Below are 54,137 nucleotides of genomic sequence, written 5' to 3' on the forward strand. Positions count from 1 at the left end.
ACCGCGCACGTCCACGGTGATCTTCTTGGAGAGGTCGCCGTTGGCCACGGCAATCGTCACTTCGGCGATGTTCCGCACCTGGTTCGTCAGGTTGGACGCCATCGAGTTCACGTTGTCCGTGAGGTCCTTCCAGGTGCCGGCGACGCCCGGCACCACGGCCTGGCCACCGAGCTTGCCTTCGGTACCCACTTCCCGCGCCACGCGGGTCACTTCGGAAGCGAAGGCGGAGAGCTGGTCCACCATCGTGTTGATGGTTTCCTTCAGCTGGAGGATCTCGCCCTTCACGTCCACCGTGATCTTGCGGCCGAGGTCGCCCCGCGCGATGGCCGTCGCCACGTCCGCGATGTTCCGCACCTGGCCCGTGAGGTTGTTGGCCATGGAGTTCACGTTATCCGTGAGGTCCTTCCACGTGCCGGCCACGCCAGGCACCTGCGCCTGGCCACCGAGCTTGCCTTCCGTACCCACTTCGCGCGCCACGCGCGACACTTCGGCCGCGAACGCGTTCAGCTGGTCCACCATCGTGTTGATGGTTTCCTTCAGCTCCAGGATTTCGCCGCGGACGTCCACGGTGATCTTCTTGGAGAGGTCGCCGTTGGCCACGGCGATCGTCACTTCCGCGATGTTCCGCACCTGGTCCGTCAGGTTGGACGCCATCGAGTTCACGTTGTCCGTGAGGTCCTTCCAGGTGCCGGCCACGCCTTCCACGGCGGCCTGGCCACCGAGCTTGCCCTCGGTACCCACTTCCCGCGCCACCCGCGACACTTCGCCGGCGAAGGAGTTCAGCTGGTCCACCATCGTGTTGATGGTCTGCTTCAGCTGCAGGATCTCGCCGCGCACGTCCACGGTGATCTTCTTGGACAGGTCGCCGCGGGCGATGGCGGTGGCCACGTCCGCGATGTTGCGCACCTGCGCCGTGAGGTTGGACGCCATGAAGTTCACGGAGTCCGTCAGGTCCTTCCAGGTACCGGCCACGCCCGGCACCTGCGCCTGGCCGCCCAGCTTGCCTTCCGTACCGACTTCGCGCGCGACGCGCGTCACTTCCGAAGCGAAGCCGTTCAGCTGGTCCACCATCGTGTTGATGGTTTCCTTCAGCGCCAGGATCTCGCCCTTCACCTCCACGGTGATCTTCTTGGAGAGGTCGCCCCGCGCCACGGCCGTCGTCACTTCCGCGATGTTCCGCACCTGGCCGGTCAGGTTGTTGGCCATCGAGTTGACGTTGTCGGTCAGGTCCTTCCAGGTGCCGGCGACGCCGCGCACGATGGCCTGGCCGCCCAGCTTGCCTTCGGTGCCCACTTCGCGGGCCACCCGCGACACTTCGGAGGCAAAGCCATTGAGCTGGTCTACCATCGTGTTGAGGGTGTTCTTCAGCTCGAGGATCTCGCCCTTCACGTCCACCGTGATCTTCTTGGAGAGGTCGCCGTTGGCCACCGCCGTCGCCACGTCCGCGATGTTGCGGACCTGCGCGGTCAGGTTGTTGGCCATGGAGTTCACGTTGTCCGTGAGGTCCTTCCAGGTACCGGCCACGCCGGGCACCTGCGCCTGGCCCCCAAGCTTGCCTTCGGAGCCCACTTCGCGCGCCACCCGCGACACCTCGCCGGCGAAGCCGTTCAGCTGGTCCACCATCGTGTTGATGGTGTTCTTCAGTTCCAGGATTTCGCCGCGGACGTCCACCGTGATCTTCTTGGACAGGTCGCCGCGCGCCACGGCCGTCGTCACTTCCGCGATGTTCCGCACCTGGTTCGTCAGGTTGGAGGCCATCGAGTTGACGTTGTCGGTCAGGTCCTTCCACGTGCCGGCGACGCCCGGCACCTGCGCCTGGCCGCCCAGCTTGCCTTCCGTACCCACTTCGCGCGCCACGCGCGTCACTTCCGAAGCGAAGCCGTTCAGCTGGTCCACCATGGTGTTGATGGTGTTCTTCAGCTCCAGCACCTCGCCCTTCACGTCCACCGTGATCTTCTTGGAGAGGTCGCCGTTGGCCACGGCGGTCGTCACTTCGGCGATGTTCCGCACCTGGCCGGTGAGGTTGGACGCCATGAAGTTCACGTTGTCCGTGAGGTCCTTCCAGGTGCCCGCGACGCCCGGCACCTGCGCCTGGCCACCGAGCTTGCCTTCCGTGCCCACTTCGCGCGCCACGCGGGTCACTTCCGAAGCGAAGCCGTTCAGCTGGTCCACCATCGTGTTGATGGTTTCCTTGAGCGCCAGGATCTCGCCCTTCACCTCCACGGTGATCTTGCGCGAGAGGTCGCCCTTGGCGATGGCGGTCGCCACGCCGGCGATGTTCCGCACCTGGCCCGTGAGGTTGGACGCCATGGAGTTCACGGAGTCCGTCAGGTCCTTCCAGGTACCGGCGATGCCCGGCACCTGCGCCTGGCCACCGAGCTTGCCTTCGGTGCCCACTTCGCGCGCCACGCGCGTCACTTCCGAAGCGAAGCCGTTCAGCTGGTCCACCATCGTGTTGATGGTTTCCTTCAGCTCCAGGATCTCGCCCTTCACGTCCACCGTGATCTTGCGCGAGAGGTCGCCGCGCGCCACGGCCGTCGTCACCGTCGCGATGTTGCGCACCTGCGAGGTGAGGTTGTTGGCCATGGAGTTGACCGAGTCGGTCAGGTCCTTCCACGTGCCGGCCACGCCCGGCACCACGGCCTGGCCGCCGAGGCGGCCGTCGGTACCCACTTCACGCGCCACGCGCGTCACTTCCGACGCGAAGGAGCGCAGCTGGTCCACCATGGTGTTGGTGGCTTCCTTCAGCTGCAGGATCTCGCCGCGCACGTCCACGGTGATCTTCTTGGACAGGTCGCCGTTGGCCACGGCGATCGTCACTTCCGCGATGTTCCGCACCTGCGCCGTGAGGTTGCCGGCCATCTGGTTCACGGAGTCGGTCAGGTCCTTCCACACGCCCGACACGCCCTTCACCTTGGCCTGGCCGCCCAGCTTGCCTTCGGTACCCACTTCGCGCGCCACGCGCGTCACTTCCGAGGTGAAGACCGAGAGCTGCTCGATCATGGTGTTCACCAGCTTGGCGGAGCGCAGGAACTCGCCCTTCAGCGGCCGGCCGTCCACCTGCAGCTCCATCTGCTGCGCGAGGTCGCCCTTGGCGACCGCGCCGATGGTGCGCGCGATGTCGGTCGTGGGCCGCACGAGGTCGTCGACCAGCGTGTTCACCGAATCGACCTGCGCCGCCCAGGAGCCGATCGCGCCGGGCGCCGAGATGCGCTGCGTGAGGCGTCCTTCCTTGCCGACGGTGTTGGACAGGCGTGCCGCTTCGGTCGTGATGCGGTCGGCGTTGGAGATGCTCTGGTTGAACGCCTCGGCGATGCGGGCGTCGACCCCCGACCAGTCGTTCGGCAGCCGGGCGCTGAAGTCGCCCGATGCGAAGGCCATCAGCGCCGCCAGGACCTGGCGCGAGCGCGCTTCGGCCGCCTCGGCAGGCAGCGTCTGGATGGGCGGGATCTTGACCGTTCCGGCCTTGGCCGGCCTTCGCGCGGCGACCGCGGCCCCGTTCTTCGGGGACGGCGTGCGCGCGGCAGGTTTGCTGCCCTTTTTCTTCTGTCCGGCGGGCGTGACGACCTGGTCCATGGTGTCTCCGTTCTGGAGGAATGCACCCGCTGCGGGGCCTACGCCGAGCGCAGCGGTGATGTTGTTGCGAGGCTCAGCCTGAACGCCAAAGTTGTGCGACAGGCGGCCGCCAGTGTCGGGGGCTTCTTCCCATCGCGTCGTAGGACGGCACCGACACGCAATGACGGATGAGCACCACCGTCGCGCAGAACACAAAAAAAGCACGCGGCGCCGTGGGGCGCCGCGTGCGGGCGGATGGGCTGTGTTGCGAATCAGCGCCAGCGCGGGTCCGCCGCGGCCTCGCGCTGTCCGCAGGGCCGCGGCGGGAGAGGGTGTAGGAGCGCGGGCGTACGTCTTTCTTCGGACGCCCGCGCGGCCCGTCACTCCTCGATGCCTGGCGCGGGCGCGACCGCCAGCTGCGCGGCCTGCGGCTGCGTTGCCTCGCGATGGCCCAGGTACACCGAGCCGCTGTCCTCCCCGCCGAACGCGGACACGCTGTCGCGGCTGGAAAGGTAGTCGCGCGTGACCTCCTCGCGGCTTCGATCGCTGCGCATGTGCATCACGGGGTTGTATTCGTCGGCCCACGGATTCACGCCGGACCGGCGCGCCTCCTGCAGTTCGGACAGGACGTCGGCGCGGCTCTTCATGGAGGTGAAGGGGTCGGGCTGGTAAGTACCGTCTTCCGCGAACGCGGAAACCGCGGCGGCGGAGGCGATGACGAGGGCGAGAGCGGTCTTGCGGGCCATGATGTTTCCTCTGGTCAGGCGTAAGGGCCCGAAAGATAGGCGAGCCCCTGCGAGGAAAGATCGGCCGAATGGGGAGGGATCGCGCGCTGCTGCGAGCTTCGCGCCCTCATGCGATACGTGGCTTCGGTGGTGCCGGCGGCCCGCATCGCGGGCGCCAGCGAGAAGACGGCGCAGCGATCGGGACTGGACCTCGTCGTGTTCAGCGACGAGGCGTCCGCGATCGCCCGGCTTCTCTCCCAGGCCTTACTGGCAGCTGAAGTTCTCGGCCACCTCGAGGCTGCCGCTGCCCTTGTAGCGCGCGACCTTCGGCCAGGGGCACAGGGGCCGCGTGCGGTTCGGCGCCCAGCTCGACGGAACGTCCGCATTCGCGCCCGCCGCATTGCCCGCGCCGCGCGCGCCGGCCACGATGCCTTCCGGCGCGACCCCGGCTTCGACCCACAGCACCAGCGGCGTGAGCATGTCGAACTGGTCGGTGGCAGGGCCGCCGGAACAGTGGTTCATGCCCGGGACCGGGTAATAGCGCGCGAAGCTGCCACCGCCGTTGCCCGCCAGGCCCTTGTACCAGTTCTGGGTGTCGTCGCTGGAGAAGATCGGGTCGCTCGTCCCGTGGTACACGAGCATCTTGCCGCCGCGGCTGCGCAAGGTGCCGAGGTCACTCGCGTTGGGCGGCGTCATGAAGGACATGGCGCTCTCCGTGTAAGTGGCATTCGTGGCGTTGATCTTCGCGAGGATGGTGTCGATGTTGGCACTGGCGGCGAAGGCCGGACCGTTGAAGGTCGCGGGATTCTCCGGCGGCACCTCCCAGATGAAGGCGATCGCGCCCGAGTCGAGGATGGCTGGAACGGTGAACTTCCAGAACGACCAGCCATTGGTCCCGAAGCCCGAGTCGTACGGCCAGCTCGAATAGAAGCGCGTGCCGCTGCTGTTGGTCGCGCCGGCGAAGAGGTCCGCGATCTTGGTCTTCTGGTCGGCGGTCAGGCAACTGCCGTCGCGCGCGCCCGTGCACGTGGGCACGTCGCGCTGCAGGCTGAATGCGGCCTGGCACGCGGCCTGGTCCTGGACCAGGCCGTCGGCGGCGCCGTCGAGCGCGTCGCACTTGGCGAGGACCGCGTTCGACACCGTCGTGCGTTCCGCGGCCGTGAAGCCGGTCGATGCGTTGCCCGGCGTGCTCGCGAGCGAGAGGTAGGTCTGGTAGCCCTTGACGTTGGCCGTGGCGGCAAGCGGCAGGCGGAAGCCGGGGTCGCCGACCAGGAAGCCGTCGTACTGGTCCGCGTAGCGCGACGCGGCCACCATGGTGTGGCGTCCGCCGTTGGAGCAGCCGCCGATGTAGGAACGCTCGGGCCCCTTCTTGTACGCGGTCTGGATGGCCGCCTTCGCCATCGGCGTGAGCTTGCCGACCGCCTGGTAGCCGTAGTCGAGGCGGGCCTGCGGGTCGATGCCGAAATCCGCGCCGCCGCCGCTGTGGCCCGCGTCGGAGCTGATGACGGCGAAGCCTTTCTGCAGCGCGTTGGTGAGGGCACCGCCGCCGTTCACCGCGCCGGTGGCCGTGACCACGCTGCCATCCGTCCCGCCGTTCGCCTGGTAGAAGAAGCGGCCGTTCCAGTTCAGGGGCATGCGCATCTCGAAGCCGATCGCATAGCTCTTGCCGTCGACGGCGCTCGTGCGCGGGAACATCCGGCCGGTCACCTGGCAGTGGGCCGGCACGTCCGTGCCTGCCACCTTCAGCGTGCCGGCGGCGACCTCCTTCGCATCGGTGATCGTCGTGTTCGGGTACGAGATGGTCGTCTTGAGGTCCGCGCAGTTGCCGGACAGGGTGGCGCCCGTGACGGGCCGCAGGTCGGGCAGGAGGCTGCCGTCGCCGCCGCCGCCGCATGCGGTCAGCGCGGCGGCGGCCACCGCCGCCGTGACCAAGGGGTATCTGCTCATGGTGTCTCCGGATGTTGGACGGTGCGCCATCCAGCGGGCACACCTGACCATGAAGTTACTTAAGCATCCAGCGTCCGCCGATGCGGGCTTTCCCTAGAGAGCAGGGATGCAACTCATCCGGGAAGATGCCGGGCGTGAACCATTCCGGCCGCTTGGCACAATTTGGCGCATGACGCAGAAACGCAGCGCCCGCGCGGACCTCACGCCCGCCGGACGCATGGAGGAGGCCCGCCTGCAGAAGGTGCTGGGCTACCAGCTCGCGCAGGCGGCGCTGGTCACCGATGCCATCTTCTTCGAGCAGGTCGGCAAGCCCTTCAACCTGCGGCCGGTGGAATACACGGTGCTCACGCTGATCGCGGAGAACCCCGGCGGCTCGCTCGTGCGCCTCGCGCGCGCACTGTCCGTCACGCCGCCCAACATCACGACGATGGTGGACCGGCTGGAGGCCAAGGGGCTCATCGCCCGCCACGCCAGCGAACAGGACCGCCGCGCGCACGTGCTGCACGTGACGGCCAAGGGCGCGGAGCTGGTGCGCAAGGCCACGCAGCGCATCGTGGAGGCCGAAGGCGCCGCACTGCCGCTGACCGCGGGGGAGCAGGCGATCCTGGCCGAACTGCTGCACAAGGTGGCGCTCGCCCGCGGCAGGACGGGCTGAGCCGCGCCCTCCGCACGCCGCCGCGCGTGCGCGGCTATACTTTGCGCTCGCTCCGGGGTGCGAGCGGCATCGTGCCGCCTCGCTGAGATGGCATCCACCAAACCCGTGAACTTGAACCGGTTCGTACCGGCGTAAGGAGAGCCGCATGCAGTCCCTCCCCTCCCCCTTCCCTCCTTGCGAGGACCCGCCGCGATGAACATCGGGATCGCCGGCGCCGGCCTGCTCGGTCGCCTCCTCGCCTTCCAGCTCGCGCGCGCCGGGCACCGGGTGCACGCGTTCGACCCCGCCGCCCATGCCGAGGCGCGGGGCGCCGCCGGCTGGACGGCCGCGGGCATGCTGAGCCCCGTGGCGGAACTCGAGTGCGCGGACGAGAACGTGTTCGCGCTGGGGCTGCGAAGCATGGAGCTGTGGCCGGAGGTGCTGGCGCAGTTGGAAGTGCCGGTGGAGTGTTCGTTCGATGGGAGCTTGTTGCTGGCGCATCGGGGGGATGAGGGGGCGGCGCGAAGGGTGGTGGAGTTGCTGGAAGCCAAGATCGGTGAGGTTCACCTTCGTTCACCTGCCGCGGCTGCGCCGCGCCACCCTACACCGGTGGACAGAATCGAACTCAGGGAACTCGAGCCGGCGGTGAGCGGGCCCGCGCACGCGTGGCTGTTGCCCGGTGAAGGGCGCATCCACACCATGCAGGCCATGCAGGCGCTCGCGGCCAGTGCGCACGGCGTGCAGTGGCATTGGGGCACGACGGTGGAATCGGCGGACGCCGGGGTGCTGCGCGCCGGCGGGACGGAGCATCGCTTCGACTGGGTGTTCGACGTGCGCGGCACGGGCGCGCGGCCACAGCTGCCGGTGCGCGGCGTGCGCGGCGAGATCTTCTGGCTGCAGGCACCGGGCGTGACGCTGCGCCGGCCGCTGCGCCTGCTGCACCCGCGCTACCGCGTGTACCTCGTGCCGCGCGCGCCCGACCTCGTCGTGGTCGGCGCGAGCGAGATCGAGAGCGAGGACCGCTCGCCCGTCTCGCTGCGCAGCACGGTGGAACTGCTCGCGGCCGCGCACAGCGTGGTGCCCGAGCTCGCCGAAGCGCGCGTCGTGCACAGCGAGAGCAACCTGCGTCCCGCGCTGCCGGACAACCTGCCACGGCTGTCCACGCAGGACGGGCTGACGCGCATCAACGGCCTCTTCCGCCACGGCTGGCTCATCGCGCCGGCGCTCGTGGAACAGGCGCTGCAGGAGATGAGGACATGAGCTTCGAGATCACGGTCAACGGCGAGCCGCGCACCGTGGAGGACACCGCGACGCTGGCCGACCTGGTCAGCGCGCTCGGCCAGCCGCCGCAGGCGCTGGCCACCGCCGTCAACGGCGAGTTCGTGCCCCGCGGCGCGCGCGAAGGCGTGCAGCTGCGCGCGGGCGACGCCGTCTTCACGTTCCAGCCCATCACGGGAGGTTGAGCATGGGCCTTCGCATCGCCGACACCGAACTCACGAGCCGCTTCTTCCTCGGCACCGCCGGCTATCCCTCGCCGCAGGTGCTGCAGGAGGCGATCGCCGCTTCCGGCACGCAGGTCGTCACCGTGGGCCTGAAGCGGCAGCTCGCCGCGGGCGGCGCGCCGGGCGACTTCTACGGGATGATCCGCGCGAGCGGCGCCCGCCTGCTGCCCAACACCGCCGGCTGCCGCACCGCGCGCGAGGCGGTCACGCTGGCGCACATGGCGCGCGAACTGTTCGACACGCGCTGGCTGAAGCTGGAAGTCGTCGGCGACGACTACACGCTGCAACCCGATCCCTTCGAGCTGGTGGAAGCGGCGCGCACGCTGGTGCAGGACGGCTTCGAAGTCTTTCCCTACTGCACCGACGACCTGGTGACCTGCCAGCGCCTGCTGGACGCCGGCTGCCGCATCCTCATGCCCTGGGGCGCGCCGATCGGCTCCGGCCAGGGCCTGCTCAATCCGACGGCCCTGCGCACCTTGCGTGCGCGCCTGCCGGACGCCGTCCTCGTGGTCGACGCCGGCATCGGCTCGCCGCAGCACGCGGTGCACGCGATGGAGCTGGGCTTCGATGCGGTGCTCGTGAACTCCGCCGTCTCGCAGTCGCACGACCCCGTGAAGATGGCGCGCGCGTTCCGGCTGGCCGTGGAGTCCGGCCGGCTCGCGTACGAGGCAGGCATCATGGCGCGCCAGGACATGGCGGTGCCGAGCACGCCGGTCACGGGCCAGCCTTTCGTCCTCTGATCCCATGCGCATCGCCACCTTCAACGTCAACGGCGTGAAGGGGCGCCTGCCGCGCCTGCTGGAGTGGCTGGAAGAAACGCGGCCGGACGTCGTGTGCCTGCAGGAGATCAAGACCGGCGACCCGACCGCGCCCGCGAAGGCCCTGGAGGAGGCGGGCTACCGTGGCGTGTGGCATCCGCAGCGCGCGCACCACGGGGTGGCGGTGCTGTCGCGCGGGGAGATGCCGCGGGAAGTGGGACGCACGCTGCCGGGCGACCCCACGGACCTCGCTTCGCGCTGGCTGGAATGCGAAGTGGAAGGCCTGCGCGTCGTCTCCGTGTACCTGCCGAACGGCAACCCGGTGCCCAGCCCCAATTTCGACTACAAGCAGCGCTGGATGGAGCGCCTGCTCGCCCACGGCGAGTCCCTGCTCGCGTCGCGCCGGCCCGTGGTGCTCGCGGGCGACTTCAACGTGGTGCCGACCAACTTCGACATCTACAACGCCGGGAGCTGGCGCTTCGACGCCGTGCTGCAGCCCGAGACGCGAGAAAAGTGGGAGCGCTTCCTCGCGCAGGGCTGGGTGGATGCGACGCGGCACCTGCACCCGAAGGACCGCATCTACACCTTCTGGGTGAACGAGCCTGCCTTCCACCGCAATGCCGGCTTCCGCATGGACTTCCTGATGCTGAGCCCGGAGCTCGTGCCGCGGCTGCAGCGCACGGGCGTGGACGCGGAGCACCGCGGCCGCGAGAAACCGAGCGACCACGCCCCGGCGTGGATCGAGCTCACCCGCTGAGTCGCCGCGGCGGAAGCGCGCGCCCGCCGCCGTCCGACAGCGCGCGCCGTGCGGCTTTGGCTAGGATGGGCTGAACGCACAACAAGGAAACGGAGGACGGCATGGACGACGAGATCGCGGCTCTCCGGAAGGAAGTGGAGCACCTGATCGCGATGCACACGGCTTCCTACGTGACGCTCACCTCGCTGGTGGCGACACACCCGCATCCCGAGCATTTCCAGCTGCACCTCATCACGGCGCTGGAAGGCGTGCTCGGCTCCGAGCGGCTCGCGAAATGGACGGACGACCAGAAGCAGATCGTGCGGCGCGTGGTGGAGACCTTCCAGAACGTGAAGCCGGCGCCGATGATCGACCCGCTGAAGGCGGCGCTCGGCGACCGCGACCCGCGCGAGCAGGGGCGCTGAGCCTCAGCCCAGCACCTGCATCAGCCGGCGCAGCACCGCGAGCGGCATGCGGTACGGCGGGTACTTGGCGGCGAGGTCGAACCAGGTGCCGCGCCGCACGACCGACCGCATGTGGCTGAAGGTCTCGAAGCTGTGGCGGCCGTGGTAGCCGCCGAGCCCGCTGTCGCCCACGCCGCCGAACGGCAGCCGCGGGTTCAGCAGCTGGGCCACCGTGTCGTTGACGCACGCGCCGCCGGAGGGCAGCTCGCGCAGCACGCGGTCCTGCACCGCGCGCTCGCCCGCGAAGACGTACAGCGCGAGCGGGCGCTCCATCGCCTGCACGCGCGCGATCGCCGCATCCAGCGTCGCGAACTCCAGCACTGGCAGGATGGGGCCGAAGATCTCGTCCTGCATCACCGGGTCGGTCCATTCCACGCCGTCCAGCACCGTCGGCGCGATGTACCGCTCGGCGCGGTCGCTGTCGCCGCCGACGGCGGCACGGCCGCGGCCCAGCAGCGCGGCGAGGCGGTCGAAGTGGGCAGTGTTCACGATGCGGCCGAAGTCCGGGCTGCCGCGCGGGGCGTCGCCGTAGAAGGCGCGGACCGTGGCCGCGAGGCGCTCCACCAGTTGCGCGCGCACCGACGCGTGGACGAGGACGAAATCGGGCGCGACGCAGGTCTGGCCCGCGTTCATGAACTTGCCCCAGGCGATGCGGCGGGCGGCGACGTCGAGGTCGGCGCTCGCATCCACGATGCACGGGCTCTTGCCGCCCAGCTCCAGCGTGACCGGCGTCAGGAAGCGCGCGGCGGCCTGCATGACGATGCGTCCGACGCGGGCGCCGCCGGTGAAGAAGATGGAGTCGAAGCGCTGCGCGAGCAGTTCCTGCACGGCGTCGACGCCGCCCTGCACGACCGCCACGTGCCCGGGCGGGAACGCCGTGGCGACGACCCGCGCGAGGACCTCGGCCGTGCGCGGCGCCAGCTCCGACGGCTTGAGCACCGCGCAATTGCCGGCCGCGATGGCGCCCAGCAGCGGCACCAGCAGCAACTGCACCGGGTAGTTCCACGGGCCGACGATGAGCGTGCAGCCGTAGGGTTCGGGATGGATCCAGCTCGTCGCCGGGAAGAGCAGCGGCGGCGTGCGCTCCTTGCGCGGCCGCGCCCAGCGCGCGAGGTGGCGCAGGGCGAAATCGATCTCGCCCAGCACGAAGCCGACCTCGCTCGCGTACGCCTCGGCCGGCGGGCGGCCGAGGTCCGCTTGCAGCGCGGCGAGCACCTCCGCCTCCGCCCCGACCAGCGCCGCGCGCAGGCGCACGAGCGCGTCGCGGCGGAAGGCGACGGGACGGGTCGCGCCGCTGCGGAAGAAGGCACGTTGCGCCTGCAGCAGTTCGCTGCCGGAGGCGGGTGGGCAGCTGGTGCTGGCGTCCATGGCGGCTCCCGGGGATTCGGAGGGAGCTTGAGCCGAGGCGGTGCGCCCCGGGTTGATGCGCGTCAAGAGGCGCGTCCCCTCAGGGCAGGAACAACCCCTGCAAATCCGACAGGAAATCGAACCCCTTCTCGGTCGGCCGCACCCGCGCGAAATCGCGCGCGATCAGTCCCTTCGCCTCCGCCTCCCGCAAGCCCTTGTCGATCGCGCTCAGCGGCAGCCCCGTGCGGTCGACGAAATCCTGCAGCACGAAGCCGTCCTTGAGCCGCAACGCGTTCAGCATGAACTCGAACGGCAGGTCACCGCGCGCGACCTCTTCCTCCTGCGCGATGGCGTTGCCCGCCAGCGCGTTCTCCATGTAGAGCCGCGGATCGCGGTTGCGCACCTGGCGGACGACGCGGTGCGGGAAGCTGATCTTGCCGTGCGCGCCGGCGCCGATGCCGAGGTAGTCGCCGAACTGCCAGTAGTTCCAGTTGTGCCAGCAGCGGTGGCCCGGCTTCGCGTACGCGGAGACTTCGTAGCGCTCCAGGCCCGCCGCCACCGTCATCTCCGTGATGCGGTCCAGCATGGCGTACGCGGTGTCTTCCGGCGGCGTGACCGGCGGGAACTTGGCGAAGTACGTGTTCGGTTCGATCGTGAGGTGGTAGATCGACAGGTGCGGCGGCATCAGCGCCAGCGCCTGCGTCACGTCCTCCTCCAGCTGCGCGAGCGTCTGGCCCGGCAGCGCGTACATCAGGTCGAGGTTGAAGGTCTCGAAAGTGGCCGCGGCTTCCTCCAGCGCGGCGATCGCCTGCGAGCGATCGTGGACGCGGCCCAGCGCCTTCAGGTGCGCATCGTTGAAGCTCTGCACGCCCACCGACAGGCGCGTCACGCCCGCGGAGCGGAAGGCCTTGAAGCGGTCCTTCTCGAAGGTGCCGGGGTTCGCCTCCAGCGTGACCTCCGCATCGGCCACCAGCTTCACGCGCGCGCGGATGTCCGAGAGCATGCGGTCGATGCCCTGCGGCGAGAACAGGCTGGGCGTGCCGCCGCCGATGAAGATGCTGTGCACCTCGCGGCCCCAGACGAGGGGCAGCGCGGCTTCGAGATCTTCGCGCAATGCGTCGAGGTAGCGCTGTTCGGGCAGCTCCCCCGCCTTCATCTCGTGCGAGTTGAAGTCGCAGTACGGGCACTTGCGCAGGCACCAGGGCAGGTGCACGTAGAGCGACAGCGGCGGCAGCGCGGGGAGCTGCAGCGTGCCGGGGCGCATGTAGTGTTGGACGTCCATTGCGGTCTTGCTGGGGTTGCTTCGCAAACCCAGCCTACAGCCACCGTTGCCGAATGAGTTCGACCATCTGGCGTGCGGCCTGGCCGCGGTGGCTGTTGGCGTTCTTCACCTCGGGCGGGAGCTCGGCGAAGGTCTTGCCGAAGGACGGGATGAACATGACGGGGTCGAAGCCGAAGCCGTTGCTGCCCCGGCGCTCCTGCGTGATCTCGCCCGGTGCCCGGCCCACCGCGATCAGCGGCTCGGGATCCTGCGGCGTGCGGACCGCCACGAGCGTGCTCACCAGCGCCGCGCGGCGGTTCTCGACGTCGCGCATCTGCTCCAGCAGCGCGGTCACGTTGTTGTCGTCGCCCTTGGGGTAGCCGAACTGCGTCGCGTAGTAAGCGGTGTCGACGCCCGGCAGCCCGCCGAACGCGTCGACGCAGAGTCCCGCGTCGTCGGCGATCGCGGGCAAGCCCGTATGCTGCGCGGCGTTGCGCGCTTTCGCGAGCGCGTTCTCGACGAAGGTGCGGTGCGGCTCCTCGGCTTCGGGCACGCCCAGCTCGCCCTGGCGCACGAGCTCGATGCCGAGTGGCGCGAACATGGCCTGCAGCTCCGCGAGCTTGCCCTGGTTGTTCGAGGCGAGGACGATGCGCCGGATCACGCCGCGAGCGCCTTCTGCTGCAGGCCGACGAGTTCGGTGATGCCCTTCTCGGCCAGGCGCAGCAATTCGTCCATCTCGGCGCGCGTGAAGGCCACGCCTTCCGCCGTGCCCTGCACTTCCACGTAGTGGCCGGCGCCGGTCATCACGACGTTCATGTCGGTGTCGCAGGCGACGTCCTCGACGTATTCCAGGTCCAGCAGCGGCGTGCCTTCCACGATGCCCACGGAGATGGCGGCGACGGGCCCCAGCACGGGCGACGCGCCCAGCTTGCCGGAGGCCATCAGCTTGTTCACCGCATCCTGCGCGGCGACGAAGGCACCGGTGATGGCCGCCGTGCGCGTGCCGCCGTCGGCCTGCAGCACGTCGCAGTCCAGCGTGATGGTGCGCTCGCCCAGCTTCTTCAGGTCGAACACGGCGCGCAGGCTGCGGCCGATCAGGCGCTGGATCTCCTGCGTGCGGCCGCTCTGCTTGCCGCGCGCGGCTTCGCGGTCCCCGCGGGTGTGCGTCGCGCGGGGCAGCATGCCGTATTCCGCCGTCACCCAGCCCTCACCGCTGCCGCGCCTGTGCGGGGGCACCTTTTCCTCGACGGAAGCCGTGCAGAGCACCCGCGTGTTGCCGAACTCGATGAGCACCGAGCCCTCGGCATGGATCGTGAAGCCGCGGGTGATGCGAACGGGACGGAGCTGGTCGGGCGCGCGGCCGGCCGGGCGGATGAAGGACGTCATCGCGGAATGATAGGGAAAGACGAATAAACGCACGTCATTGCGGGCTTGACCCGCAATCCATGAGGCGTCCGATGGGGCCGCCCCATGGATCCCGGCGCAAGGCCGGGATGACGAGGCGGGGGCGGTTAAGGCCTAAGCCTTTTTCGCCGCCGAGCGCCGGATCGCCTCGTTGATCTCCGCGATCGAGCGCTCGATCGCCGCGTCGTCGAGGTCGTCCACCAGCGTGTCGAGCACGCCGGCCTGGATGGTCGAGGCGAACACGCCGTCGCTGATGCTGTCGGTGGAGATGCCGCGGGTGGACTCGAAGGTGTCCGGCGTTTCCCACTCCATCGCGATGACGGTCACGTTGTCCGAGGTGTCGCCGCCGTTGCGCAGCGCGCTCTCGACGAGGTCGGGCACGGCTTCCGACACCGGCTTGGTGGCCAGGTCGTGGACGATCGCGTCGTCCTCCAGGCTGCTCCACAGGCCGTCGGAGCACAGCAGGATCTTGTCGCCCTGCTGCAGCTGCACGGGGCCGGTGACGTCGAAGACCGGCTTGGTCGGGGAACCCAGGCAGGTGAACAGGATGTTGCGGTTGATCCGGTCCATGCGGATCACGCCGGCGTTCTGCTGTTCCAGGTACGAGTGGTCGCGGGTGCGCGTGAGCAGCTCGCCGCCGCGCACGACGTACAGCCGCGAATCGCCGCAGTGCACCCAGGTGGCGTGCTGGCCCTGCACGATGGCGGCCACCAGCGTGGTGCGCGGCGTGTCGAGCATGCCCTTCTCGCTGGCGTAGCGGATGATCTGGTGGTGCGCCGCCATGAGCGCGACCGAGAGGAACTCGGTGACGTCCTTGACGACGGGCCGCGCTTCCTTTTGGTACAGCGCCGAGATGGTCTGCAAGGCCAGCTGCGCCGCCACCTCGCCCTCGGGGTGCCCGCCCATGCCGTCGGCCAGCAGGAACAGGCCCGACTCGCGGGTGTAGCAATAGCCCATCCGGTCTTCGTTCTTCTCGCGGCCGCCCTTGCGGCTGATCTGGAAGACCGAGAATTTCATGTCGACCTCCGCCGAGCCGCCTCAAGGAGGTCGAAGCCCCCTCGGGGGGCAGCGTCGCGAATGCGGAAAGCGTGGGGGCTCATTTGAGCTTCGCCCCGATGCCGCTGCGGCGCATGGACTTCTTGGTGTCGCTCACCATGTTGTCGAACTGGAGCCGCATCTTTTCACCGACCGAGAGCTTCGTGTAGCGCCGCTCGCCTTCCCGGCTCAGCTCCTTCTGGAGCGCGAACACCGACTGGGGACGGGACAGCGGGTCGAGCGACATGCACCATTCGACCACCTCGATGAGGTTGTCGGAGTAGACGCCGCGCAGGCGGGACAGGGCGAGCGACAGGCGGTCCTTCTCCAGTCGCTGCGGCGCATCGTTCGGGGGGTAACCCTGCATGCAGGCGTAGATGCAGGCGCCGATCGCGTAGATGTCCGTCCAGGGGCCCATGGAGGAGTCCCGGCGGTACATCTCGGGGGCGGCGAAGCCCGGCGTGTACATGGGGCGGATGAAGTTGCCTTCCTTGGACAGCACTTCGCGCGCGGCGCCGAAATCGATCATCACGGCGCGGTTGTCGTCCGTGATGAAGATGTTGGCAGGCTTGATGTCCAGGTGCAACATCTTGTGCTGGTGCACGATGCGCAAGCCCCGCAGGATCTCGTCGAACAGCGACCGGATGGTCGATTCGCGGAACACCTTCTGCTTCTTCAGCTCGCGGGCGGTGATGATGAAGTCCTGCAGGGTCGCGCCCTCCAGGTAGTTCATCACCATGTAGACGGTCTCGTTCTCCCGGAAGAAGTTCAGCACGCTCACCACCGAGGAGTGGGAGATCTGCGCGAGCGAACGGCCTTCCTCGAAGAAGCTTTTCAGGCCCAGGCGGTAGAGGGAGAGCTTTTCCGGGGCGACCTGGGGCAGGAGCTCACCGGGCGGGCGGGTGGCCAGGGACGAAGGCAGGTATTCCTTGATGGCGACCTGCTGCCCTTCGTTGTCCACCGCGAGGTAGACGACGCCAAAGCCTCCCGCGGACAGCTTGCGGACCACACGGTAGCCACCGATCACGGTATCCGGCGGCAGAGGCGCCGGTTTCAGCTTTGACATAATTTGATGCTGGTGGGGCGCTACAGCCCTCCCCTGATCCCCGAAATCCCCGCAACGACTTCAAAGACTCCTCTTCATGGCAGTTTACAGCATGACCGGTTACGCCTCGGCGCAACACAGCCCCGGGACGTCACCGGCAAGCCACGATGGAGGCAAGACTGCAACAGGTGCGCGCCTGGGGCTGGAAATCCGCTCCGTCAACAGCCGCTTCCTGGACCTGTCCTTCCGCCTCGGGGAGGAGCTGCGCGCCCACGAACCCGCCTTGCGGGAGCTGATCGCGGGCCGCGTGAAGCGCGGGAAGGTGGAAGTGCGCGCCGGCGTCGAGGGCACGGGGGCGGAGATCGCCCGCGAACCCTCCATGGCCACCCTGCAGCGCCTCGCCGCGGTGCAGGACACGGTGAAGACCTGGATGCCCACGGCCGCCGACCTGTCGGTGGCCGAAGTCCTGCGCCTGGCCGCCTCCGAAGGCGACACCAGCATCGACTGGGGCGAGAGCCTGCAACAGATTGCGACAAATGCGCTCGAGGACCTGGTCGCGGCCCGCGAGCGCGAGGGCGCCCGCCTGGCGAAGATGCTGCTCGGGCACCTGCAGCAGCTGCGCGCCCTGGCCGAACAGGCCAGGCCCCTGGTGCCCCAGCTCGTGGAGCAGCAGCGCCAGAAGTTCCTGGAGCGCTGGAAGGAGGCCATGGCCCTGGGCGAAGGCTCCGCCACGCCCGAGGCGGCCCAGGACCGCGCCCTGACCGAGGCGACCGCCTTCGCGATCCGCATCGACGTCGCCGAGGAACTGACCCGCCTGGCCGCCCACCTCGACGAGATCGAGCGGCTGGTGAAGAAGGGCGGCGAGATCGGCAAGCGCCTGGACTTCCTGATCCAGGAGCTGCACCGCGAGGCCAACACGCTGGGCTCGAAGTCCGCCACCCTGGAGCTCACGAAGATCTCGGTCGACATGAAGGTGCTGATCGAGCAGATGCGGGAACAGGTCCAGAACATCGAATAGCGATCGTCGATAATCCGTCATGGACTACCCCGGCAACCTGTTCGTCGTCGCGGCTCCCTCCGGTGCCGGCAAGTCCAGCCTGGTGAAAGCCCTGCTGGAGCTCGATTCCCACGTCCAGCCCTCCGTCTCGCACACCACCCGCGCCCCGCGCGGGCAGGAAAAGCACGGGCGCGAGTACTTCTTCGTCCCCGAAGCGGAGTTCGACCAGATGGTGCTGGCCGACGCTTTCGTGGAATGGGCCCACGTCCACGGCAAGCGCTACGGCACCTCGAAGAAGGCCATCGAGGACCGCATCGCCCACGGGCACGACGTGATCCTGGAGATCGACTGGCAGGGGGCGCTGCAGATCAAGCGCATCTTCGCCAACGCGGTGCTGGTCTTCATCCTGCCCCCCAGCTGGGACGAACTGCGCTCGCGCCTGGAGCGCCGCGGCGAGGACGCGCCCGAGGTCATCGAAACCCGGCTGCGCAATGCGGCTGCCGAAATGGCGCAGTGCAAGGAATTCGATTTCGTTATAATCAACGAGTTATTTGAGCGCGCGCTTTTTGACCTCAAAGCGATCGTGCATGCCCAGCGCCTGAAGTACGTGTCCCAGAAGCGCCTTCGCGCCGAATGCTTCCAGGCCCTCGGGCTCTGAAACCCCACCCCGGAGAGAGATTCATGGCCCGTATCACCGTCGAAGACTGCCTCGAGAAGATCCCGAACCGCTTCCAGCTGGTGCTGGCCGCGACCTACCGCGCCCGCATGCTGAGCCAGGGCCATGCGCCCAAGATCGAGAGCAAGAACAAGCCGGGCGTGACCGCCCTGCGCGAGATCGCCGAAGGCAAGATCGGCCTGGAGATGCTCAAGAAGGTCCCGGGCTGAAGCTCGCCTCCCTCGCACGAAAGCCGCCCTCGGGCGGCTTTTTGCTTTGATGGCTACGCAGGGACTAGGGCTTAGGGATTAGGGGCTAGGGAAAACCGCCCCCATCTAACCCCTAGCCCCTAATCCCTAGCCCCTAGCCCCTATCATGTCCCCATGAGCGCGGTGCTTCCCACCACCTCGGGCAAACGGCCCAGCAGCCCGATCCTGCCCTCCCCTGCCGCCGCGAACGCCGCCGCGGCCAGCTTTGCCGCTCTCACGGCCCGCCTCGACTACCTGGACCCGGCCGAAGTGGACCTGGTCCGCAAGGCCTACCGCTTCGCCGACGAATCGCACCTGGGCCAGATGCGGGCGAGCGGCGAGCCCTACATCACCCACCCGATCGCCGTCGCCGCGCAATGCGCCGAGTGGAAGCTCGACGCGCAGGCGCTCATGGCGGCGCTGCTGCACGACGCGATCGAGGACTGCGGCGTCACCAAGCACCAGCTGATCGAGCGCTTCGGCGCCGCGGTGGCCGACCTCGTCGACGGCCTCACCAAGCTGGACAAGCTGCAGTTCAACACCCGCGAGGAGAACCAGGCCGAGAGCTTCCGCAAGATGCTGCTGGCCATGGCGCGCGACGTGCGCGTCATCCTCGTGAAGCTGGCCGACCGCACGCACAACATGCGCACGCTGGAAGACGTGCCGCGCGAGAAGTGGCACCGCATCGCCAGCGAGACGCTCGACATCTACGCGCCCATCGCGCACCGGCTCGGCCTGAACCAGACCTACCGCGAGCTGCAGGAGCTGTCGTTCAAGTACCTGCGGCCCTGGCGCTACGCGGTGCTGGCCAAGGCGGTGTCGCGCGCCCGCAGTCGCCGGCGCGACCTGATCCAGAAGGTGCACCGCGACATCGAGAACGCCTTCGACGCGGCGAACATGAAGGTGCGGATCTCCGGGCGCGAGAAGACGCTCTTCTCCATCTACAAGAAGATGGACGAGAAGCACCTGTCCTTCGCGCAGGTGACGGACATCTACGGCTTCCGCATCATCGTGCCGACGGTGACGGACTGCTATACGGCCATGGGCCTGCTGCACCAGCTGTACAAGCCGGTGCCCGGCAAGTTCAAGGACCACATCGCCATCCCCAAGATCAACGGCTACCAGTCGCTGCACACGACGCTGGTGGGCCCGTCCGGGGTGAACGTGGAGTTCCAGCTGCGCACCGAGGCCATGCACCTGGTGGCCGAGTCGGGCGTGGCAGCGCATTGGCTGTACAAGGCGAGCGTGCCGCAGGAAGAAGGCACCGAGCGCCTGGGCACCAAGTGGCTGCAGTCGCTGCTGGACATCCAGAACGAGACGCGCGACGCGGCGGAGTTCTGGGACCACGTGAAGATCGACCTCTTCCCGGACGCCGTCTACGTGTTCACGCCCAAGAGCCAGATCCTGGCGCTGCCGCGCGGCGCGACGGTGGTCGACTTCGCCTATGCCATCCACTCGGACGTGGGCGACCACACGGTGGCCGCGCGCATCAACGGCGCGCAGGTGCCGCTGCGCAGCGAGCTGAAGAACGGCGACGTGGTGGAAGTGGTGACGGCGCCCGTGTCCACGCCCAATCCCGCGTGGCTGGGCTTCGTGCGCACGGGCCGCGCGCGCTCCAAGATCCGCCACCACCTGAAGACGCTGGCGCAGGCCGAGTCGCAGCAGCTCGGCGAAAAGCTCCTCGCGCAGGCGCTGCGCGCCGAGGGCATGGAGAAGCTGCCGCCGGACGACGAGAAGTACCACGGGTTGTGGGAGAAGCTGCTGCGCTTCACCGGCAACCGCAGCCGCGCCGAGCTGCTGACGGACCTCGGCCTCGGCAAGCGCATCGCGGGCATCGTGGCCAAGCGCCTGATGACGCTGCTGTCCGAGATGGGGCAGAAGCCGGACGCGCTCCTGATCAGCCGCGAACGCTTCACGGCGCACGAGAACGTCTCGCAAGGCGGCCTCACGCTGGACGGCAGCGAGAACGCCTCGGTGCAGTTCGCGAGCTGCTGCCGGCCCGTGCCGGGCGATTCCATCCTGGGTTACCTCGGGCGCGGCGAAGGCCTGGTCGTTCACACCACCGACTGCACCGTCGCGAAGCGGCTGCAGCACAAGGACGCCGAGCGCTTCATCGGCGTGGAGTGGGCCGACGAGCCGCTGCGCTCCTTCGAGACGGGCGTGCTGGTCACGGTCGCCAACGGCAAGGGTGCCCTGGCCCGCGTGGCCGCCGCGCTGGCGAACGCCGAAGCGGACATCACGCACGTGGACATGGACGACGAGGCGAAGCAGGACGCGACGGACCTGCGCTTCGTGGTGTCGGTGCGGGACCGGACGCACCTGGAGTCGGTGCTGAGGAACTTGCGGCGGACGCCGAGCGTGATGAACGCGGTGAGGATCCGGCCGGGGTCTTGATTGCTGGGGTGCGCTTCGCGCAACCCAGCCTACGAAGACCGATGCCCCGGTAGGCTGGGTTGCGCGAAGCGCACCCCAGCAAACAGCCCTGGTCCCCCGCTAGTGCGCCGCCACCGGCGCCGGATACTCCACCTTCAGGATCTCCACCTCCTTCACCCCCGCCGGCGTTACCAGCTTCACCACGTCGCCTTCGCGCGCCTTCAGCAGCGCGCGAGCGATGGGCGAGATCCAGCTCACCTGGCCGTGCGCGCTGTCGGCCTCGTCGATGCCCATGATGGTGATGGTGCGCTCCACGCCCGTGTCTTCCTCCGCGTACGTCACCGTCGCCCCGAAGAACACCTGGTCGTGCCCGTGGTGCAGGGAAGGATCCGTGACCTCCGCGATCTCCAGGCGCTTGGTGAGGAAGCGGATGCGGCGGTCGATCTCGCGCAGGCGCTTCTTGCCATACAGGTAGTCGCCGTTCTCGGACCGGTCGCCGTTGCTCGCCGCCCAGTGCACCACTTCGACCACCTTGGGCCGCTCCTCGTCGATCAGGTGCAGCAGCTCGGACCGCAGGCGCGCGTAGCCCTGCGGAGTGATGTAGTTCTTGCCGCCCGCGGGCAGCGGCGGCAGTGCGCCGCCGTCCTCGTCGTCGTCGTTGTCGGTTTCGCGCGTGAACGCCTTGCTCATGCGGCCAAGCATAACGAGTGCGCGCGGCCAGCGACATCGCAGCCGTCCTACAGCGCGAAGGGCGGCCTTCCGTATGGCCGAGCCGCCTGGCGGCCGCACGATGCAGCGTCCGAGGAGCGACCGCATGACCCTGGAAAGCCGCCCGCCCGCCATCAACCCCACCGCCGAAGACGCGTACTGGCGCGACGCCTATCGCCGCGAGCCCTACTACCGCAGCGAGCTCACGTACGACGACTACGCGCCCGCCTACCGCGTCGGCTACACCGGTCCCGTGCGGCGCAGCGGCGAATTCGAGCAGCTCGAACCGCAGCTAAAGGACGACTTCGACCGCGTCCGCGGCAAGTCCCGATTGCGCTGGGAAGAGGCCCGGGAAGCCACCCGCGCCGCCTGGCGGCGGGCCACGCGCAACGAACACCCGCACTGAATCACAACTTTTCTGGTCGTTCTCCCCTGAATAAGGGGCTGCGGTCCGGCGGGCGCTGCCTAGAATGAGCCCACTCGGCTCTCGCCGCGTTCGCGCGCGGCCCGCTGCTCGTGGCCAATGCCTCTTTCGCCCGCAACCCGCCCGGTGGCGCCATGCCGTCGCCGACGCGCCCGCTCGTCGCCGTGCTGCCGTTCACGCCGCAAGGCGAAGGCGAGTCGCTGCGCCTCCTGTGCACCGAGCTCGCCGACCGCCTGCGCGACCGCCTCGCGCAGGACCCGGCGATGCAGGCCATCCTGATCAGCTCGGACTTCCTCGCCAAGGCACCGCCGCACGCGCTGGAACTGATCTGCCGCGAGCTGGGCGTCGGCCACCTGATCTCCGGCCGGTGCCATGCCACGGGCAAGGAGCCGTCGGTGTACGTGGAGCTCACCGACACGCGCGACTGGTGCATCCGCTGGGCCGAGTTCTACGGCGGCGGCGCGCGCGCCCTGCTCGCCGAAGACAGCCAGGCGATGGCGCAGCTCGTGCACGAACTGCGCAGCGAGCTGCTGGTGCACGCCGGCGCCCACGGCCGCTGGTAAACCCGTTCCGCCTTTTGGGGGATTTGCACCGACGGTGCCCTCCCTAGCATGGCCATGCCGGGAGGAGAACAACATGGCCAGCTACTTCGTCGCGACGCGCGCCGCCGGGGGCGCGCATGCGGTGCACGACCGCAGCCGCTGCCCGCCGGGAGCCTTCCCGCGGCAGGACGCCGAGTACCTCGGCGAGTTCCTCGATTCGGCGCAAGCCGTCGCCGTCGCCCGCCTCCGCTACGTGCACGTCGCCGCCTGCTCCTGCTGCCTGTGCGTCCGCGCGCCGGCCGTGCGGGCCGCGACGGTCACCGCCGGCTCGCTCCGCTCCTGACCGGCGCGCGTCCGCCCGCGGGCGTCAACGCCGTCCTACGTCAACAGTTCGAGCGCCGCGCCCATACTGGGCCGGCATGCAGCTCAACCCCGTCGATCTCCTGCTGGTCGCCATCGTGCTGGTCGGTGCGTGGGCCGGCTGGTCGCGCGGCTTCCTCTTCGCTGCGCTCGACCTCCTCACGCTGGCGGTGAGCCTCGCCGCGGCGTTCCTGGGGTGGCGCGAGATCGCGGACCTGGTGAACGGCGCGGCGCCCGCGCTCGGCGTGTGGATCGCGCCGCTGTCCTTCGTCGTCATCTTCCTCCTCGTGCACTTCCTCCTCGGCCTGGTGGTGCTGCGCCTGCTGCGGCGGCTGCCCGGCAAGGTGCACGGCCATGGCATGAACCGCGCGCTCGGCATCGTGCCGGGCGCCGCCAACGGGCTCGTGCACGCGGTGGTCGCGGCCGTGCTGCTGCTCACGCTGCCGCTCGGTGCGCGGGTGGGCACCTGGGCCCACGACAGCGCGCTCGCCACGCGCTTCTCCGCGCCGGCGGAATGGGTGGAGGCGCAGCTCGCGCAGATCTTCGATCCCGCCGTCGAGCGGACGCTGCGCGTGGTGACCGTCAAGCCGGAGTCGCGCGAAGGCGTCCCGCTCGCGTTCCACGTCGCCGAAGCGCCGCCGCGCCCCGATCTCGAGGCGCAGATGCTCGACCTCGTGAACGCCGAGCGGCGCTCGGCGGGACTGGAGGCGGTGAAGCCCGACCCCGTGCTCACGCAGGTCGCGCGCGCGCACAGCCAGGACATGTTCGCGCGCGGCTACTTCTCGCACTACACGCCCGAGGGGCGCGACCTCGAGGACCGCCTGCGCACGGCGCGCATCGGCTACCTCACGGCCGGCGAGAACCTCGCGCTCGCGCCCTCCCTCTACACCGCGCACACCGGGCTGATGCACTCGCCGGGCCACCGCGCGAACATCCTCCGCCCGCAGTTCGGGCGCCTGGGCATCGGCATCCTCGATGGCGGCATCCACGGCCTGATGGTCACGCAGGCGTTCCGCAACTGACATGAAGGACGTCGAGGCGTTGACTCCCACTCCTGCCGATCCGCGCGAGGCCGCGGAGGCGGCCGGGCTCGTGTACGTGAGCGACGAGGACCGCGGCATCCGGCGCGAGCGCCAGGGCGACAGCTTCGCGTACTACAAGCCCAACGGCGACAAGCTCACGGACGAGACCGCTCTGGAGCGCATCCGCAAGCTCGCGGTCCCGCCCGCGTACACCGACGTGTGGATCTGCCCGAAGGCCAACGGGCACCTGCAGGCCACGGGGCGGGATGCGCGGGGCCGCAAGCAGTACCGCTACCACCCCGACTTCCGGGCGGCGCGCGAGAGCACCAAGTACGAGCACATGCTGGCGTTCGCCAGGGCGCTGCCGGCGATCCGCGCGAAGCTCGCCGAGCACATGGCGCTGCGCGGCCTCTCGCGCGAGAAGGTGCTGGCCACGGTGGTGCACCTGCTGGAGACGACGCTGATCCGCGTCGGCAACGACGACTACGCCAGGGAGAACAAGAGCTACGGCCTCACCACCTTGCGCAACCCGCACGTGAAGGTGGACGGCTCGGAGCTGCGTTTCCAGTTCAAGGGCAAGAGCGGCAAGATGTGGCGGCTGCAGGTGAAGGACCGCCGCATCGCCAAGATCATCCGCGCCTGCCAGGACCTGCCGGGGCAGCGCCTGTTCCAGTACAAGGACGACGAGGGCGAAGTGCGCGAGGTGACTTCCGCGGACGTGAATGCGTACCTGAAGGAGATCACGGGCGCCGACGTCACGGCGAAGGACTTCCGCACCTGGGCGGGCACGGTGATGGCGGCACTGGCCTTGCGCGAGTTCGAGACCGCGGAGACCAAGGCGACGCAGAAGAAGAACCTGAAGGAGGCGATCGAGCGCGTGTCCTCGCGCCTGGGCAACACCCCGACCATCTGCCGCAAGTGCTACATCCACCCCGAGGTGCTCAACGCGTACGTCGAGGGCAGCCTTCGGCTGGAGGTGAAGGACGGGGTGGAAGAAGGCCTGCTGAAGCCCGAGGAAGCCGCGGTGCTGGCGATGCTGGAGACGCGGCTGAAGCGGACGCTGGAGGACTCGCTGAAGGACAGTCTGGCGGAGGTGAAGAAAAAGAAGCAGCGGGTTGCGCGGAGATAGCTGGGGTGCGCTGCGCGCAACCCAGCCTACGAGGCCGCGCACGAGGTAGCCCGACGAAAGCGGCGCACGCAGTGCAGGCTGTAGGCCGGGTTCGCCGCAGGCGACCCCAGCCAGCTCGATCACTTCGCGGACAACGCCTGTGACGACCACGACGGCGCAGCTGATGGAGTGCCTGCGGCAGGCTGCTGGCGAACGAGGTGCCGGCACTTCACCAGGATCCGCAGCACCTCGGCGACGCTCCAGGCCTGCGCGACGCAGCCGCGGGGCGTGAAGGGCGGCTCGGCGTCGAAGATTTCGCTGATCTGGCCGATGCCTGCTTCGCCCAGGTGGGCCGCGAAGCCCTCGATCAGCTGTTCGATGCCGCGGCCGTCGTCCGGATGCACCTTCAGCCAGGCATCGGCGAACGGGCCCGCGAGCCACCCCCACACCGTGCCCTGGTGATAGGCCGCATCGCGGGAGCGCAGGTCGCCGTCGTAATGCGATTTGTAGTCCGGATGGCCCGGCGCCAGGGAGCGCAGGCCCACGGGCGTGACCAGCAGGCGCTGCACGACGTCCAGCACCGTGCGCCACTTCTGCGGGTCCAGCACGGGGTGGGGCAGCGAGATCGCCAGCACCTGGTTGGGCCGGATCGCGGCGTCGTCGCCGCCGGATTCCGCGTCGACCACGTCGTAGAGGCAGTTCGCCTGCGCGTTCCAGAAGCGCTGGTTGAAGCTCTCGTACACGCGGTGCGCATGGCGCGCCATCTCGTGCGCGCGCTGCTCGTCGCCTTCTTCCCGCAGCCAGCGCTCCATGAGGCGCAGCGCGTTGTAGAACAGCGCGTTCAGCTCCACCGCCTTGCCGCGCCGCGGCGTGACGACCCAGCCTTCCACCTTCGCGTCCATCCACGTGAGCTGGTAGCCCTCGGCGCCCTGCTTCAGCAGGCCGTCGCGCGGGTCCACGCCGATGTTGAAGCGCGTGCCGCGCAGGTGGTGCGCGATGATGTCCAGGAACTTGGGGATCGCGTGGCGCAGCGTCAGGCGGTCGCCCGTGACCTGCACGTAGCGGTCCATCGCGTGGAAGAACCACAGGGTCGCGTCGGCGGTGTGGTACAGGCCTTCGTTCTGCCCCTCGGGGAACATGTTGGGGATGAGGCCGTCCTTCACGTAGTGCAGGAACGTGCGCAGGATGTAGCCCGCCTCCGAGTGCCGCCCCGTGCAGAGCGTCAGCCCTTCGAGGCTGATCATCGTGTCGCGGCCCCAGTCGGTGAACCAGTGGTAGCCCGCGATGACGGTGCGGGCCTGGTCGCCTTCGGCGAGCGCGCGCGCCGCATCGGCCTGCCGGCTGAAGGGCGCGATGATGAACTGGTCGGCCGCGAGCACCAGCTCGCCCGCGCGCCCGCTGCGCGCGGCCGGGTCGGCCTGCTCCAGCAGCTTCTCGCGGCGCGTGAATTCGGCCTGCAGCGCCTGCTGCGGCGTCATCGCATGCATGGTGTCCCAGCTCTCGGTGGACGCGACCAGCGTGCATTCCTCGCCCGGGCCCAGCATCGCGCGGAAGCGGCCGGGCGTCCACGTGCGGCCGCGCGAAGGATAGCCGCGGGACGCCTCGATGCGGTAGAAGAACTCCTCGAAGCTGCCGCCTTCCAGCACGAGGTCGGCGTCGTGGCCCTGCAGCGTCATGCGCAATGGCGGCAGCGCGCGGTTGGAGACCGACTGCACCTCGAGCCGGCGCTCCATCACCTGGATGCAGCAGTGCTCGTCGAGGCCCTGCTCCACCGGCATCTCGTGGCCGCGGAAATGCAGGCGCGGGCGCAGGATCAGGCGCACGCGGTCCTTGCCACGGACCATGCGGTAGTTCACGTGCACCGTGTTCTGCCCGTAGGGCAGCAGGATGCGCTTCTCGATGACCGTGTCGCCCACGTGGAAGGTCCACACCGGCAGGCCCATCTCGAGGCGGAACTCCGTCAGGAACTCGGGCATCTCGAATGGCGTGTCCGGCCGCTCCTCGCCCGCGAGCCGCACGAGGTTGCGGTCCGGCATGCGCAGCCATTCGCCGAGGTGGCTGAGCATCACCGTGCGGCCGATCGGCGTGGGCAGCGCCGCGATCAGCAGGCCGTGGTAGCGGCGGGTGGCCACGCCGGCCACCGAGCCCGAGGCGTAGCCGCCGAGGCCGTTGGTGACGAGCCATTCGCGGGTGAGCAGGTGCTCGGGGTGTTCCTGCGCGTCCTGCCACGGCACGCGGTTCAGGATGGCATCAGCCATCGTCGTCCTCCATGGTTCGCGGGGCGAGCACCGCCAGCGCGTGCGCAGGCAGGCGCCAGCTGTGCTCCCCGTCCGGTTCGATCATTCCATTGCCGCCGTAGCGCGGGTCCTCGCTGTTCCACAGGAGCTGCCAGCGGCAGCCCGCGGGCGGCGCGAGCAGCGGCTCCGGCATCGGGTAGAGCGGCAAGGTGGGCCCGAGGTTCACCACCAGCAGGCGGTCGTCGCCGGCCTCGTCGAGGAAGCGCAGCAGGAAGGCCTCGGGGCCCAGCACCGCACCATGCATGCGTTGCGCGTCGCAGCGCGAGAACACCGGGTCCTCGCGCCGCAGCCGCAGCAGGTCGCGATGCAGCGCGACGACGTGCGCGTTGCGCTCGCGTTCGCCGTGGTCCAGCTTGCAGCGGCGGAAGGTCTCTTCGTCGGCGGGCACGGCGAGCAGCTTGCCACCATCCTCGCTCGCGATGTTGGGGAACTGGGTGAGGAATTCGTGGCGCCCCTTGCGGATCAGCGTGTTCAGCTCGTCCTCGTGCCGCGCGAAGTACAGGAAGGGCGCGCTCGCGGCGAACTCCTGGCCCATGAACAGCAGCGGCGTGCAAGGCGTGAGCAGCATCAGCGCGGTGAGCGCGCGGAAGCGGCCCGGCGAGGTGAGCTGGTGCAGGCGCTGCCCGCGCGCGCTGTTGGCCACCTGGTCGTGGTTCTGCAGGAACTGGATGAAGGCGGTGGCCGGCAGGTCCAGCGAAGGATGGCCGCGGCGCTTCTTCTGCCACGCGTAGAACTGGCCCTGGTAGAGGAAGCCCCACTTCAGCGAGGAGATCAGCTCCTGCGGCGTGCCGCGCGTCTCCGAGAAATACGCCTCGCAGCCGCCGGTCGCGGCGACCGTGGCGCTGTGGTGGAAGTCGTCGTTCCAGAGCGCGTCGACGCCCATGCCGCCGCGCCCGGGCGGACGCGCCAGCTCCGCGTGCTGGGGTTCGTTCTCCGCCGAGATGTAGATGCTGCGACCCGGCGCCGCCGCGCGTGCACGCTCGACGATCTCGGCCACGATGTACTTCTCGCTCGCATCGAAGAGGCACTGCGTGGCGTCGAGCCGCAGCCCGTCGAAGTGGAACTCGTCGATCCAGTACGCCGCGTTGCAGGCGAAGAACTCGCGCACCGGAGCGCCGTTCTCGCCATCGAAGTTGATCGCGTCGCCCCACTCGTTGTCGTACTTGCTGCTGACGTAGTCGCGTGAAAAGCGGGTGACGTAGTTGCCGCTGGGACCGAAGTGGTTGTAGACCACGTCCAGGATCACGCCGAGGCCGAGCGCGTGCGCGCGGTCGATGAAGTGGCGCAGGTCGTCCGGCGTGCCGTAGAGGCGCGTGGGCGCGAACAGGTTGACGCCGTCGTAGCCCCAGCCGAAGGGGCCGTTGAATTCGTTCACCGGCATCAGCTCGATGACGGTGATGCCCACGTCCTTCAGGAACGGGAGGTGCTCCTCGGCGGCGCGGTACGTGCCTTCGGGCGTGAAGGTGCCGATGTGCATCTCGTAGAGCACCTGCCCCCGCGCGGTGACGCCGCGCCAGTCCGCGTCCGTCCAGCGGTAGGCATCCAGCGCGACCACCTCCGAAGGGCCATGCGGTCCTTCCGGCTGCCAGCGTGAGGCGGGGTCGGGGAAGGTGTCGCCGCCGTCGAGGCGGAAGCGGTAGCGCGCGCCGGGCTCGGCGTGGTCGGCGAAGCCGGAAAAGTAGCCGTCGCCCTCGTGCCGCAAGGGCACGGCCGCCGCAACGCCGTCGAACACGACGTCCACGCGCTTCGCCGCGGGCGCCCACACGCGGAAATGCGTTCCCTCCCGCGGGCGGTACTCGGCTCCGATCGGAAGGCGTCTTCTGCTGCTTGTTGTCATTTCGTCCTGCGAGGGGAGGCGCTTTCATTTTGCGATGCAGCAACGCGGCGGTGCGTGAGCAGCCGTGTCGGTCGCGTGCAGGACATGTCGGTCAGCGCCATGCGGTGCCCAGGGCTCGCACCCGGGCTGGGCATCCGATCAGGAGGGAAAGGCCGCGCGACTGCGCGGAGGCTCAGCGCGCGAGCGCCGCCGCGCCCTGGGATTGCCAGGCGCGGCGTTCGCGGCCGATGTCGCGCAGGGACGTGAAGAGGAAGGTGCCCTGGTGCAGGTCCACGCCCGCGTACCACTGGCAATAGGCCGTGTCGCCGCTCACGGCGCGGACCACCATCGGCGGGCCGCCTGCCTTGAGCCGGACCACGTCTCCTGCTTCGAATTGCTCGTTGCCGATCACGCGGCCATTCTCGCCGCGTCGGGTGGCTCGGCCGTGTGGGCGGGAGCCCCGGCCGGGGTAGGACTCGTACTACACAGGACGAGCGCCGTCTCCGCAAGCGGCCAAAGAGAAAGGGCTGCATCCGGATGGATGCAGCCCTTCGATTTGGCGCGGCTGGCAGGATTCGAACCCACGACCCCTTGGTTCGTAGCCAAGTACTCTATCCAACTGAGCTACAGCCGCGAAGCCATGAAGTATAGCAGGATCTTCGGAGCCCTTCCCGGCCGGGCCCGGGCGAGACTGTCAGATGGCTTGCACCGCCTGCAAGCGGGCGATCTCGGCGTCCCCGCGACCCAGCTCGCGCAGGATCGCTTCCGTGTGCTGGCCCACGGCCGGAATGGGGTCCATGCGGTAGTCGAAGCCGCTGTGCACCCCCGGCGGCAGCAAGGCCTGCAGCGCTCCCGCCGGTGACCCGACCGAAGCGAAGCGCCCGCGGGACTGCAGCTGCGGATGCTGCCAGACGTCCGCGATCGTGTTCACGTGGGCATTGGCGATCTGCGCTTCTTCCAGGCGGGCAATCACCTGCCTGGCGTCCATCTGCCCGAACACCTCCAGGATGATCGCGGCCAAGGCCTCCCGGTTCGCGTTGCGCCGGCTGTTGTTCTCGAAGCGCGGGTCCGTGGCCAGCCCCGGCTGCAGCAGCACCCTCTCGCAGAACAGCTTCCATTCGCGCTCGTTCTGCAACCCCAGCATCACGGTCTTGCCATCGCCGGTCGCGAACGGGCCGTAGGGATAGATCGTCGCGTGCGACGCCCCGCTGCGCGGCGGCGGCTCGGCGCCCTCGTAGGCGTAGTAGAGCGGGAAGCCCATCCACTCGCCCAGCGCTTCGAGCATGGAGACGTCCACGTGCGAGCCCTCGCCCGTCTTCTGCCGCTGCAGCAGCGCCGCGAGCACGCCCGTGTACGCGTACATGCCCGCCGCGATGTCCGCGATGGAGATGCCCGCCTTGGACGGCTGTTCCGGCGTGCCGGTGACCGACAGGAAGCCGGCTTCGCTCTGGATCAGGAGGTCGTAGGCCTTCTTGTCGCGGTACGGGCCATCGTTGCCGTAGCCGGAGATGTCGCAGACGACCAGGCGCGGGTGCCGCTCGCGCAGCTTCGCGTAGCTGAAGCCCATGCGGTCGGCCGCACCCGGAGCGAGGTTCTGCACCAGCACGTCGGCGCGGGCCAGCAGGTCGTCCAGGACCGCGAGCGCCTCCGGCTGCTTCAGGTCCAGGGTCAGGCTTTCCTTGGAGCGGTTCACCCACACGAAGTGCGAGGCCAGGCCCTGCGTGCGCGCGTCGTAGGCGCGGGCGAAGTCGCCGACGCCGGGCCGCTCCACCTTGATCACGCGAGCGCCGAGGTCGGCGAGCTGGCGCGTGCAGAAGGGAGCGGCGATCGCGTGCTCCAGGGAGACGACCGTGATGCCGTCCAGGGGCCTCGTCATCAAAAGCTCCGCGGCAGCCCGAGCAGGTGCTCGGCCACGTAGGAGTACACCAGGTTCGTCGAGATCGGCGCCACCTGGTACAGCCGCGTCTCGCGGAACTTGCGCTCCACGTCGTATTCGTGCGCGAAGCCGAAGCCGCCGTGCGTCTGCAGGCACATGTCCGCGGCCTGCCACGAGGCTTTCGCGGCCAGGTACTTCGCCATGTTCGCCTCGCCGCCGCAAGGCTTGTGCGCGTCGAACAGCTCGCAGGCCTTGAAGCGCATCAGGTTCGCGGCTTCCGTCTCGATGTAGGCATCCGCGATGGGGAACGCGACGCCCTGGTTCTGCCCGATCGGGCGGTTGAACACCACGCGCTCGCTGGCGTAGCGCCGCGCCTTCTCCACGAACCAGTAGGCATCGCCTATGCACTCGGCGGCGATCAGCGTGCGCTCCGCATTCAGCCCGTCCAGGATGTAGCGGAAGCCGAGGCCCTCGGTGCCGATCAGGTTCTCGGCCGGGATCTCCAGGTTGTCGAAGAACACCTCGTTGGTCTCGTGGTTCACCATGTTCGGGATCGGCCGCACCGTCATGCCCTTGCCGATGGCCTGGTGCAGGTCCACGAGGAAGATGCTCATGCCTTCGCTCTTCTTCTTCACCTCCGCCAGCGGCGTGGTGCGCGCCAGCAGGATCATCAGGTCCGAGTGCTGGATGCGCGAGATCCAGACTTTCTGGCCGTTGACGACATAGCGGTCGCCCTTCTTCACGGCCGTGGTCTTGAGCTGGGTGGTGTCGGTGCCCGTCGTCGGCTCCGTGACCGCCATGGACTGCAGCCGCAGCTTGCCGCTCGCGATGCCGGGCAGGTACTGCTGCTTCTGCGCGGGCGAGCCGTGGCGCAGCAGCGTGCCCATGTTGTACATCTGGCCATGGCAGGAGCCGGCGTTGCCGCCTGAGAGGTTGATCTCCTCCATGACGACCGACGCTTCCGCCAGCCCGAGGCCGGAGCCGCCGTACTCCTGCGGAATCATCGCCGCCAGCCAGCCCGCCTCGGTCAGCGCGTCGACGAAGGCTTCGGGGTAGCCGCGGTCGGTGTCGACCTTCTGCCAGTAGGCGGAATCGAAGCGGCCGCACAGGTCGCGCAGCGCCTCGCGCATGTCCTGGTACTGGTCGGGAGCGGGAATCGCGGTCTTCATGCGAACGTCGCCTCCGCCTGCATGGTGAGCCAGCCTTCGTGGTCCTGCGCCCAGAGCTGCGCGGCCTTGCCGTCCGCGGAGGGCTTGCCGCCGACGCGGAAGGGATGCAGGTCGAACGTGGGCCGCACGGCCTTGAAGCTGAAGCTGGCAAACCGAGCATCCGGCCGCTGGCGCCGCGCGAGGTCCACCAGCAACGTGGCGATCAGCGGCCCGTGCACGATGAGGCCCGGATAGCCTTCCACCTCCGTCACGTACTTGCGGTCGTAGTGGATGCGGTGGCCGTTGAAGGTGAGCGCGGAATAGCGGAACAGCAGCACGTCGTCCGGCACGATCTCGCGCGACCAGGGCGCGTCCGCGGGCGCGGCCTGCGGCGGAGGCACAGGGTCGCCGGGCTGCGGCGCCGCCCGATAGACGATGTCGTGCTCCTCGGTGAGCGCCACGCCTTGCGCGTTGCGCAGCTCGTGGCGCACCAGCACGAACAGCAGGTCGCCGCTGCGCCCCGCCTTGTGCGTGACCGAGACGATGCGCGACGTGCGCTCCACCGCCTCGCCGACGCGCAGCGGTGCAAGCCACTGCAGGCGGCCGCCCGCCCACATGCGGCGCGGCAGCGGCACGGGCGGCAGGAAGCCGCCGCGCTTCGCATGCCCGTCGGGCCCCAGCTCGCTCTGTCGCGCACTGGGCAGGAAGTAGAGCCAGTGCCAGAGCGGCGGCAGCTCGGTGCCGGCCGCCGGCGCCGGGTCGTCGCGGTCCAGCGTGGCCGAGAGGTTGCGCACCGGGGCTGCCGTGATGTCGTCGCGCAGCGTCTCGCTGCGTCCTTCCCAGCCACGCAGGTGCTGCAGCAGCTCGGGGGTGATGCGGGTGGTCTCCATCGCGCGATGGTATGCCCAAAGCCGTCCCCGCCACCCTGCGCGCGTACTACGCAGGTACGCAGGGGAAGCCCGCGCAGGGTCTTGCATATGATGGGTGCATGACGGCACGCTGGTATTTCGGCTGGAACATCGTCGCCGCGGCGGCAGTCCTCACCCTGCTCTCGACGGGCATGCGCCTGAGCTTCGGGCCGTTCTTCCTGCCCATGGCGCACGACCTGGGCTTCAGCCGCAGCCTGCTGGCCACCATCGTGGCGGTGGGCATGATCACCTACGGCCTCGCCATGCCGCTCGCCGGCGCCCTGATCGCCCGGCACGGCACGCGGCCCGTGCTGCTCGCCGGCACGGTGCTCGTGGTCGGGTCCGTGCTGTGGACCGTCGCCACCACGGACACCACGGCCTTCCTGCTCTCCTTCGGCGTGCTGCTCTCCGTGGGCCTCGCCTTCGTCAGCCCCGTGTCGCTCACGCCGGTGATCAGCCACTGGTTCACGCGCCAGCGCGGCATGGCCTTGTTCTTCCTGTCGACGGGGTCCATGGCCGGCATGGCGGTGATGACGCCGGTGCTCAGCTTCGCGATCCAGGCCTTCGGCTGGCGGCCCACGCTGGTGGGCTTCGCCGCGGCGTTCACCGTCTTCACGCTGCCCGCTGCGCTGTTCGTGATCCGCGATTCCGCGCCGGAGCACACCGACCTGGACCCCTCGGACTTCGCTGCCCAGCGAGCCCGCGCGGGCACGCTGCCGACCAGCCTCAAGCTGAGCGAGGCCATGCGCACCGCGCCGTTCTGGAAGATCTTCTTCGGCCTGTTCGCCTGCGGCTTCAGCATGAACCTGCTCGGCACCCACGGCATGCCGATGCTGATGGACCACGGCTTCGATGCGTTCACCAGCTCCATGGGCATCGGCGTGATCGGCTTCGTGGCCATCGGCGGCACGCTGCTGCTCGGGCGCTTCGCCGACCGCCTGCCGCGCCGCCACATCCTGGCGTCCATCTACTTCGTGCGCGGACTGGGCTTCTTCGCGCTGGTGCTGGTGGGCACGCACTGGGAACTCTACCTGGCCTCCGCCATCGGCGGCCTGGTATGGGCGGGCAGCATAGCGCTCTCGTCGGCGATCCTCGCGGACGTCTACGGCGTGCGCCTCGTCGGCGTGCTCTATGGCATGGCCTACCTCGGCCACCAGATCGGCGGGATGATCAGTTCCTGGCTGGGAGGCTGGGGCTACGAGCACTTCGGCACGCACTGGGTAGCGTTCGGTTCGGCCGGCGTGCTGCTGTTCGCCGCGGGCGTGGTCGCGCTGCAGTTGCCGCGCAAGGGCTTCACCCTCATGGCGCCGGCGATCGCATGAAGCGCGCGCTGCTCGCGCTCTGTTGCGCCCTCGCGTGCGGCGCCGCCTTCGCGCAAGGGGGTGAAGAGGTGCCCTTCATCACCTCGCCCGACAACGTCACGCAGGAAATGCTGCGCATCGCGAACGTCGGCGCCGGCGATCACGTCATCGACCTGGGCTCCGGCGACGGGCGCATCGTGATCGTCGCGGCGAAGCGCTTCGGCGCCACCGGCCTCGGCGTGGAGATCGACCCTGCCCTCGTGCGCCGCAGCCAGCAGAACGCGCGCGACGCCGGCGTGGCGCAGCAGGTCGAGTTCCGCGTGCAGGACCTGTTCGAGACGGACCTCTCCCGCGCCACGGTCGTCACGATGTACCTGCTGCCGGAATTCAACCTGCGGCTGCGCCCTTCGCTGCTGGCGCTGAAGCCCGGCACGCGCATCGTGTCGCACGACTGGGACATGGGCGACTGGAAGCCGGACGCGACCACCGTCGTCGACGTTCCCGAGAAGAAGGTCGGCCTCGACAAGTTCAGCCGCGTGCACCTGTGGGTGGTGCCCGCGAAAGTCGACGGACTCTGGTGCGGCGCGGACGGGCCGCTGGTCCTGCGGCAGGCCTACCAGGAACTCGCGGCGAGGCTCGGCGCGCGCGAAGTGAAGGGCCGCGTGGAAGGCGCCGACATCCTGCTGGAGGGTCGGCGCCTCACGCTCGCCGGCGACACGCTGCGCAGCCCGGCGGCCAGCTACGTCCGGGCGCGCTCAGGCGCCTGCTGAGGGCGCCTGCAGCGCGGCCATGGGCCGAAAGTCCCATTCGGCCGCCGGGGACCTGTCGCTAGAGTCCCGATCCACGCGCCCTGCCCAGGAGAACGCCGTGGACATCAACGCCGCCGAAACCTTCCTCCGCGTCACGGTCCTGCAGCTCGGGATCAAGATCCTCGCCGCGCTCGCCTTCTGGATCGTCGGGCGATGGATCATCGCGCGGGTGATCGGCCTGATGCGGTCGGCGATGGACCGCCACCGGCTGGACCCCACCCTCACCAAGTACCTCGGCTCGGTCATCAATATCGTGCTGACCATTGCGCTGGTGCTCGGCATCCTCGGCTACTTCGGCGTGCAGACCACGTCGTTCGCCGCGCTGCTCGCGGGTGCGGGCGTCGCCATCGGCGCGGCCTGGAGCGGCATGCTCGGCAACTTCGCGGCGGGCGCGTTCATGCTGGTGCTGCGGCCCTTCAAGGTGGGCGACTTCGTGAGCGTGGCGGGCGTGACCGGCACGGTGCAGGAGCTGGGCCTGTTCGGCACCACGCTCATCACGCCGGACAACGTGCTCACCCTCGTGGGCAACGGCAAGGTGTTCGGCGACACGATCCAGAACTTCTCCGCGCTGCCGGTGCGTCGCGTCGATCGCCTCGCGCAGCTCTCGGGCGCCGTCGACCCCGCCGAGGCGATCGGGCGCCTGCGCGACGCGGTGGCGCGCATCCCGAACGTGCAGGCGACGCCGGCGCCAGAGGTGAACCTGGTCGACCTGAACCTGCTCGGCCCTGTGATCTCCGTGCGTCCCTACTGCAGCAACACGCATTACTGGCAGGTGTACTTCGACACGAACGAGGCGATCGTGCGCACTTGCAGGGAGGCAGGGTGGCCGGCGCCCGTGCCGGTGAACGTCACGCGGGTGCAGCAGGTGGGCTAGAGGCGGTGCCTGCCTGCACACCTGTCGCCCGCGACGCCGGTGGGAAGAAGGATTGGTAGGCCGTGCTGGACTTGAACCAGCGACCAAGGGATTATGAGTCCCCTGCTCTGACCAACTGAGCTAACGGCCCGCCTGCAGCGATTGTAGGCGGGCCCTCTTGCGCGCTACTTCGCGCCGCTGAAGATCACGCTCTGCTTCGTGGGCGTGTTGCGCGCCACGGCGTAGAGGCGACCGTTGTCGGGCCGGATGTAAGCGATGCCGGTGAAAGCCAGGCCCGGCAAGGCGCACGGCGCGCCGCCGAAGGCGATGGCCAGGTCGTAGGCGTTCACGTCGGTCCGCGGCGTGGCGGTGCCGGTGATCGCGCAGCCGTTGATCGTGCTGCTGACCGCGCCCGTTTCCGTCACCGTGAAGACGGCCGGACGCACGCCCAGGGCGAAGCCGGCCGTGCCCGTGTAAGCGCCGGCCAGGCGCTGCAGCGTCGGCATCGGCGTCGCGCCCCATGCGGCCACGTAGGTCCGGGTCTGGAAAGTCACCGCCGCGCCGGACGCCGTGGTCGTGACGGTTCCATGGAAGCTGGATCCCGCCTGCAGCGTGGCCGCCAGCGTGGACGGCCGGATGCCGAGGCCCTCGGCGCTGAACTCCAGCGCGTCCTGGGAGGCGAACTGCTCGCCGGTGAGCGTCGCGGTACCCTGGATGGCGCCACCGACCGTGTTCGCGTCGGTCGTGGACGAATAGAGGAGGTAGTAGCTGCCGTCGGCGAGGGTCACGCCACCGACGTCGCGCCCCGTGCTGGTGGTCCCGTGCCAGACGGCGGAACTGCTTGCATTGCCGTCGTCGCCCCCGCCGCAGGCGGCCAGCAAGGCCGCGACGAGGAGGCCGCCTGCCGCGGCCCGGATGGTGCTCGATCGCATATTGTTTCTTGTTGTAAAAACGGCGCGAGTGTCATGGGACACAGCCCGGCCGTCAAGGGCGCCGGGGACAGGCGCGGCGCGGAGGAGACGCGGAAGGCGGAGGGTGCGGAGGAATACCGGCTATTTGTGGCTCAGCGCGTTGCTGACGAGCCGCGAGGTGATGTCCACGATCTGGATCATCCGGTCGTAAGCCATCCGCGTCGGGCCGATCACGCCCAGCGTGCCCACGACCTGCCCGTCCACCTCGTAAGGGGCGCTCACCACCGACAGCTCCTCGAACGGCACGATGTGGCTTTCGCCGCCGATGAAGATGCGCACGCCATCGGCCTGGCTGGACACGTCCAGCAGCCGCATCAGCTGGGTCTTCTGCTCGAAGAGTTCGAAGGCATGCCGCAGGTGCGTCATGTCGCTGGCGAAGTCGCTCACGGCGAGCAGGTTGCGCTCGCCGGAGATGACGACCTCGTCCTGGTCCTCCTTCAGCGCCTCGGAACTCGCATCCACCGCCGTCTGCATCAGCGTGACGATCTCGCTGCGCAGCTGCTCCACCTCGTTCTTCAGGCGCTCGCGCACTTCCTCGATCGTGAGGCCCGCGTAGTTGGCGTTGAGGTAGTTGGCCGCCTCGGCGAGCTGCGACTGGCTGTAGTCCGCCGCGGTGTGCACCACGCGGTTCTGCACGTCGCCGTCGGGCGAGACGATGATGATCAGGAAGCGGCGCTCGGCCAGCCGCAGGAATTCGATGTGGCGGAACACGGAGCTGCGCCGCGGCGCCACCACCACGCCGACGAACTGCGACAGGTTCGACAGCATCTGCGCCGCATGGGCGATCACCTTCTGCGGCTGGTCCGGCGGCAGCGAGGGCGCGGCGAAGTCTTCGCGGCGCGCGGTGAGCATCGTGTCCACGAACAGGCGGTAGCCGCGCGCCGTGGGAATGCGGCCTGCCGAGGTATGCGGGCTGGCCACCAGCCCCAGCTCCTCCAGGTCCGACATGACGTTGCGGATGGTGGCGGGCGACAGCTCCAGGCCGGAGGCGCGCGACAACGTGCGCGAGCCCACGGGCTGCCCCTCGGCGATGTAGCGCTCGATCAGGGCTTTGAGCAACACCTTGGCGCGGTCGTCGAGCTTCATGCGTAGTGCCGGGACTTCCCGGCGATTTTAATGATGTAATTTGCCGATGAAATCGATCTTCCGGCAGGTCGCCCTGATCGGCAAGTACCACACTGCCGTCGCACCGGCCCTGGCCGCGTCGACCCGCGCCGCGCTGGAAGACATCGCGAATTTTTTGGCATCGCAAGGCTGCGAGGTGCACGTCGAACGCGACACCGCGGCAGTCATCGGCCTCACCGGCTTCCCCACCGCGGACGCCGCCGCCCTCGGTACCCACTGCGACCTCGGGCTCGTCGTCGGCGGCGACGGAACGATGCTGGGCATCGGCCGCCAGCTCGCGCGCTTCGGCGTGCCCCTGATCGGCATCAACCAGGGGCGCCTCGGCTTCATCACGGACATCCCGCTGGACCAGTACCGCACCGTGCTGCCGCCCATGCTGGCCGGCGAGTACGAGGAGGACCACCGGTCACTGATGCACGCCCACGTGGTGCGCGACGGCCAGGTGGTGTTCGACGCGCTGGCGATGAACGACGTCGTCGTGAACCGCGGCGCCACCTCCGGCATGGTGGAACTGCGCGTGGAGGTCGACGGCCATTTCGTCGCCAACCAGCGCGCAGACGGTTTGATCGTGGCGACGCCCACCGGTTCCACGGCTTATGCGCTGTCCGCGGGCGGGCCGCTGCTGCATCCTTCCACCCCCGGCTGGGTGCTGGTGCCGATCGCGCCGCACACGCTGTCCAACCGGCCCATCGTGCTACCGGACGGGGTGGAGGTCGCCATCGAGCTGGTCGCCGGGCGGGACGCCAGCGCCAATTTCGACATGCAGTCGCTCGCGTCACTGCTGCACGGTGACCGCATCACCGTGCGGCGCTCGCAGCACAAGGTACGATTCCTGCACCCCAGGGGTTGGACCTATTTCGACACCCTGCGCAAGAAAATGCACTGGAACGAGGGGGCTGCCTAAGTGGGCCTGAAACGCATCGCGCTGCGCGACTTCGTCATCGTCCGCGAGCTGGAGCTCGATCTCGGCGAAGGCTTCTCCGTGCTCACGGGCGAGACGGGCGCCGGCAAGTCCATCCTCGTCGACGCCCTGCAGCTCGCACTGGGTTCGCGCGCGGAGGCGACCGTCGTGCGCGAAGGCGCCCAGCGCGCCGAGATCAGCGCGGAATTCGACCAGCCGGCGGCCCTCGCGCCCTGGCTGCAGGAGGCCGGCTTCGACGCCGGCGACACGCTCCTGCTGCGCCGCACCGTGGACTCGCAAGGCAAGAGCCGCGCATGGATCAACGGCAGCGCCGCCACCGCGGCGCAGTTGCGCGAAGCCGGCGAGATGCTGGTGGACATCCACGGCCAGCACGCGTGGCAGAGCCTCACGCGCCCCGCCTCCGTGCGCACCTTGCTCGATGGCTATGCGGGCATCGACACCGCGCGGCTGCAGCAGCTGTGGAACGCCTGGCGCGCCGCGCAGAAGACGCTGGCCGAAGCGCGCTCCGCGCAGGACTCGCTGCAGCGCGAGCGCGAACGCCTGGCCTGGCAGATCGGCGAGGTCGACAAGCTCGCTCCGCGCGACGACGAGTGGGAGCAGCTCAACGCCGACCACACGCGCCTGTCGCACGCGCAGGCCCTGATCGATGCGGCCCAAGGCACGCAGGAGCTGCTGGATGGCGACGAGGGCGGCGCGCGCCGCGGCCTCGCGCAGGCGCTCGACACCTTGCGCGGCCAGGAACACCTGGAGCCGCGCTTCCGCGAGATCGCGGAGGTGCTGGCGTCCAGCCTCGCGCAGGTGGAGGACGCCGCACATTCGCTGCAGGCGTGGCTGCGCAAGTCGGATCTCGACCCGGAGCGCCTCGCGGAACTCGACGAGCGCATGGGCAGCTGGATGTCGCTCGCGCGCCGCTACAAGCGCCAGCCGGCGGAACTGCCGGCGCTGCTTTCCGGGTGGAAGGACGAACTGGCCAGGCTCGATGCCGCTGCGGACCTCGCCGCGCTCGAAGCCGCGGAGAAGAAGGAATTCGACGCCTTCCAGAAGGAAGCGAAGAGCCTGTCCGCCGCGCGCGCCAAGGCAGCCCCGCAGCTCGCCAAGGCGGTCACGCAGGCGATGCAAGGGCTCGGCATGCTGGGCGGCCGCTTCGAGGTCGCGCTGGAGAAGCTCGAGACGCCTTCGGCCCACGGGCTGGAGGAAGTCGCCTTCCTCGTCGCGGGGCATGCCGGCAGCACGCCGCGCCCGGTGGGCAAGGTGGCGTCCGGCGGCGAGCTCTCGCGCATCGCCCTGGCCATCGCGGTGACCACCAGCCGCCTGGGCGAAGCCCAGACGCTGATCTTCGACGAGGTGGATTCGGGCGTGGGCGGCGCGGTGGCCGAGACGGTCGGCCGGCTCATGAAGCAGCTCGGGCGCGACCGCCAGGTGCTGGCCGTCACGCACCTGCCGCAGGTGGCGGCCTGCGCCGACCATCACCTGGTGGTGGCGAAGAAGTCCGAGAAGACGGGCGTCTCCAGCAGCGTCGCGCCGGTCGAAGGCGAGAAGCGCGTCGCCGAAGTCGCGCGCATGCTGGGTGGCGAACGCCTCTCGGGCACCACGCTCGCCCACGCGAAGGAAATGCTGGGAGACGCCGCCGCGGCGGGCAGCTGACATGTCGCTGGAACTCGTCCTCATCACCGGGATGTCCGGCTCGGGCAAGTCGGTGGCGCTGCGCGCGCTGGAGGATGCGGGTTACTTCTGCGTCGACAACCTGCCGCCGCAGCTGCTGCTGCAGTTCGTCGACCTGGAACAGCGCAACGCCCGGCGCCGGGTGGCCATCGCGATGGACGTGCGCAGCGCCGACGCGCTGCCGCAGGTGCCGGGGCACCTGGACGAACTGGTGCGCCGCGGCATCGCGGTGCGGCCCTTGTTCCTCGACGCGACCACCGACACGCTGGTGCGCCGCTTCTCCGAGACGCGCCGGCGGCACCCGCTGTCGCGCCCCGGCCAGGACGCCGATCCCGACCAGCAGCGCGCGGTGGTCGAGGCGATCGAGCTCGAGCGCGAGCTGCTCGCCGAGCTGCGCCAACGCGCCCACGTGATCGACACGAGCGTGCTCCGCGCTTCCCAGCTGCAGGACTACGTGAAGTCGCTGCTGTCCGCGCCGCTCACCTCGATGACGCTGGTGTTCCAGTCGTTCTCGTACAAGCGCGGCATCCCGGTCGACGCCGACTTCGTCTTCGACGTGCGCATGCTGCCCAACCCGCACTACGAGCCGGAGCTGCGCGACCTGACCGGCATGGACGAACCCGTGGTCGATTACCTGCGCAAGCACCAGGAAGTCGAGGACATGTACGCGGACATCTGCGCCTTCCTGGACCACTGGCTGGAGCCGCTGGCCCGCAACCACCGCAGCTACGTGACGGTGGCGATCGGCTGCACGGGCGGGCAGCATCGCTCGGTGTACCTGGTGGAACGGCTGGCGGAGGAGTTCGGGAAGGAGTGGACGGCGCTGAAGAGGCATCGGGAGATGGATGCGCGGTAGGCGCTTCGCGCTCGGTGGGGTTCGCTTCGCTCACCGTCTGCCGCTGGCGCGGCACCACCCTACAACCTTCTGCCGCTGTCGCGGCACCATCCGACAAAACGCGTCGCCGTGCCTGTAGGGTGGCGCGGCGAAGCCGCGGACGGTGAGCGAAGCGAACCCCACCGAGCGGCTCAGGATCGCTCGAGGAACTTCCTCACCGGCGACGGCAGCCCGACCTGCGGCCATTCCCCCGCCCCGAACCACTGCCCTTCCCGGCCCCGCCACCCCGCGGCCACCTCCACCTGCACCGGATGCAGATGCAGGTCCTTGTGCGTCAGCACGTGCACGAACGGCTCCACCTCGCGCACGTTCGCGCCACTGGGCAGCGCCGCATCCAGCGCATCGCGGCTCGCGAACACCGGCAGGCAGTAGAGCCCCGCCCACACCCCGGGCGTCGGCCGCTTCTGCAGCCACACCGATCCGTCGTCCGCGCGTGCGTGCAACAGCCACAGCGACTCGGCGCTGCGCTTCAGCTTCTTCGTCTTGACGGGGAAGCCTTCCGGCCGCCCCTGCTTCGTCGCGGCGCAATCCTCCTGCACGGGGCACAGCAGGCAGCTCGGGTTGCGCGGCAGGCAGATGGTGGCGCCCAGGTCCATGATGCCTTGTGTGTAGCGCGGCATGTTCTCCTGCAGCTCGCGCCTGGGCAGCAGCTCGCGCGCATGGTCCCACAGGCGGCGTTCGTTCGCGCCGAGCGCCAGGTCGTCGCCGTACGCGAGCACGCGCGTGAGCACGCGCTTGACGTTGCCGTCCAGGATGGCCGCGCGCTCGCCGAAGCAGAAGGACGAGATCGCCGCCGCGGTCGAAGGCCCGATGCCCGGCAAGGTGGCCAGCACTTCCGCCGTCCGCGGGAACGCGCCGCCGTGCTTCTCCACCACGTCCTGCGCGCAGCGGTGCAGGTTGCGCGCGCGGCTGTAGTAACCCAGCCCGCTCCAGAGCGCCAGCACGTCGTCGAGCGGCGCGGCGGCGAGCGCCTGCACGTCGGGGAAGCGCGCGAGGAAGCGTTCGTAGTAGCCGAGCACCGCAGCCACCTGCGTCTGCTGCAGCATGATCTCGGAGAGCCACACGCGGTAGGGATCGCGCGTGTTCTGCCAGGGAAGGGTGTTGCGGCCGTGGGTGCGCTGCCAGCGCACCACGCGGCCGGCGAAGCCGGCCGGCAGTGTCACGGGAGTAGCCTCCAGGCTGCGCCTTCCGGCCCGCGGCCTGGGGCGGCCCGGCGCCGCTCCATCGTCAAGCCGTCTTGAGCGCAGCCTGCTGCGCGGCGGGCCTTGCGGACCCCACCACCGGCGGGCTGGTGAGATGGCCCGTGAGCTCGGCGAGCTTCACGTCCAGCGTGTCCAGCGCCTTTTCCTGCGAGTCGATCTCGGCGATGCGATCGTCGAGGCCGCTGGCGGCCTGCTGGATGCGCTCGATCGCCTCGAGGCGGCGGCCGAAATTGCGGCGGCGCTCGCGCAGCTGCGCATCGAGCTGCGCGGCCGCGGACTTGTTCCACAGCTCCACTTCGCCCAGCGCCGATTCGTAGATCACGCGCAGGCGCGTCGCCAGCGCCCGCACCAGGCGGTCGGCGAACTCGGGCTGCGCCAGCTTGAGCGCGTTGCTCACGCCCAGGTACTGGTTGTGGCTGCGTTCGACGAGGTCCAGGTCGCGTTCGTAGCGGGCGAGGTCCGGCTCGCGCGGCGCCTGCAGCGAGAAGCCGTATTCAGCATTGAGCTGCCGGAAGGTGCCGGTCAGCATCGTCTGGATCTCGCCGCTGATCTTCTCGGCCTGGCGCAGGCCCTCGCGCAGGCGGTCGAAGGTCTGCGAGTAAGCCTTGCGCACGCCCAGCTTCAGGCCCGGGGTGCGCAGCGCCTTCGTCAGTTCCGACATCTCCTGCTTCAGCGTGGAGGTGCCGAGCAGGTTGAACACGTCGCGCAGCAGCTTGAGGTGCACCGAGCGCACGGCGTGGATCTTCGCGCCGCTCGCGTCGAAGTCCGCCTGCTCCTGCTCGATGCGGGCGCGCATGTGCTTGATCACCGAGGTGTTCTTGCCGCGCAGGCCCTTGAGTTCCACCATCTGCTCGGCGAGGTCGCGCCGGCGCACGGACAGCACCCGGTTCACCTCGGTGCGCAGTTCGCTGATGTTGGTGCTGACGGAGGCGCGCAGGATGGTCTGGCGCTGGTCGAGGACGCCGTGGGCCAGCGCCTGCTCCAGCGCGGGCAGGTTCGAGGCCTTGAGCAGGTCGACGTTGCTGTTGACCTTGGCGACCAGGCCCTTCTGGCCGGAGACCGGGATCACCTGCTGCTCCTGCAGCCCGAGGATCTCCGCGGTGGTCTTGCGCTGGCGGTCGATCTGCGCCTGCACCTGCGACGCGGTGGACAGCGCGTCCCACATCGTGTCGATCTTGTTCAGGACCACGAGGCGGGAGTCGGCATCCTGGTCTTCGGCGATCAGGTGCTCGCGCCAGATCGCGAGATCCGACTTGGTGACGCCCGTGTCGGCGGCCAGGATGAACACCACGGCATGCGCCTGCGGGATCAGGTTGACCGTCAGTTCGGGCTCGGCGCCGATGGCGTTGAGGCCCGGGGTGTCCAGGATCACGAGGCCCTGCTTCAGCAGCGGGTGCGCGATGTTGATCAGGGCGTGGCGCCACTTCGGCACCTCGACGAGGCCGTCGGCACCCGTCATCGGGTTGTCCTCGGGCGAATCCTCGTGCCAGAAGCCGAGCGCCTTCGCCTGGTCCACCGTCACGCGGCGGACCTCGGAGACTTTCTCGAAGGCCTGCGCGAGCTGCGCGGGGTCGTTGACGTCCAGGTCCACGCGGTGCCACTTCTCGGGCACCATGCGCCATTCCATCAGCGGCTGCGTCTGCAGGCGCGTCTCGATCGGCAGCAGCCGCAGGCAGGGCGGCACCTCCGCGTCGTACCCGAGCTCGGTGGGGCACATCGTGGTGCGCCCGGCGCTCGCCGGCATGATGCGGCGCTTGTAGCCGGCGAAGAAGATCGCGTTGATCAGTTCCGACTTGCCGCGCGAGAACTCGGCGACGAAGGCGACCATCACCTTGTCGGAGCGCATCTGGCTTTCGAGGCGGCGCACCCGCTCTTCGACCGCGGAGTCGATGAGGTCGTGGTCCTTCAGCCATTCGGCCAGAAGCTTCAGGCGCAGTGCGAACTCACGCCGCCATGCGCCATGCTGGTCGAACTGCTCGTTGAAGGAAGTAACCACTCAGTCCCCGGAACTCTCTCCGTTTGACTATAGCAGCGAACCCTTTTTGTCCTCAGGACTTCTGGCACGCCGGGCAGAAGTATGTTGCGCGCGCGCCCTGCCGGATCATCCGGATGGGGGTGCCGCACACGCGGCAAGGCTGTCCTTCCCGGTCGTACACCATCGCTTCCAGCTGGAAGTAGCCCGACTCGCCCCAGGCGTTCGAAAAATCCCGCAGCGTGCTGCCGCCTTTGGCAACAGCCCTGGCAAGTACTTCACGGATCGCGGCCTGCAGGCGCGCCGCGCGCGGCTTGCTGACGCGCCGTGCCGCCAGCGTCGGACGGATGCCGGCGAGGAACAGGGCCTCGGACGCATAGATGTTGCCGACGCCCACCACGAGATCACCCGAAAGCAGTACCTGCTTGATCGGCGCGCTGCGCTTCTTCAGCCCCGCGTGGAAGGCATCGAGGTCGAAGTGCTCGGTGAGCGGCTCCACGCCCAGGCCTCCGAGCAGCTTCACGGCTTCCGGCGCGTCCTCGCCCTCGGCGTACACCACCGCACCGAAGCGGCGCGGGTCGTTCAGGCGCAGCACGCCCCGGTCGGTGGCGAGGTCGAAGTGGTCGTGCAGTTCCGCGGCCGGCATCGCGCGGTCGAAGCGCAGGCTGCCGGACATGCCCAGGTGGAGTAGCAGGAGCCCGCGATCGAGGTCCACGAGCAGGTACTTGCCGCGGCGCCGCACCGAGCGCACTGTCCGCCCGACGAGCGTGGCGGGATCGACGCCGAGCGGCCACCGCAAGGGCTTGCCCAGGCGCACGGCCTCGATGCGCGCGCCCGCGATGCGCTCGGCGAAACTGAGGCGGGTGACCTCGACTTCCGGAAGTTCAGGCATGCGTGAAGAAACCCGGTCTCCGGGCAGCAGGGATTATCATCATTCGATGATGCGTTTCCGCCTGGCGGCACTCGCCGCCGCCCTCGCCGCGGTGTTCGCGGCCGCGCCGCCTGCCCTGGCGCAGTCGCCTTCGTCCACCACGGTCGCTGCCGCCCCCGACAACAGCGGCCTCGACGCCGAACTCTTCTACCAGCTGCTGCTCGGCGAACTCAACGTCCGCGGCAACGAGCCCACCGCCGGTTTCGCGCTCATCCTCGACGCGGCGCGCAAGACCAACGACGCGTCGCTGTACCAGCGCGCGGTCGAACTCGCCTTCGAGGCCCGCAGCGGCGATGCCGCCCTGCAGGCCGCCCGCGCGTGGAAGCAGGCCTTCCCGCAATCGCGCGAAGCGAACCGCTACGTGCTGCAGATCCTGGTGGCGCTGAATCGCCTGCCGGAAAGCCTCGAGCCGCTGAAGACCGAGATCGCGCTGTCCGACGCCAAGGACCGCCCCGCGGTGATCGCCGCGGTGGCGCGGGCGTATTCCCGCGCCACGGACAAGAAGCAGGCGGCCGCCATCCTGGAACAAGGCCTGGCCGATTACCTGAACAAGCCGGACACGGGCGCGTCCGCGTGGAGCGCCGTGGGGCGGCTGCGGCTCGCCGCCGGCGACACCAACGGCGCGCTCGATGCCGCCAGGCGTGGACAGGCCGCCGGCCCCAATGCCGAAGGCCCCGTGCTGCTGGCGCTCGAACTGATGGACCCGAAGCTGCCGCAGGCCGAGGCCATCGTGCGCACCTACATGCAGGGGCAGCCGCTGCCGGAGCTGCGCCTGTCGTACGCGCGCGCCCTGCTGGACGCGCAGCGCCAGCGCGAAGCCTTGCAGCAGCTGCAACAGGTGACGCGCGAGCGCCCCGACTTCCCCGAAGCGTGGCTGGCGCAAGGCACGCTGCTCGCGCAGGACAACCAGCTGCCCGAGGCGGAGGCCGCCCTGAAGCGCTACCTGGAACTCGCGCAGGCGCAGCCTCCGTCCGAGGACCGCGGCCGCGGCACCGCGCAGGCTTACCTGTCGCTCGCGCAGATCGCCGAGAAGCGCAAGGACTTCGCGCAGGCCAACGCCTGGCTCGACCGCATCGAGAACTCGCAGGACCTGATCCAGGCGCAGAACCGCCGCGCGTCCATCCTCGCGCGCCAGGGCAAGATGGCCGAGGCGCGCAAGCTGATCCAGGCGCTGCCGGAGCGCAACCCCGCCGACGCGCGCATGAAGGCCATGGCCGAAGTGCAGCTGCTGCGGGACAACAAGGACTACAAGGGCGCCTACGACCTGCTGGCGCAGACCATCGCCAAGGACCCGGGCGATCCCGACCTGCTCTACGACCAGGCCATGGTCGCCGAGAAGATGGGCCGCTTCGACGACATGGAGCGGCTGCTGCGCCAGCTGATGGAGAAGAAGCCGGACTACCACCACGCGTACAACGCGCTGGGCTACTCGCTCGCCGAGCGTGGCGTGCGCCTGCCCGAGGCGAAGCAGCTGGTGCAGAAGGCGCTGGAGTTCGCGCCGGGCGATCCCTTCATCAGCGACAGCCTGGCCTGGGTGGAGTTCCGCATGGGCAACAAGGCCGAAGCCCTGCGCATCCTGCAGGACGCCTACAAGGAGCGGCCGGATCCCGAGATCGCCGCGCACCTCGGCGAGGTGCTGTGGAGCCTCGGCCAGCGCGACCAGGCCCAGAGCATCTGGCGCGAAGGCCTGCTGCTCAATGCCGAGAACGAGACGCTGCAGGAGACGCTCAAGCGCCTGAAGGTGAAGCCGTGATCCGCCGCAGCGCGGTGCGCTGGGCCACGGCGGCGATGGCCGCCGCGCTGCTGTCCGCCTGCGCGGTTCCGCCGCGCGCGCCCGCGGCGCCGGGCGTTCAGGCCTGGAGCGGGCGCATGGCGCTCACGGTGGAAGGGCAGGCGAGCCAGTCCTTCTCCGCCGGTTTCGAGCTCAAGGGCGCGCCGGAGCAAGGCGAACTGAGCCTCTTCAACCCGCTGGGGGGCATCGTGGCCGTGCTGGCGTGGGCGCCCGGCTCCGCCACCCTGCGTTCCAACGGCAACACGCGCCAGTTCCCCTCGCTGGAAGCCCTGGCCCAGGAAGCCACGGGCGCGCCGTTGCCGGTCGCTTCCCTGTTCGACTGGCTGGGCGGCAAGCCGACGCCGGTGCCCGGCTGGGAGCCGGACGTGAGCCAGGTCGCCGAAGGCCGGCTGCGCGCCCGCCGCACCGACCCGCCGCCGCCCGCCGACCTGCGGCTCGTCTTCGAACGCTGAGGCATGCGCGCCCTGCACGACGTCGCCGCGCCGGCGAAGCTCAACCTGTTCCTGCACGTCACGGGGCGGCGGGCCGACGGCTATCACCTGTTGCAGTCCGCCTTCGTCCTGCTGGACTGGCACGACACGCTGCACTTCGAGCGCAGGGCCGGCGGGAAGCTGTCGCGCGAGGACCTCGGCGCCCCGCTTCCTGAAGAAGACCTGACGCTGCGAGCGGCCCGCGCGCTGCAGCAAGCCACCGGAAGTCCCGAAGGCGCGCACATCCGCATCGCAAAACGCCTGCCCGCCGAAGCCGGCCTGGGCGGCGGCTCCTCGGACGCGGCGAGCTGCCTGCTGGCGCTCAACCGCCTCTGGAAGCTGCGCCTTCCGCTGCCCTCCCTCGAGAAGATCGGCCTCTCCCTGGGCGCGGACGTGCCTTTCTTCCTGCGCGGCCGCAGTGCCTGGGTGGAAGGCGTGGGCGAGCGGATCACGCCCGTGGACCTGCCGCCGGCGCGTTTCGCGGTGGTGAAACCGCCCCGCGGACTGGCCACGAAAGACATCTTCGTGCACCCGGCGCTGAAGCGCGACTCGGATGCTGCTACAATCGCAGGCTTTGCTGCAGATCCCTGGGGTTTTGGTCACAACGACCTGGAACCCGTGGCCCGGCAGCTTTGCCCCGAAGTGGGCGAGGCGTGTCGATGGCTGGGTTCGCAGGGCTTGCAGGCCCGGATGACGGGCTCGGGCAGCGCGGTTTTCGCGCTGCTGCCGCCGGGGAAGGCCCTCGGGCAGGCCCCGGCGCACTGGCCCCGGGCGGGCTGGTTGGTCCGGGAATGCGGCAAGATGGAGGTCCATCCCCTGGTGGGTTGGGCATCCAGCGACGATTCGGTTTGAGGCTGGTAGCAGCGTCAGACCTGTGTAGGGGAGTCGCCAAGTTGGTTAAGGCACCGGATTTTGATTCCGGCATGCGAGGGTTCGAGTCCTTCCTCCCCTGCCAAACCGTTTAACTGGGTCTGAACAGGCCAGGTCCTTTCTCATGCAGCAAGCTGCCCCCGCCCCCGATTTCATGGTGTTCACCGGCAATGCCAATCCGGCATTGGCCGAGGAGATCGCCGGCCACCTGGGCATCACGCTGGGCGCCGCTTCCGTCAGCCGCTTCTCCGACGGTGAAGTCACCGTGGAGATCAACACGAACGTGCGCGCGCGCGACGTGTTCGTGGTGCAGTCCACCTGCGCCCCGACCAACGAGAACCTGATGGAACTGCTGATCATGGTCGACGCGCTCAAGCGCGCCTCGGCCGAGCGGATCAGCGCCGTCATCCCCTACTTCGGCTACGCCCGCCAGGACCGCCGCCCGCGCTCCACGCGCGTGCCGATCTCGGCCAAGGTGGTGGCCAACCTGCTGGAGACGGTGGGCGTGTCGCGCGTGCTGACCATGGACCTGCACGCGGACCAGATCCAGGGCTTCTTCGACATCCCGGTGGACAACATCTACGCGTCCCCCGTGCTGCTCGGCGACCTGCGCCAGAAGAACTACGAGGACCTGATCGTGGTGTCGCCGGACGTCGGCGGCGTGGTCCGCGCCCGCGCGCTGGCCAAGCAGCTGGGCACCGACCTGGCCATCATCGACAAGCGCCGCCCGAAGGCGAACGTGTCCGAGGTGATGCACGTCATCGGCGAGATCGAAGGCCGCAACTGCGTGATCATGGACGACATGATCGACACGGCCGGCACGCTGGTGAAGGCCGCCGAGGTGCTGAAGGAGCGCGGCGCCAAGCACGTGTACGCGTACTGCACGCACCCGATCTTCTCCGGCCCCGCCATCGAGCGCATCTCCAAGGGCACGGCCCTGGACGAAGTGGTCGTGACCAACACCATCCCGCTGTCCGACACGGCGCGCACGTGCACCAAGATCCGCCAGCTGTCCGTCGGGCCGCTGATCGGTGACACGATCCAGCGCATCGCCAAGGGCGAGTCGGTGACCCAGCTCTTCTCGGACCAGGTCAACCTGTTCTGAGCTGTCGCGCCCCGTTGACGCGGGGCATTTTGAAACGCGGAACACACTGGTCGCGGTGGTTCCGAATCGGAGATTGCAATGAAATTCGTCGCTTTCGAGCGCCAGAAGCAGGGTACGGGTGCGAGCCGCCGTCTGCGCAACGTGGGCAAGACGCCCGGTATCGTCTACGGTGGCGAAGGCCAGCCGCAGCTGATCGAACTCGATCACAACGCGCTGTGGCACGCCCTGAAGAAGGAAGCCTTCCACTCCTCCATCCTGGACATGGAACTGGCCGGCAAGACCGCCAAGGTGCTGCTGCGTGACGTGCAGTACCACCCGTTCCGCCAGCAGGTGCAGCACATCGACTTCCAGCGCGTGGACGCCAACACCCGCCTGCACATGAAGGTGCCGGTGCACTACAAGGGCGCGGAAGAGTCCGAAGCCGTCAAGCTGGAGCACTGCCTGGTGAACCCGGTCGTGAACGAGCTGGACATCTCCTGCCTGCCCGCCGACCTGCCCGAGTTCATCGAGGTGGACCTGTCCGGCCTGAAGAAGGGCATGTCCCTGCACCTGGCCGACGTCAAGCTGCCGAAGGGCGTGAAGGCCGTGACGCACGGCAAGCCGAACCCGGTGCTGGTCTCCGTGGTGGTGCCGGCGGCCGAAGAGTCCGCCGCTGACGCCGCCGGTGCCGAAGGCGCCGCCGCTCCCGCCGCCGACGCCAAGGCCGCTCCGGCCAAGGGTGGCAAGGACGCCAAGCCGGCTGCCAAGGCCCCCGCGAAGAAGTGACATGGCGCGCGGCTGCGCCGCGCCCGCCATGTCATCCTGACGAAAGTCAGGATCCACCAGGCCTCCACCTTGGCCGCCAAAGCCCGCGCAAGCGGGCTTTCTTCTTTCTTGCCCGCTCGCACCTCGCGACCTAGCATCCCACCATGAACGAAGCCCGCGGCATCTGGACCTGGCCGGGCGGCAGCGTGTGGCTGGGCCGCGTGCGCTCGCTCACCACGGCCGAACACCGCCACTACGCGCTCCAGCTCACGATCCTGCCCGAGCGCCCTGCAGGATTCCGCCTGGGCAAGGGCGAATGGCAGGACTGCGATGCCGCCATCGTGGCCTCCGGCGTCGAACATGCCTTCGATCCGCGCGACGGCTACGTCGTGCACCTCATGGTGGAGCCGACGACGCCGCACGGACGCGCGCTCGCGACGCTGCTGGACGGGCGCGGGCTGGCGGCGCTGCCCGAGCCCCTGTCCGGCCAGGTGCTGGAGGATGCAAGGCAGATGCGCGCAGCCGCCCCGGACGCATCGCGATCCGTCGCCCTCGCGCGCGGCCTGCTGGACCGCCTCGCCGGGTGGTCCGCGCCGGACGCCACCGTCGACCGCCGCGTCGCCGCCATGTGCGACTACATCCGCCTGCACGTGCGCGACGCACGCATCGAGCTCGCGCAGGTGGCCGAAGCCGCCCACCTGTCGCCGGAGCGCGCGCGCCACCTGTTCCGGGAGCAGACCGGCCTGGGGGTGCGCCCGTACGTGCTGTGGACGCGGCTCAACACCGCCCTGCACGCGCTGCCCGAAGCCGCGCAGCTCACGGCCGTCGCGCACGAATGCGGCTTCGCCGACGCGGCGCACTTCACGCGCACCTTTCGCAGCATGTACGGCATCGCGCCTTCGACGCTGCTGCGGGCGAGCGCCTGATCAGGCGTTGCAGACGCAGCCGGCTTCCGCGGCATCGCACTGGCAGCCGGGGCCGCACTGGCACGCGGGACCGCAGGCGCAGGCCTGGCGGGGCGCGGCGGCCGGCGTGGGGTCCTGGCAGCCGCACTGGCAGGCGGCACCGGGGCAGTTCGCGCATTGGCAGCGCTGGGCTTGCTGGTTCATGGGAGGGCTCCTTGGGGGTTGGGATGCGCCGGGATCGGCGTGCAGGAAGTGTCGATCGCGAGGGGGGGTGCGGGCTTGAACGCACCGGCTGAACTCGGGGCCGCCGCCGGACCGGCTACGATCGGTGCACCTTGCCGCCTTCGCGGGGGCAATAGTTCCATCGCCGCACCGGCGCGCGCGGCCTAACCTGCAATGCGTGAACCATGATCAAGCTGTTCGTCGGCCTGGGCAACCCGGGTCCCGAGTACGAAGCCACCCGCCACAACGCCGGTTTCTGGTGGGTGGACGAACTCGCGCGCGAGCTCAAGGTGCACCTGGCGCACGACCGCGGCTACCACGGCCTGGTGGCGCGGGCCAACGTGCACGGGCAGACGGTGTGGCTGCTGGAGCCCCAGACCTTCATGAACGTGTCGGGCAAGTCGGTCGCGGCGCTTGCGCGCTTCTACAAGATCGCCCCGCAGGAGATCCTGGTGGTGCACGACGAACTCGATGTCGTGCCCGGCCAGGCCAAGCTGAAGCTCGGGGGCAGCCACGCGGGCCACAACGGGCTGCGCGACATCCATGCGCAGCTGGGCACGGGCGACTACTGGCGCCTGCGCCTCGGCATCGGCCACCCCGGCGTGAAGTCCGAGGTGGTGAACTGGGTGCTCAAGAAGCCTGCGCCCGACCAGCGCACGGCCATCGAGGAATGCATCGCCCGCACGCTGAAGGCGGTGCCCGCCCTGCTGGCCGGCGAGATGGACAAGGCCACCCTCATCGTGCACACGCACAAGGCGCCCCGGCCCAAGCCGCCGCGGCCGGAGCCGGACCAACCCTGACCGTCCGAAGGAGGACGCGATGCTCCTGAAAACCGTCCTCCTGCTCTCCCTGGCCGCCGCGCCCGTCGCGGCATCGGCCCAGACCGTCTACCGCTGCGGCAACAGCTACGGCAGCCAGCCCTGCGCCGGTGCCACGGCCATCGACGTCACCGACCGCAGCACGCCCGAAGCCGCCGCCCGTGCCACCCGGGCCGCGGCGGAGGACATGCGGCGGGCCGAAGCCATGGAGAAGGCGCGGCTGCAGGCGGAGAAAGATGCCCCGAAGGCGGTGGTGATCGGGCCGAAGGAGGCAGCGTCCGCCGCGGCGGAGCCGGCCGGCAAGGAAAGGAAGAAGGACGCGAAGAAGGGCCCGGAGGTGTTTACGGCTTCGGGGCCGAAGAAGAAGTAAGCGCTTTCGCCGCGGCCGTCAACCGCTCGTACTTCTGCATCAGCGACTCCCGGCTCTCCACCCGTTGCGGGTTGAGCGGGATGCACGCCACCGGGCACACCTGCACGCACTGCGGCTCGGGGAAGTGGCCCACGCACTCGGTGCACTTGTCCGGATCGATCTCGTAGATCTCCGGCCCCAGGAAGATCGCCTGGTTCGGGCACTCGGGCTCGCACACATCGCAGTTGATGCACTCGTCGGTAATCATCAATGCCATGGCTGCCGGGACTCCTGGTACGGTTCTGGCATTATCCCGCGCGGCATGTCCCTGTTCCTCTTCAAGCGCCTGATCACCCTGATTGCGACGCTGGTAGGCACGTCGCTCGTCGTCTTCGCGGTGCTGGAGATCCTGCCCGGGAACGCGGCGCAGATCATCATGGGGCCCGACGCGTCCCCGGAGGCGGTCACCGCGCTCGCGCACAAGCTGGGCCTGGACCGGCCGGCGGGCGTCCGCTACTGGGAATGGATCACGGGCCTGTTGCGGGGCGACCTGGGGCTCAGCTATGCCTACAGCACCCCGGTCGGCGAGCTGGTGCTGGAACGCCTGGCGCTCACCGTGCCCCTGGCCCTGATGGCCATGTTCTTCACGACCGTGTTCGCGCTCGTGGCCGGCATCTACGCGGCCGCGCGGCACAACAAGCTGGGCGACGTGGGCGTGATGGGCCTGACCCAGGTCGGCATCGCGATCCCCAACTTCTGGTTCGCCATCCTGCTGATCCTGCTGTTCTCGGTGAAGCTGGGATGGTTCTCCGCCGGCGGCTTCCCGGGCTGGAGCGAAGGCGTGCTCGAAGGGCTGCGCGCCCTGCTGCTGCCGGCGCTGTCGCTCGCCGTCGTGCAGTCCGCAATCCTCGCGCGCATCACCCGGTCGTCGGTGCTGGAAGTCCTGCGCGAGGACTTTGTGCGCACGGCGCGGGCCAAGGGCGTGTCGCGCCGCGGCACGCTGTGGGGCCACGTGCTGCGCAACGCGCTGATCCCGGTGGTCACCATCATGGGCCTGCAGTTCTCGGAACTGCTGGCCGGCACCATCGTGGTGGAAAGCGTGTTCTACCTGCCGGGGCTCGGGCGCCTCATCTTCCAGTCGATCGCCAACCGCGACCTGATCGTGGTGCGCAACTGCGTGATGCTGCTCGCGGCGATGGTCGTGATCGTGAACTTCGTCGTCGACGTGCTCTACGCGGTGATCGACCCGCGCGTGAAGGCGAGCGACATATGACCCACCCCCGAAGCGGCCTGCGGCCGCCTCCCCCTCGAGGGGGCGCCCCCA

Annotated in this window: 53 protein-coding genes, 3 tRNA genes and 1 riboswitch (1 of these 57 only partly in view); of the genes, 31 read left to right on the plus strand and 25 right to left on the minus strand. The window is 69.3% G+C overall.

Going from position 1 to position 54,137, the window contains the following annotated elements:
- The 3 genes from H8N03_RS24720 to H8N03_RS24730 all read right to left on the minus strand — a co-directional run.
- On the minus strand, positions 1–3,576 hold the start of the coding sequence (locus tag H8N03_RS24720; protein WP_187078909.1) for a HAMP domain-containing protein. It extends 3,624 nt beyond the left edge of the window; 3,576 of the gene's 7,200 nt are visible here — the first part of the coding sequence; its start codon is at positions 3,574–3,576; the stop codon falls past the left edge of the window.
- 359 nt (positions 3,577–3,935) lie between these two features.
- Positions 3,936–4,301 (minus strand): DUF4148 domain-containing protein, encoded by a 366-nt coding sequence (locus H8N03_RS24725; RefSeq protein ID WP_187078910.1) that lies wholly within the window; start codon positions 4,299–4,301, stop codon positions 3,936–3,938.
- A 243-nt stretch (positions 4,302–4,544) separates the two neighbouring features.
- Positions 4,545–6,227: a tannase/feruloyl esterase family alpha/beta hydrolase gene (locus H8N03_RS24730; RefSeq protein WP_187078911.1), complete on the minus strand. Its 1,683-nt coding sequence runs from the start codon at positions 6,225–6,227 to the stop codon at positions 4,545–4,547.
- Positions 6,228–6,396: 169 nt separating this feature from the next.
- On the opposite strand from H8N03_RS24730, the gene H8N03_RS24735 reads away from it, so the two are divergent.
- From H8N03_RS24735 to H8N03_RS24760, 6 genes are all read left to right on the plus strand, one after another.
- Positions 6,397–6,882, plus strand: a complete 486-nt coding sequence (locus H8N03_RS24735; RefSeq protein WP_187078912.1) for a MarR family winged helix-turn-helix transcriptional regulator — start codon at positions 6,397–6,399, stop codon at positions 6,880–6,882.
- A 43-nt stretch (positions 6,883–6,925) separates the two neighbouring features.
- Positions 6,926–7,037: riboswitch (TPP riboswitch) on the plus strand.
- 37 nt (positions 7,038–7,074) lie between these two features.
- Positions 7,075–8,121, plus strand: coding sequence for an FAD-dependent oxidoreductase (locus H8N03_RS24740; RefSeq protein ID WP_187078913.1), 1,047 nt, complete (start codon positions 7,075–7,077; stop codon positions 8,119–8,121).
- A complete protein-coding gene (gene thiS / locus H8N03_RS24745; protein WP_187078914.1) occupies positions 8,118–8,324 on the plus strand; it encodes a sulfur carrier protein ThiS in 207 nt (68 codons plus the stop codon). Before H8N03_RS24740 ends, thiS begins: the two co-directional genes overlap by 4 nt.
- Positions 8,325–8,326: 2 nt before the next feature.
- Positions 8,327–9,103 carry a thiazole synthase gene (locus tag H8N03_RS24750; RefSeq protein ID WP_187078915.1) on the plus strand — a complete coding sequence of 259 codons (777 nt, stop codon included), beginning with the start codon at positions 8,327–8,329 and terminating at the stop codon, positions 9,101–9,103.
- 4 nt (positions 9,104–9,107) lie between these two features.
- A complete protein-coding gene (gene xth / locus H8N03_RS24755; RefSeq protein ID WP_187078916.1) occupies positions 9,108–9,878 on the plus strand; it encodes an exodeoxyribonuclease III in 771 nt (256 codons plus the stop codon).
- A 101-nt stretch (positions 9,879–9,979) separates the two neighbouring features.
- Positions 9,980–10,282, plus strand: a complete 303-nt coding sequence (locus H8N03_RS24760; RefSeq protein WP_187078917.1) for a hypothetical protein — start codon at positions 9,980–9,982, stop codon at positions 10,280–10,282.
- 3 nt (positions 10,283–10,285) lie between these two features.
- On the opposite strand, the gene H8N03_RS24765 is transcribed toward H8N03_RS24760, so the two are convergent.
- The 6 genes from H8N03_RS24765 to H8N03_RS24790 all read right to left on the minus strand — a co-directional run bounded on the left by H8N03_RS24765 (position 10,286) and on the right by H8N03_RS24790 (position 16,434).
- Positions 10,286–11,689: an aldehyde dehydrogenase gene (locus H8N03_RS24765; protein ID WP_187078918.1), complete on the minus strand. Its 1,404-nt coding sequence runs from the start codon at positions 11,687–11,689 to the stop codon at positions 10,286–10,288.
- Between the two features lie 79 nt (positions 11,690–11,768).
- A complete protein-coding gene (gene hemW / locus H8N03_RS24770; protein ID WP_187078919.1) occupies positions 11,769–12,950 on the minus strand; it encodes a radical SAM family heme chaperone HemW in 1,182 nt (393 codons plus the stop codon).
- A 34-nt stretch (positions 12,951–12,984) separates the two neighbouring features.
- Positions 12,985–13,590 carry an RdgB/HAM1 family non-canonical purine NTP pyrophosphatase gene (rdgB, locus tag H8N03_RS24775; RefSeq protein ID WP_187078920.1) on the minus strand — a complete coding sequence of 202 codons (606 nt, stop codon included), beginning with the start codon at positions 13,588–13,590 and terminating at the stop codon, positions 12,985–12,987.
- A complete protein-coding gene (rph, locus tag H8N03_RS24780; RefSeq protein WP_222623149.1) occupies positions 13,587–14,315 on the minus strand; it encodes a ribonuclease PH in 729 nt (242 codons plus the stop codon). The genes rdgB and rph overlap by 4 nt, the downstream gene beginning before the upstream one ends.
- Before the next feature lie 132 nt (positions 14,316–14,447).
- Entirely contained in the window at positions 14,448–15,350 is a 903-nt protein-coding gene (locus tag H8N03_RS24785; RefSeq protein ID WP_187078921.1) for a PP2C family protein-serine/threonine phosphatase, read from the minus strand.
- 79 nt (positions 15,351–15,429) lie between these two features.
- Entirely contained in the window at positions 15,430–16,434 is a 1,005-nt protein-coding gene (locus H8N03_RS24790; RefSeq protein WP_187078922.1) for a serine/threonine protein kinase, read from the minus strand.
- A gap of 76 nt (positions 16,435–16,510) precedes the next feature.
- Between H8N03_RS24790 and H8N03_RS24795 the strand changes: the two genes are divergently transcribed.
- The 4 genes from H8N03_RS24795 to H8N03_RS24810 all read left to right on the plus strand — a co-directional run bounded on the left by H8N03_RS24795 (position 16,511) and on the right by H8N03_RS24810 (position 20,707).
- Positions 16,511–17,431: a YicC/YloC family endoribonuclease gene (locus H8N03_RS24795; RefSeq protein ID WP_187078923.1), complete on the plus strand. Its 921-nt coding sequence runs from the start codon at positions 16,511–16,513 to the stop codon at positions 17,429–17,431.
- 19 nt (positions 17,432–17,450) lie between these two features.
- The gene (gene gmk / locus H8N03_RS24800; RefSeq protein WP_187078924.1) at positions 17,451–18,068 is read left to right on the plus strand and encodes a guanylate kinase; all 618 of its coding nucleotides are present in this window, start codon (positions 17,451–17,453) and stop codon (positions 18,066–18,068) included.
- 23 nt (positions 18,069–18,091) lie between these two features.
- Positions 18,092–18,295: a DNA-directed RNA polymerase subunit omega gene (rpoZ, locus tag H8N03_RS24805; protein ID WP_077592946.1), complete on the plus strand. Its 204-nt coding sequence runs from the start codon at positions 18,092–18,094 to the stop codon at positions 18,293–18,295.
- Between the two features lie 153 nt (positions 18,296–18,448).
- Positions 18,449–20,707: a RelA/SpoT family protein gene (locus tag H8N03_RS24810; RefSeq protein WP_187078925.1), complete on the plus strand. Its 2,259-nt coding sequence runs from the start codon at positions 18,449–18,451 to the stop codon at positions 20,705–20,707.
- Positions 20,708–20,806: 99 nt separating this feature from the next.
- Here the strand turns inward: H8N03_RS24810 and greB are convergent, their stop codons facing one another.
- The gene (gene greB / locus H8N03_RS24815) at positions 20,807–21,376 is read right to left on the minus strand and encodes a transcription elongation factor GreB (RefSeq protein ID WP_187078926.1); all 570 of its coding nucleotides are present in this window, start codon (positions 21,374–21,376) and stop codon (positions 20,807–20,809) included.
- Between the two features lie 124 nt (positions 21,377–21,500).
- On the opposite strand from greB, the gene H8N03_RS24820 reads away from it, so the two are divergent.
- The 5 genes from H8N03_RS24820 to H8N03_RS24840 all read left to right on the plus strand — a co-directional run bounded on the left by H8N03_RS24820 (position 21,501) and on the right by H8N03_RS24840 (position 24,871).
- A complete protein-coding gene (locus H8N03_RS24820; RefSeq protein ID WP_187078927.1) occupies positions 21,501–21,800 on the plus strand; it encodes a hypothetical protein in 300 nt (99 codons plus the stop codon).
- Between the two features lie 152 nt (positions 21,801–21,952).
- Positions 21,953–22,381 carry a hypothetical protein gene (locus tag H8N03_RS24825; protein ID WP_187078928.1) on the plus strand — a complete coding sequence of 143 codons (429 nt, stop codon included), beginning with the start codon at positions 21,953–21,955 and terminating at the stop codon, positions 22,379–22,381.
- Positions 22,382–22,454: 73 nt separating this feature from the next.
- Positions 22,455–22,703 carry a hypothetical protein gene (locus H8N03_RS24830; protein ID WP_187078929.1) on the plus strand — a complete coding sequence of 83 codons (249 nt, stop codon included), beginning with the start codon at positions 22,455–22,457 and terminating at the stop codon, positions 22,701–22,703.
- Positions 22,704–22,779: 76 nt separating this feature from the next.
- Complete coding sequence (locus H8N03_RS24835) at positions 22,780–23,742, plus strand: CvpA family protein (RefSeq protein ID WP_187078930.1); 963 nt, start codon at positions 22,780–22,782, stop codon at positions 23,740–23,742.
- Between the two features lies 1 nt (position 23,743).
- On the plus strand, positions 23,744–24,871 hold the full coding sequence (locus tag H8N03_RS24840; protein ID WP_187078931.1) for a DNA topoisomerase IB: 1,128 nt from the start codon (positions 23,744–23,746) through the stop codon (positions 24,869–24,871).
- 119 nt (positions 24,872–24,990) lie between these two features.
- Here the strand turns inward: H8N03_RS24840 and H8N03_RS24845 are convergent, their stop codons facing one another.
- The 7 genes from H8N03_RS24845 to H8N03_RS24875 form a co-directional block, all read right to left on the minus strand.
- Positions 24,991–27,108 (minus strand): amylo-alpha-1,6-glucosidase, encoded by a 2,118-nt coding sequence (locus tag H8N03_RS24845; protein WP_187078932.1) that lies wholly within the window; start codon positions 27,106–27,108, stop codon positions 24,991–24,993.
- Positions 27,101–28,984, minus strand: a complete 1,884-nt coding sequence (treZ, locus tag H8N03_RS24850; RefSeq protein WP_187078933.1) for a malto-oligosyltrehalose trehalohydrolase — start codon at positions 28,982–28,984, stop codon at positions 27,101–27,103. The genes H8N03_RS24845 and treZ overlap by 8 nt, the downstream gene beginning before the upstream one ends.
- Before the next feature lie 172 nt (positions 28,985–29,156).
- On the minus strand, positions 29,157–29,375 hold the full coding sequence (locus H8N03_RS24855) for a YodC family protein (protein WP_222623151.1): 219 nt from the start codon (positions 29,373–29,375) through the stop codon (positions 29,157–29,159).
- A gap of 145 nt (positions 29,376–29,520) precedes the next feature.
- Positions 29,521–29,597 (minus strand) — tRNA-Arg (locus H8N03_RS24860).
- A 60-nt stretch (positions 29,598–29,657) separates the two neighbouring features.
- Entirely contained in the window at positions 29,658–30,839 is a 1,182-nt protein-coding gene (locus H8N03_RS24865; RefSeq protein WP_187078934.1) for a CaiB/BaiF CoA transferase family protein, read from the minus strand.
- On the minus strand, positions 30,839–32,008 hold the full coding sequence (locus H8N03_RS24870; RefSeq protein ID WP_187078935.1) for an acyl-CoA dehydrogenase family protein: 1,170 nt from the start codon (positions 32,006–32,008) through the stop codon (positions 30,839–30,841). The genes H8N03_RS24865 and H8N03_RS24870 overlap by 1 nt, the downstream gene beginning before the upstream one ends.
- Complete coding sequence (locus tag H8N03_RS24875) at positions 32,005–32,877, minus strand: HTD2 family dehydratase (protein ID WP_187078936.1); 873 nt, start codon at positions 32,875–32,877, stop codon at positions 32,005–32,007. The genes H8N03_RS24870 and H8N03_RS24875 overlap by 4 nt, the downstream gene beginning before the upstream one ends.
- 98 nt (positions 32,878–32,975) lie before the next feature.
- On the opposite strand from H8N03_RS24875, the gene H8N03_RS24880 reads away from it, so the two are divergent.
- From H8N03_RS24880 to H8N03_RS24890, 3 genes are all read left to right on the plus strand, one after another.
- Positions 32,976–34,217, plus strand: a complete 1,242-nt coding sequence (locus tag H8N03_RS24880; protein WP_187078937.1) for an MFS transporter — start codon at positions 32,976–32,978, stop codon at positions 34,215–34,217.
- On the plus strand, positions 34,214–34,966 hold the full coding sequence (locus H8N03_RS24885; protein WP_187078938.1) for an SAM-dependent methyltransferase: 753 nt from the start codon (positions 34,214–34,216) through the stop codon (positions 34,964–34,966). The genes H8N03_RS24880 and H8N03_RS24885 overlap by 4 nt, the downstream gene beginning before the upstream one ends.
- Before the next feature lie 97 nt (positions 34,967–35,063).
- Positions 35,064–35,879: a mechanosensitive ion channel family protein gene (locus H8N03_RS24890; protein ID WP_354005177.1), complete on the plus strand. Its 816-nt coding sequence runs from the start codon at positions 35,064–35,066 to the stop codon at positions 35,877–35,879.
- 53 nt (positions 35,880–35,932) lie between these two features.
- Here H8N03_RS24890 and H8N03_RS24895 read toward each other — a convergent pair.
- The 3 genes from H8N03_RS24895 to hrcA form a co-directional block, all read right to left on the minus strand.
- Positions 35,933–36,009: transfer RNA gene (locus H8N03_RS24895), tRNA-Ile, on the minus strand.
- Between the two features lie 34 nt (positions 36,010–36,043).
- Positions 36,044–36,790 carry a hypothetical protein gene (locus tag H8N03_RS24900; protein ID WP_187078940.1) on the minus strand — a complete coding sequence of 249 codons (747 nt, stop codon included), beginning with the start codon at positions 36,788–36,790 and terminating at the stop codon, positions 36,044–36,046.
- A gap of 120 nt (positions 36,791–36,910) precedes the next feature.
- Entirely contained in the window at positions 36,911–37,915 is a 1,005-nt protein-coding gene (hrcA, locus tag H8N03_RS24905; protein WP_187078941.1) for a heat-inducible transcriptional repressor HrcA, read from the minus strand.
- 46 nt (positions 37,916–37,961) lie between these two features.
- Between hrcA and H8N03_RS24910 the strand changes: the two genes are divergently transcribed.
- Genes H8N03_RS24910 through rapZ form a run of 3 tightly spaced genes read left to right on the plus strand, consistent with a single transcriptional unit; the run spans position 37,962 to position 41,394 of the window.
- The gene (locus H8N03_RS24910; protein ID WP_187078942.1) at positions 37,962–38,858 is read left to right on the plus strand and encodes an NAD kinase; all 897 of its coding nucleotides are present in this window, start codon (positions 37,962–37,964) and stop codon (positions 38,856–38,858) included.
- Positions 38,859–40,520, plus strand: a complete 1,662-nt coding sequence (gene recN, locus H8N03_RS24915; protein WP_187078943.1) for a DNA repair protein RecN — start codon at positions 38,859–38,861, stop codon at positions 40,518–40,520.
- A gap of 1 nt (position 40,521) precedes the next feature.
- Complete coding sequence (gene rapZ / locus H8N03_RS24920) at positions 40,522–41,394, plus strand: RNase adapter RapZ (RefSeq protein ID WP_187078944.1); 873 nt, start codon at positions 40,522–40,524, stop codon at positions 41,392–41,394.
- Positions 41,395–41,564: 170 nt separating this feature from the next.
- On the opposite strand, the gene mutY is transcribed toward rapZ, so the two are convergent.
- The 3 genes from mutY to mutM form a co-directional block, all read right to left on the minus strand.
- Entirely contained in the window at positions 41,565–42,590 is a 1,026-nt protein-coding gene (mutY, locus tag H8N03_RS24925) for an A/G-specific adenine glycosylase (RefSeq protein WP_187078971.1), read from the minus strand.
- 70 nt (positions 42,591–42,660) lie between these two features.
- Positions 42,661–44,631 carry a dynamin family protein gene (locus tag H8N03_RS24930; protein ID WP_187078945.1) on the minus strand — a complete coding sequence of 657 codons (1,971 nt, stop codon included), beginning with the start codon at positions 44,629–44,631 and terminating at the stop codon, positions 42,661–42,663.
- Between the two features lie 52 nt (positions 44,632–44,683).
- A complete protein-coding gene (gene mutM, locus H8N03_RS24935; protein WP_187078946.1) occupies positions 44,684–45,499 on the minus strand; it encodes a bifunctional DNA-formamidopyrimidine glycosylase/DNA-(apurinic or apyrimidinic site) lyase in 816 nt (271 codons plus the stop codon).
- A 49-nt stretch (positions 45,500–45,548) separates the two neighbouring features.
- Here mutM and H8N03_RS24940 point away from each other — a divergent pair, with 49 nt between their 5' ends.
- From H8N03_RS24940 to H8N03_RS24970, 7 genes are all read left to right on the plus strand, one after another.
- Positions 45,549–47,291, plus strand: a complete 1,743-nt coding sequence (locus tag H8N03_RS24940) for a tetratricopeptide repeat protein (protein ID WP_187078972.1) — start codon at positions 45,549–45,551, stop codon at positions 47,289–47,291.
- Positions 47,288–47,782: a lipoprotein insertase outer membrane protein LolB gene (locus H8N03_RS24945; protein ID WP_354005178.1), complete on the plus strand. Its 495-nt coding sequence runs from the start codon at positions 47,288–47,290 to the stop codon at positions 47,780–47,782. The genes H8N03_RS24940 and H8N03_RS24945 overlap by 4 nt, the downstream gene beginning before the upstream one ends.
- 3 nt (positions 47,783–47,785) lie before the next feature.
- The gene (ispE, locus tag H8N03_RS24950; RefSeq protein WP_187078947.1) at positions 47,786–48,652 is read left to right on the plus strand and encodes a 4-(cytidine 5'-diphospho)-2-C-methyl-D-erythritol kinase; all 867 of its coding nucleotides are present in this window, start codon (positions 47,786–47,788) and stop codon (positions 48,650–48,652) included.
- A gap of 26 nt (positions 48,653–48,678) precedes the next feature.
- Positions 48,679–48,755 (plus strand) — tRNA-Gln (locus H8N03_RS24955).
- 39 nt (positions 48,756–48,794) lie between these two features.
- Positions 48,795–49,775, plus strand: coding sequence for a ribose-phosphate pyrophosphokinase (locus H8N03_RS24960; protein ID WP_187078948.1), 981 nt, complete (start codon positions 48,795–48,797; stop codon positions 49,773–49,775).
- Between the two features lie 78 nt (positions 49,776–49,853).
- Complete coding sequence (locus tag H8N03_RS24965) at positions 49,854–50,540, plus strand: 50S ribosomal protein L25/general stress protein Ctc (protein ID WP_187078949.1); 687 nt, start codon at positions 49,854–49,856, stop codon at positions 50,538–50,540.
- Between the two features lie 143 nt (positions 50,541–50,683).
- Positions 50,684–51,445 (plus strand): helix-turn-helix transcriptional regulator, encoded by a 762-nt coding sequence (locus H8N03_RS24970; protein WP_187078950.1) that lies wholly within the window; start codon positions 50,684–50,686, stop codon positions 51,443–51,445.
- Here the strand turns inward: H8N03_RS24970 and H8N03_RS24975 are convergent, their stop codons facing one another.
- A complete protein-coding gene (locus H8N03_RS24975; protein ID WP_187078951.1) occupies positions 51,446–51,628 on the minus strand; it encodes a hypothetical protein in 183 nt (60 codons plus the stop codon). It abuts the gene before it with no gap.
- A gap of 203 nt (positions 51,629–51,831) precedes the next feature.
- Here H8N03_RS24975 and pth point away from each other — a divergent pair, with 203 nt between their 5' ends.
- Positions 51,832–52,446 (plus strand): aminoacyl-tRNA hydrolase, encoded by a 615-nt coding sequence (pth, locus tag H8N03_RS24980; protein WP_187078952.1) that lies wholly within the window; start codon positions 51,832–51,834, stop codon positions 52,444–52,446.
- Between the two features lie 19 nt (positions 52,447–52,465).
- Positions 52,466–52,834: a hypothetical protein gene (locus H8N03_RS24985; protein ID WP_187078953.1), complete on the plus strand. Its 369-nt coding sequence runs from the start codon at positions 52,466–52,468 to the stop codon at positions 52,832–52,834.
- On the opposite strand, the gene H8N03_RS24990 is transcribed toward H8N03_RS24985, so the two are convergent.
- Complete coding sequence (locus tag H8N03_RS24990) at positions 52,806–53,090, minus strand: YfhL family 4Fe-4S dicluster ferredoxin (RefSeq protein WP_187078954.1); 285 nt, start codon at positions 53,088–53,090, stop codon at positions 52,806–52,808. The two genes, H8N03_RS24985 and H8N03_RS24990, sit on opposite strands and share 29 nt — an antisense overlap.
- A gap of 45 nt (positions 53,091–53,135) precedes the next feature.
- Here H8N03_RS24990 and H8N03_RS24995 point away from each other — a divergent pair, with 45 nt between their 5' ends.
- On the plus strand, positions 53,136–54,086 hold the full coding sequence (locus H8N03_RS24995) for an ABC transporter permease (RefSeq protein WP_187078955.1): 951 nt from the start codon (positions 53,136–53,138) through the stop codon (positions 54,084–54,086).
- The last annotated feature ends 51 nt before the right edge of the window (positions 54,087–54,137 follow it).

It is taken from the genome of Ramlibacter cellulosilyticus, assembly GCF_014297465.1.
In the GTDB taxonomy this organism is placed as follows: domain Bacteria; phylum Pseudomonadota; class Gammaproteobacteria; order Burkholderiales; family Burkholderiaceae_C; genus Ramlibacter; species Ramlibacter cellulosilyticus.

Excerpts from the sequence above, each read along its gene's own strand:
- H8N03_RS24750 (WP_187078915.1), top strand. The coding sequence starts at position 8,327 with ATGGGCCTTCGCATCGCCGACACCGAACTCACGAGCCGCTTCTTCCTC.
- H8N03_RS24875 (WP_187078936.1), bottom strand. The coding sequence starts at position 32,877 with ATGGAGACCACCCGCATCACCCCCGAGCTGCTGCAGCACCTGCGTGGC.
- H8N03_RS24810 (WP_187078925.1), top strand. The coding sequence starts at position 18,449 with ATGAGCGCGGTGCTTCCCACCACCTCGGGCAAACGGCCCAGCAGCCCG.
- H8N03_RS24820 (WP_187078927.1), top strand. The coding sequence starts at position 21,501 with ATGACCCTGGAAAGCCGCCCGCCCGCCATCAACCCCACCGCCGAAGAC.
- H8N03_RS24885 (WP_187078938.1), top strand. The coding sequence starts at position 34,214 with ATGAAGCGCGCGCTGCTCGCGCTCTGTTGCGCCCTCGCGTGCGGCGCC.
- H8N03_RS24795 (WP_187078923.1), top strand. The coding sequence starts at position 16,511 with ATGGCAGTTTACAGCATGACCGGTTACGCCTCGGCGCAACACAGCCCC.
- H8N03_RS24960 (WP_187078948.1), top strand. The coding sequence starts at position 48,795 with ATGCAGCAAGCTGCCCCCGCCCCCGATTTCATGGTGTTCACCGGCAAT.
- rph (WP_222623149.1), bottom strand. The coding sequence starts at position 14,315 with ATGACGTCCTTCATCCGCCCGGCCGGCCGCGCGCCCGACCAGCTCCGT.
- H8N03_RS24765 (WP_187078918.1), bottom strand. The coding sequence starts at position 11,689 with ATGGACGCCAGCACCAGCTGCCCACCCGCCTCCGGCAGCGAACTGCTG.
- H8N03_RS24730 (WP_187078911.1), bottom strand. The coding sequence starts at position 6,227 with ATGAGCAGATACCCCTTGGTCACGGCGGCGGTGGCCGCCGCCGCGCTG.
- rapZ (WP_187078944.1), top strand. The coding sequence starts at position 40,522 with ATGTCGCTGGAACTCGTCCTCATCACCGGGATGTCCGGCTCGGGCAAG.
- H8N03_RS24785 (WP_187078921.1), bottom strand. The coding sequence starts at position 15,350 with ATGAAATTCTCGGTCTTCCAGATCAGCCGCAAGGGCGGCCGCGAGAAG.
- gmk (WP_187078924.1), top strand. The coding sequence starts at position 17,451 with ATGGACTACCCCGGCAACCTGTTCGTCGTCGCGGCTCCCTCCGGTGCC.
- H8N03_RS24985 (WP_187078953.1), top strand. The coding sequence starts at position 52,466 with ATGCTCCTGAAAACCGTCCTCCTGCTCTCCCTGGCCGCCGCGCCCGTC.
- rpoZ (WP_077592946.1), top strand. The coding sequence starts at position 18,092 with ATGGCCCGTATCACCGTCGAAGACTGCCTCGAGAAGATCCCGAACCGC.
- H8N03_RS24735 (WP_187078912.1), top strand. The coding sequence starts at position 6,397 with ATGACGCAGAAACGCAGCGCCCGCGCGGACCTCACGCCCGCCGGACGC.
- H8N03_RS24830 (WP_187078929.1), top strand. The coding sequence starts at position 22,455 with ATGGCCAGCTACTTCGTCGCGACGCGCGCCGCCGGGGGCGCGCATGCG.
- H8N03_RS24870 (WP_187078935.1), bottom strand. The coding sequence starts at position 32,008 with ATGAAGACCGCGATTCCCGCTCCCGACCAGTACCAGGACATGCGCGAG.
- thiS (WP_187078914.1), top strand. The coding sequence starts at position 8,118 with ATGAGCTTCGAGATCACGGTCAACGGCGAGCCGCGCACCGTGGAGGAC.
- H8N03_RS24990 (WP_187078954.1), bottom strand. The coding sequence starts at position 53,090 with ATGGCATTGATGATTACCGACGAGTGCATCAACTGCGATGTGTGCGAG.
- H8N03_RS24995 (WP_187078955.1), top strand. The coding sequence starts at position 53,136 with ATGTCCCTGTTCCTCTTCAAGCGCCTGATCACCCTGATTGCGACGCTG.
- H8N03_RS24970 (WP_187078950.1), top strand. The coding sequence starts at position 50,684 with ATGAACGAAGCCCGCGGCATCTGGACCTGGCCGGGCGGCAGCGTGTGG.
- H8N03_RS24825 (WP_187078928.1), top strand. The coding sequence starts at position 21,953 with ATGCCGTCGCCGACGCGCCCGCTCGTCGCCGTGCTGCCGTTCACGCCG.
- H8N03_RS24880 (WP_187078937.1), top strand. The coding sequence starts at position 32,976 with ATGACGGCACGCTGGTATTTCGGCTGGAACATCGTCGCCGCGGCGGCA.
- H8N03_RS24760 (WP_187078917.1), top strand. The coding sequence starts at position 9,980 with ATGGACGACGAGATCGCGGCTCTCCGGAAGGAAGTGGAGCACCTGATC.
- H8N03_RS24790 (WP_187078922.1), bottom strand. The coding sequence starts at position 16,434 with ATGTCAAAGCTGAAACCGGCGCCTCTGCCGCCGGATACCGTGATCGGT.
- greB (WP_187078926.1), bottom strand. The coding sequence starts at position 21,376 with ATGAGCAAGGCGTTCACGCGCGAAACCGACAACGACGACGACGAGGAC.
- pth (WP_187078952.1), top strand. The coding sequence starts at position 51,832 with ATGATCAAGCTGTTCGTCGGCCTGGGCAACCCGGGTCCCGAGTACGAA.
- H8N03_RS24865 (WP_187078934.1), bottom strand. The coding sequence starts at position 30,839 with ATGACGAGGCCCCTGGACGGCATCACGGTCGTCTCCCTGGAGCACGCG.
- hrcA (WP_187078941.1), bottom strand. The coding sequence starts at position 37,915 with ATGAAGCTCGACGACCGCGCCAAGGTGTTGCTCAAAGCCCTGATCGAG.
- H8N03_RS24835 (WP_187078930.1), top strand. The coding sequence starts at position 22,780 with ATGCAGCTCAACCCCGTCGATCTCCTGCTGGTCGCCATCGTGCTGGTC.
- H8N03_RS24975 (WP_187078951.1), bottom strand. The coding sequence starts at position 51,628 with ATGAACCAGCAAGCCCAGCGCTGCCAATGCGCGAACTGCCCCGGTGCC.
- H8N03_RS24840 (WP_187078931.1), top strand. The coding sequence starts at position 23,744 with ATGAAGGACGTCGAGGCGTTGACTCCCACTCCTGCCGATCCGCGCGAG.
- treZ (WP_187078933.1), bottom strand. The coding sequence starts at position 28,984 with ATGACAACAAGCAGCAGAAGACGCCTTCCGATCGGAGCCGAGTACCGC.
- hemW (WP_187078919.1), bottom strand. The coding sequence starts at position 12,950 with ATGGACGTCCAACACTACATGCGCCCCGGCACGCTGCAGCTCCCCGCG.
- H8N03_RS24725 (WP_187078910.1), bottom strand. The coding sequence starts at position 4,301 with ATGGCCCGCAAGACCGCTCTCGCCCTCGTCATCGCCTCCGCCGCCGCG.
- H8N03_RS24845 (WP_187078932.1), bottom strand. The coding sequence starts at position 27,108 with ATGGCTGATGCCATCCTGAACCGCGTGCCGTGGCAGGACGCGCAGGAA.
- H8N03_RS24910 (WP_187078942.1), top strand. The coding sequence starts at position 37,962 with ATGAAATCGATCTTCCGGCAGGTCGCCCTGATCGGCAAGTACCACACT.
- H8N03_RS24965 (WP_187078949.1), top strand. The coding sequence starts at position 49,854 with ATGAAATTCGTCGCTTTCGAGCGCCAGAAGCAGGGTACGGGTGCGAGC.
- ispE (WP_187078947.1), top strand. The coding sequence starts at position 47,786 with ATGCGCGCCCTGCACGACGTCGCCGCGCCGGCGAAGCTCAACCTGTTC.
- xth (WP_187078916.1), top strand. The coding sequence starts at position 9,108 with ATGCGCATCGCCACCTTCAACGTCAACGGCGTGAAGGGGCGCCTGCCG.
- H8N03_RS24940 (WP_187078972.1), top strand. The coding sequence starts at position 45,549 with ATGCGTTTCCGCCTGGCGGCACTCGCCGCCGCCCTCGCCGCGGTGTTC.
- H8N03_RS24740 (WP_187078913.1), top strand. The coding sequence starts at position 7,075 with ATGAACATCGGGATCGCCGGCGCCGGCCTGCTCGGTCGCCTCCTCGCC.
- H8N03_RS24900 (WP_187078940.1), bottom strand. The coding sequence starts at position 36,790 with ATGCGATCGAGCACCATCCGGGCCGCGGCAGGCGGCCTCCTCGTCGCG.
- mutM (WP_187078946.1), bottom strand. The coding sequence starts at position 45,499 with ATGCCTGAACTTCCGGAAGTCGAGGTCACCCGCCTCAGTTTCGCCGAG.